The following is a 56,892-nucleotide window of genomic DNA, read 5'->3' on the forward strand; positions in this document are numbered from 1 at the left end:
ATTTGCCTGGCGGCTTTAGCGCGGTGGTCCCACCTGACCCCATGCCGAACTCAGAAGTGAAACGCCGTAGCGCCGATGGTAGTGTGGGGTCTCCCCATGTGAGAGTAGGGAACTGCCAGGCATCAAACAGAAAGAACCCCGTACCGGAAGGTGCGGGGTTTTTTGCTTTGTGCGCGGAAAAACATGCCGGATGGCGGCTTCGCCTTATCTGGCCTGCGGGTTTTGTAGGCCCGGTAAGCGCAGCGCCACCGGGCAATGCTGGCCGCACGACCTCATCGGGAAGAGATACAGGAATAAAATTTAGGTAAGGTTTTGATAAGCGCAGAAAAGCAAAAACCCAGCCATAGGCTGGGTTCTTTAAATAGTGGTGCCCGGACTCGGAATCGAACCAAGGACACGGGGATTTTCAATCCCCTGCTCTACCGACTGAGCTATCCGGGCAACGGAGCGCATTAAACCGCAATCGCGCGCGATCGTCAACATTATTTCGGGAAAAGCTGTTCAACTGCTTAAGTTTGCGGCAATCTGTCCGTTTGTGCGCTGAAAATGCACAAATCTTCCAGACAGTTCAGGCAAGATGTGACAATGCTGCCGGTAAGAGGAGGGCAGTATGGCAAAAGACTGGCTTGAGCTGCGTCAGCATGCAGAAACAGGTATTGAGACAATTAAGGCGCATTTCGAAGGACACGCCTTTGATCCCCACTGGCATGATAGCTATCTGGTCGGAATAACCCTTTCCGGTACGCAGCAGTTCCACTGTCGCCGTGAACGCCACCGTAGCCAGCCGGGCGATGCTTTTTTACTTGAGCCTGGTGAAATACATGACGGTGATGCACCGGTAGAGGGTGGCTTTACTTATCTGACCTTTTATCTGGATGAACACTGGCTCACCCGTACGCTTCAAGGGCTGTATGACTCTACTCCCGGGAGTTACACCCTCCACTTTGCCCAAACGCTGACGCGAGAGCCTCAGCTGGTGCGCGCTATCGGTGATACATTTGCCTCGCTGCATAACGATGAGATGAAGATCGTACAACAGAGCACAATGGATAACCTGCTCACTAAGATTACAGCCCACTGCCACTGGCGGAAGAAACTCCCGTCGCAGTTACAAAGCTCCGCTGTGGCGCATCGTGCCCGCGACTATCTCTATGCGCATATCGGCGAGAACGTGGGGCTGTCAGACCTTGCGCGGGAGACGGGGACGGATCGCTTTACGCTCACCCGCTGCTTTAAGCGCGAATTTCACCTTGCGCCGCACGCCTGGCTTATCCAGCTGCGCCTGGCAAAGGCCCGACAGATGCTGGCGTATGGGGAACTGCCTGTTGATGTGGCGACGGCAGTAGGTTTTGCCGATCGAAGCCATCTTGGTCGCTGGTTCCAGCGGGCGTACCGTATTTCTCCGGCACACTACCGTCGGTTGTGCACAAACCTTCCAGACGTTTCCAGAAAATAACGGCACATTCATGGCTCTACTAAAAGGAGCCACCTGTGAATTTAATACCCTTCCTGCTGTTTGCATTTGTCGCCTCGATTACGCCGGGGCCAACCAATATTTTGGTACTGGCTAACAGTCAGCACTTTGGCGTAAAAAATACGATTCCTGCGATCCTGGGTGGGTGTATTGCCGCCAGCGCTATTGTTCTGGTTTCAGGCGCTGGGGCAGGAGAAGTGTTACGCCAGTATCCGCTGATACGTCAGGTGATGAGCTGGGCGGGTGTGCTGTGGCTTTCCTGGATGAGCTGGCAGCTGTTTAGCGCCCCGGCCGCGAATCTCTCCTCCAGGCGTCATGTCCGATTTACCGCGCGGGCAGCGGCGTTATTACAGGTTGTAAACCCAAAAACCTGGATGATGGCGCTGGCCGTCGTCAGCCTGTTTGCTCCGGCAAGCGACCATGCATTACGGGATATTTCGCTGATGGCGCTATGGTTTCTGGCGATCTCAGTGGTCTGTTTGTTGTGCTGGGCGTGGCTGGGGAAGGCGGTGAACCGGATTTTCCGCACCACCGTGGCGATGGTGCGATTTCAACGTGCAATGGCGCTGTGTTTGTTTATTTCCGCCTGGACGGGAATGCTGGCTTAGGTCAGTGCACCACCCATACGGCACTGCGCAAACCGCAAAATATCTTCCGCCAGACGGTGCGCCGTATCCACATCCGCCTGGCTACGGTTCACCAGCATGCGGCTCAGGCAACCTTCCAGCACCAGCTCCATCTGCTTCGCGACCATTGCCGGATCATCCACTTCAAGTGTGGTCAGCAGCTCGTGTGTGAACTCGTGCGCGGCTCGTTTTTGCTGATCTGCCAGTTGATGGATGGGATGTCCGGGATCGGGGAAGTAGGTGCAGGCGGCGATAAACAGACAGCCTGGGTAACGGTTGTTGGTGACACACTCCGTCAGTGCGGTATAGCGTGCCAGCAGCTTTTGCTCGGTGGTCAGCTCTTCATTCAGCATCAGTTGCCTGCGCCAGATATCCACCTGCTGGCTGAGATAGCGCAGGGCATCATACAGCAGCGCCTCTTTATCCGGCCAGAAGCGCTTAAGTTCATCCAGAGGGTAATCGATACGGTCGGCTACCATCTCAAGCGTGGTGCTGGCGATCCCTTGAATCTCAAGTAATTGCAGGGCTTGTCCCAGTACGTCTTCGCGTTGCACGGTTATCTCCTCCGCTATTCCCAACGGTTTGTCCCGTCTAAAGTGTTGTTTACGGTTGGCGATTGCGCAAATGCGCGTTGAATGCCGTCGCGTCCATAAACCCGGTTACACGCTGCGTCAGCTGTTCTTCCCCCTGTTCATTGAAGAACAGGATGGTAGGCAGCCCGAGCACGTTAAGTTGCTTCAGCAGAGCCTTATCCTGCGCGCTGTTGGCGGTAACGTTCGCCTGGAGCAGAACGGTATCGCTCAGCGCATGTTGTACCTGCGGATCGCTGAAGGTGTATTTTTCAAACTCTTTGCAGGCCACGCACCAGTCGGCATAGAGATCGAGCATGACCGGTTTTCCTTTCGCCTGCGCCAGGGCGCGGTTGAGATCGTCCACGTTCTTAATCTGTATAAAATTCAGATGAGCCTGCGTTTGACCTGTCGGGGTGCCAAACGCCCAGTCCTGTAGCGGACGGACGCTCACCAGCGCGGCCGCCAGCAGAAGGATCTGTAGCAGGCGCATCCACGGTTTCTTCGCACCCAGACTCACGATAAATGCCCAGCTGAAGAAGGCCACGCCGAGCATAGCCCACAGACGCGTACCCCACACATCACCGATGATGCGTTCCAGCAGGAAGACCGGTAGCGCCAGAATGACAAAACCAAACGCGGTTTTCACTGTCTCCATCCACGGGCCGCTCTTCGGCAGCAGACGATTGCCAAATACCGTCACAAGGATCAGCGGCAGACCCATGCCGAGCGCGTAAAGGTACAGTGTGCCGCCGCCGAGCCAAAGGTTGCCGCTCTGGGCAATGTATAACAGGATGGCGCTCAGCGGCGCGGTGGTGCAGGGGGAGCAAATCAGCCCGGCGATGGCACCCATGGCGAACACGCCGCCCGCAGAGCCCCCCTGCTGACGGTTGCTCATTAGCGTCAGACGGGTTTGCAGGGAAGAGGGCAGTTGCAGAGTGAACAGGCCAAACATCGACAGCGCCAGCAGAATAAACACTGCTGACAGTCCGATAAGCACATAGGGGTGCTGAAGGGCGGCCTGGAACTGCAACCCGGCAGCGGCGACCACGAGGCCGAGCGCCGTATAGGTTAACGCCATGCCCTGCACATAGATAAAGGCCAGCAACAGCGCGCGGGCGGTGGAAAGGCGTTGCTTACCGCCCAGCACGATGCCAGAGATAAGCGGGTACATAGGCAGTACGCAGGGCGTAAAGGCGATGCCGATACCAATCAATAACGCCCAAAGCGCTGAGAACGGAAGGTCTGAAGCGGCTTCGCCTTCACCCCTCACACTGGCCATTTCCCCTGAGGGGAGAGGGGAGGCCGCCGCTTTCACTTCGCTAAGCGGAACGACCTTTGTTTCAGGGGGATAGCAGAAGCCCGCATCGGCGCAGCCCTGATACGTCACCGTCAGGGTAGCGCCTTTATCCGCCTGATTCACCGTGACGGGCACGCTTAAGCGCTGGCGATAAACTTCACTTTTACCGTAGAACTCGTCCTCGTGCCATTCGCCAGCGGGCATCTGCAATGCGCCGACGTCAGCCTTTGCCGGCGTGATGCTGACCTGCTTGCGATAGAGGTAGTAACCCTCTTTCACCTGCCAGGTGAGGCTGAGATCGTGCTGGTTTTGCTGAAAGTCGAAAACGAATGCCTGGTCGGCAGGAATAAAGTTCGAACGGCCGGGCGCGTCAAACAACCCGGCAAAAACTGACGTGCTGCACAGCAGCAGGATCAGCGTAAAGAAGCGTTGAGCCATGAGAGATAATCGTTATCGCCGTGGACCACTGGCAGCACCAGCAGCTCCGGGGTTTGGTAAGGATGATGAGACTTGAGGCAGTCGAGGAGCGCCTGCTGGTTGGTCAAATTGGTTTTGAGCAACATCTGGACTTCGTACTCTTGCTCCAGCTTGCCTTCCCAGTAATAAAGGGAGGTGGCGCCGGGAAGTAGCGTGACGCAGGCAGCCAGTTTTTCGGCCAGCACTTTGGCGGCGAGATCCTGGGCAGAAGCTTCATCAGGGGCGGTACACAGTACAACAACAGCATCAGGCGTGTTCACGATTCGACCTCCTCATCACGAAAGTCTTCACTATATCACGCCATGTGATTGGTCATTAATGAAACGGGCCGCAGCGCGGCCCGTTTTTAACTATTTTTACAACGGCTAACCGTTTACAGCACAATGCCGCCGATGATAAAGCCGAGGACCACGCAGAGCGTAATCGCCACCACGCCCGGGATGAGGAACGCGTGGTTAAACACGTATTTACCGATACGGGTCGAGCCGGTGTCATCCATCTCAACCGCGGCCAGCAGGGTTGGGTAGGTTGGCAGCACGAACAGGGCGGAAACCGCCGCGAAAGAGGCAATCGCCGTCAGCGGCGTCACGCCCAGCATCAGTGCCGCAGGCATTAGCGCTTTGGTGGTCGCAGCCTGGGAGTACAGCAGCGTTGCGGCAAAGAACAGCACCACCGCCAGTAGCCACGGATAGTTGTGCAGCAGGTCGCCTGCAACTGTCTGGATATCGCTGATGTGCGCTTTCACGAAGGTGTCACCGAGCCACGCCACACCCAGCACGCACACGCAGGCGCTCATACCGGATTTGAAGGTGCTGGCGTTCAGCACTTCGCTGGTGTCGATTTTACAGGTGATACTGATCAGCGTCGCGATGGTCAGCATAAATACCACAATCGCTTCGTTACGCGGCAGAACCGGGTTCTGGATCAGACCTACCGTATCGCTGATGGCGGTCGCGTAGAACATCACGGCGACGATACCAATCAGGAACAGCAGCACGGAGCGTTTTGCATGCGGCTTCAGCTCAAAGACCTGGCTACCGCGCAGGCTCACTTCACCTTTTGCCAGGCGCTCCTGGTAAACCGGATCGTCTTTCAGCTCGGCGCCGAGGAAGTTACACAGCACGGCAGTGATCATTACCGCAATCAGCGTGACCGGAATACAGATCGCCAGCAGCGTCAGATAACTTACGCCCATCGGCTCGAGAATACCCGCGAAAAAGACCACCGCCGCGGAAATGGGCGAGGCGGTGATCGCAATCTGGGAGGCGACTACAGCAATAGAAAGAGGGCGAGACGGGCGAATACCCTGCTCTTTCGCCACTTCGGTGATGACCGGCAGCGTGGAGAAAGCGGTATGGCCAGTACCGGCGAGAATGGTCATAAACCAGGTCACCAGTGGGGCAAGGAAGGTGATGTATTTTGGATGACGACGCAGCATACGCTCCGCCAGGCTCACCAGGTAGTCCATACCGCCAGCGACCTGCATGGCCGCAATGGCAGCGATAACCGCCATGATGATTTCGATAACGTCAAAAGGGATTGCGCCGGGTTTAATCTGAAAGATCAGGGTAAGTACGAGCACGCCGAGACCGCCGGCAAAGCCGATGCCGATACCCCCGAGTCGTGCGCCCAAATAAATCGCCAACAGGACGATGACGAGTTCTGCTCCAAACATAAAGACCTGCCTTGCTTATTAACAAGTTGATATTGAATTGTTGTGTTTTGGTAACGGCCATAAAGAAAAAAGGCACGTCACAAGTGACGTGCCTTTCGGAAGCTTAGCCTGAACGGTTACTGTTCGCTTTCATCGGTATATCGTTTCGCTTTATATGCCGGGTGCATCAGGTTCTGGGCGGAGAAGATATCGTCCAGTTCGGCTTCGGTCAACAATCCTCGCTCGAGAACCACCTCACGCACGCTCTTACCGGTTTCGGCACAAATCTTCCCGACGATATCGCCGTTGTGGTGGCCGATGAACGGGTTGAGATAGGTGACGATGCCGATGGAGTTATAGACGTAGCCTTCACACACTTCTTTATTCGCGGTGATGCCGTTAATGCATTTTTCCAGCAGGTTGTAGCAGGCGTTGGTCAGAATGTGGATAGATTCAAACATCGCCTGGCCAATCACCGGCTCCATTACGTTCAGCTGGAGTTGACCGGCTTCGGAGGCCATGGTGACGGTCGTATCGTTACCAATAACCTTGAAGCAAACCTGGTTCACCACTTCTGGCACCACCGGGTTCACTTTAGCTGGCATGATGGATGAACCCGCCTGCAACTCTGGCAGGTTGATTTCATTCAGGCCAGCGCGCGGACCGGAGGAGAGCAGGCGCAGGTCGTTACAGATTTTGGACAGTTTCACCGCCAGACGTTTCAATGCGCTGTGCACCATCACGTAGGCGCCGCAGTCTGAGGTGGCTTCAATCAGGTCTTCTGCAGGCACAACCGGCAGGTTGGACACTTCAGCCAGCTTCTGTACCGCCAGCTGCTGATAGCCATCCGGGGTGTTCAGGCGTGTACCGATGGCGGTAGCGCCCAGGTTCACTTCCAGCAGCAGTTCGGACGTGCGCAGCAGGTTTTTGGTCTCTTCGTTCAACAGCACGTTAAACGCGTGGAACTCCTGGCCGAGGGTCATTGGCACCGCGTCCTGCAGCTGGGTACGACCCATTTTCAGGATGTCCTGGAACTCAACGGCTTTACGCTGGAAGCCATCACCCAGCTGATTAATCGCGTCGACCAGTTTGACGACAGAGGCATACACCGCGATGCGGAAGCCGGTTGGGTAGGCGTCGTTGGTGGACTGACATTTATTAACGTGGTCGTTCGGGTTCAGGTACTGGTATTCACCTTTCTGATGACCCATCAGCTCCAGGCCGATGTTTGCCAGCACTTCGTTGGTGTTCATGTTGACGGAGGTGCCTGCGCCGCCCTGATAGACGTCAACCGGGAACTGATCCATGCATTTGCCGTTGTTCAGCACTTCATCGCACGCGGCGATAATCGCATTTGCAGCGCTTTTAGGAATGGTTTGCAGCTCTTTGTTTGCCAGAGCCGCGGCTTTTTTTACCATCACCATGCCACGCACAAATTCAGGGATGTCGCTGATTTTGCTGTTGCTGATGTAGAAGTTTTCAATCGCTCTCAGAGTGTGAACACCATAGTAGGCATCCGCTGGAACTTCCCTGGTACCCAACAAATCTTCTTCGATACGAATGTTGTTTAACATGTGAACCTTCTTTTCAAGCTGCCGATGGATTGTACTAAACACACAGTAGATATGTGGTTTTGAATATTTTATGACCGACGATTATTCCCTCAATCGGCCAGATGTTCGAGATCATATGCTGATGATAGCGAATTGCCGTAAGCTGGATCACTTATTATCGACCCGATTTCATGATAATTATTAATCTGTGAAATATGTCACCGCTTTAATATTTCCAGAAAAAATATCCGTGCAAACCGATTGAATTTTGGCTAACCGTCACCATTTCTTATCTACGCGCTTCGCGAACACATTCAGTCAGGGGCCAGAAGGCACCTGCCACACAGGAGATGCCAGTGCGCTGGATACCATTTATTGCTTTCTTTCTTTATGTTTACATTGAGATTTCGATTTTCATCCAGGTTGCCCATGTGCTGGGCGTCCTGCTGACGCTGATTCTGGTGATCTTCACCTCCGTCATCGGCATGTCGCTGGTGCGCAATCAGGGTTTCAAAAATTTCCTGTTAATGCAGCAGAAGATGGCCGCAGGCGAAAGCCCGGCCGCCGAGATGATCAAAAGCGTGTCGCTGATTATTGCTGGCCTGCTGCTGATCCTGCCGGGCTTCTTTACAGACTTCCTCGGCCTGCTGTTGCTGTTGCCGCCGGTGCAGAAGCATCTGACCATGAAGCTGCTGCCGCATCTGCGTTTCAGCCGTATGCCAGGCGGTGGTTTCAGCACCGGCCCGGGGGATACCTTTGAAGGGGAATATCAGCGTAAGGATGAGCAGCGCGACCGGTTAGATCATAAAGACGATCGGTAAGTTTCTTGCCCGGTGGCGCTCGCTCACCGGGCCTGCGGATTTTGCCGCTTCGGTAAAAACACCCACAGCCCCGCCAGCATGACGATGGCGTATACACTCTTCCATCCCACCATCGCCAGCAGCAGCAGGCACAGGACACACCCGATAGCCGCCAGCGCCTTAAAGCGTCCTTTCAGTAGCCGACAGCCCGCCAGCATGCACAACAGATAGATCATGATGAAAATACCGTTGGCGTAGATAATCAGCGCGTCAAGGTTGATGTCGAGGAGATAAATGGCCAGGGAACTCACCACGCAGCAGCCCAGTACGGTATTCAGCGCATTCACCGGAAGCTGACGCTTTGACAGGCGTGAGAGGGGGCTATCCGGTTTATAAAGTGCCTGAGACCACACCAGCCGGGCGAAGCTCTGAATATAGATGTTGAGGCTGGCAAAGCAGGCGAGATAGCCAATCACGCAGGCTACCCACAGGGCTTTAACGCCAAACAGCTGCACCACGATGCCCGGCAGCGACGCGGCGGCGGCTTTCTCTTCACCGAACGCGTTGAAGTGCAGCACCAGTACGGTACAGGCCCAGTACACGGTGCCCGCCAGCAGCAGGCCAATCATCAGGGCGCGGGGAAAATCACGCTCGGGCTGTTTAAACTCGGATGCCAGATGAGCGAACGCCTCCAGACCGACGAAACACCAGAACATGACGGATAGTGCAGCGAAAAGCTGTGTGTGGTCGATGTCATTAATCGCGGGGAAAGGAATATCCGCCACCGTAATGTCACCCGCAAACCAGATGGCGATGATCAGCGCGACGATTAACACGGCGACCAGCGTTTGCAGGTTGGCGCTGGAACTGGCCCCGCGTGAGCCAACCCACCAGATAATCGCTAGCGTACCGAGTTCAGCCAGCAGCAGCTGTTCATCGTGCCAGCCAAACAGCGCCTGTCCGAAGCCGGTTGCGATATGCAGGGCTGCCGGAAGGCCAACGGGTATCACCGACAAAAATAGCCAGCCGGTGACGCGTTCCATTCGCGGCCCAAACGCCATGCCGACAAAATGCGCTACGCCGCCTGCGCTCGGGAAGTGCCGCCCGAGTATGGCAAAGACAATCGCCACAGGAAACACCAGCACGATCAGCACCGGCCATGCCCAAAGACTGTTATTGCCGGCAACCAACGCCGCCAGCGCGGGAACCGCAAAAACGCCCGTGCCTAACAAAGACGTTGAGAGTAAGCCAATGCCCTGCGCCAGCCCCAACTCCTGCCTGAGTCCACTCATTTACCTCGTCCCGCCACCATCAAAAGAGAGTGGATGGTAACACTTTCGCAAATTTTTTTTCGATTACCCCTTGAAGGGGTAAAAAGCTATCCCCATCTCTCAGGGCACTAGCCGGAAAACCGCATGCGGACCGGCGTCATCCATAACTGATAATGACTTTCTCAAAGGAGAGCTATCAATGAGTATTCGTCCGTTACATGATCGTGTGATCGTCAAACGTAAAGAAGTTGAAACCAAGTCTGCTGGCGGCATCGTTCTGACCGGTTCAGCAGCAGCAAAATCAACGCGTGGCGAAATCATCGCTGTCGGTAAGGGCCGCATCCTGGAAAACGGAACTGTGCAGCCACTGGACGTTAAAGTTGGTGACATCGTCATTTTCAACGATGGCTACGGCGTGAAATCCGAGAAGATCGACAATGAAGAAGTGTTGATCATGTCCGAGAGCGACATTCTGGCAATTGTTGAAGCGTAATTAACGCACGAAACTGTACGAATTTGAGGAAATAAGAACATGGCAGCTAAAGACGTAAAATTCGGTAACGACGCTCGTGTAAAAATGCTCCGCGGCGTAAACGTACTGGCAGACGCAGTGAAAGTCACTCTGGGCCCGAAAGGCCGTAACGTCGTGCTGGACAAATCCTTCGGCGCGCCAACCATCACCAAAGATGGTGTTTCTGTTGCACGTGAAATCGAGCTGGAAGACAAGTTCGAAAACATGGGCGCACAGATGGTGAAAGAAGTTGCCTCTAAAGCGAACGACGCTGCTGGTGACGGTACCACCACCGCGACCGTACTGGCGCAGGCGATCATCACCGAAGGCCTGAAAGCCGTTGCTGCGGGCATGAACCCAATGGATCTGAAACGTGGTATCGACAAAGCTGTCGCCTCTGCTGTTGAAGAGCTAAAAGCGCTGTCCGTACCGTGCTCTGACTCTAAAGCCATTGCTCAGGTTGGTACTATCTCCGCTAACTCCGACGAAACCGTAGGTAAACTGATCGCTGAAGCGATGGATAAAGTCGGTAAAGAAGGCGTGATCACCGTTGAAGACGGTACTGGTCTGGAAGACGAACTGGATGTGGTTGAAGGTATGCAGTTCGACCGCGGTTACCTGTCCCCATACTTCATCAACAAGCCAGAAACTGGCGCTGTTGAGCTGGAAAGCCCGTTCATCCTGCTGGCTGACAAGAAAATCTCCAACATCCGCGAAATGCTGCCAGTGCTGGAAGCCGTTGCGAAAGCAGGCAAGCCGCTGGTAATCATTGCTGAAGACGTTGAAGGCGAAGCGCTGGCGACTCTGGTGGTTAACACCATGCGTGGCATCGTGAAAGTGGCAGCGGTTAAAGCACCTGGCTTCGGCGATCGTCGTAAGGCGATGCTGCAGGATATCGCTACCCTGACCGGCGGTACCGTGATCTCCGAAGAGATTGGTATGGAGCTGGAAAAAGCGACCCTGGAAGACCTGGGCCAGGCGAAACGCGTTGTGATCAACAAAGACACTACCACCATCATCGACGGTGTGGGTGAAGAAGCCGCTATTCAGGGCCGTGTTGGTCAGATCCGTAAGCAGATCGAAGAAGCAACTTCCGATTACGACCGTGAAAAACTGCAGGAGCGCGTAGCGAAACTGGCAGGCGGCGTTGCGGTAATCAAAGTTGGTGCTGCGACCGAAGTTGAAATGAAAGAGAAGAAAGCACGCGTTGACGATGCCCTGCATGCGACCCGTGCTGCGGTAGAAGAAGGCGTAGTTGCTGGTGGTGGTGTCGCGCTGGTGCGTGTAGCCGCTAAACTGGCTGGCCTGACCGCTCAGAACGAAGACCAGAACGTAGGTATCAAAGTTGCGCTTCGCGCAATGGAAGCCCCTCTGCGTCAGATCGTGTCCAACGCCGGTGAAGAGCCATCAGTAGTTGCGAACAACGTGAAAGCGGGCGAAGGTAACTACGGTTACAACGCAGCAACTGAAGAATACGGCAACATGATCGACTTCGGTATCCTGGACCCAACTAAAGTTACCCGTTCTGCTCTGCAGTACGCGGCATCTGTAGCTGGCCTGATGATCACGACCGAATGCATGGTAACCGACATGCCTAAAGGCGACGCGCCTGACTTAGGTGCTGCTGGTGGTATGGGCGGCATGGGTGGCATGGGCGGCATGATGTAATCATGTTGTTCTGAACCTCTCAGAACGAACCCCGGGCAGCGATGCCCGGGGTTTTTTATTGCCCGTCGAGCCGTTACTCAAACAAGATGTGCATGGCGGAAAAGATGCGGTTCCAGCACTGAAAAATCCATTTTTATCTCCTCAGAAGAGTAGCTGCATCACCCACATCGAGAGCAGGGCGTTGATGACGCAGACAGCGATGATGTGCGGGTAATATTTCGGGTTCACGCCCGCGGTGCCGAGGCAGCGGCCCGTGTTTTGCACCGGATTGCCCATCAGGTAGATGGCGGGCAGCAGGATGGTGGCATCATGGCCGCTGAGCGTGCCGGCGACGACCAGGCTGGCGCAAACCCCCACGCCGCCGCCCATGCTCATCACCGAGGCCAGAAGTACCGTTGCCGCCGCACCCGGAAGCCCCCACAGGGCCATGATGGGCTCGCATACCCTGCCGACAATATCCAGCAGGCCGGTCACCTTAAGCGCCTGAATGATGACAAACGCCATGACCACGTTCGGCAGCAGGCTGGTGGTGGCGATGGTAAAGCCGCGGCGGGCGCCATCGATAAACAAGTCCATGATATTTTTACGCGTCTGGGCGATCATTTTTCCTCCTGAACGCGACGAACTTCCATGTGGGCGATCCACAGCCGCAGGAAGTTGGCGCCAACAAATTTAAATACCAGAATGACCGCCAGCGGCGCGATCACCGGGACGGTAATAAAGGTAAAAAGTGCGGCACCGGAAGAAAAATAGTTGGTAATAATGGCGCTACCGCTGGTCTGGAAGGTGGCGAAAATGGCGCGTTCATGGTCAGTAATCGCCCCTTCGTCGGTCAACTTTTTGGTCATCCCTGCGGCTGCATCGGTATTTTGCAGGTTGGCGATAAGCGCCAGAGAGCAGATGCCCGGCACGCCGAGCAGCGGGCGCAGAATGGGCGTCATGAGCTGTTGTGCGGCGCGCAGCCCGCCCAGCCCCTCGGTAACGGCAATGATCCCGAGCGATAAAATGACCGAGGGCGCCAGTTCAAGGGCAAACAAAAAACCGTCTTTCGCTCCTGTGCCACCCTCGCCGCGAAACGTTAGGGCGCCGTTCACCGGTCCAAAGCTGCCGTTCAGAACGGTAAAATCCAGCACGCGCCACCATTCAGTACTTTTGGCGAAAAAACCTGAGAAAAATACGATGGTGAGCACGAACGCCAGATAGCCCACCCAGGTTACTTTTTCCTCTCCTGAGGATGATGCACTCATGAAACCCCCTTTTTTTTAGTCCCGTACAAAAGTTGTACGTCGCATCACTAAAAACGATCGGGGGCTAAAACACGATATCCCAAAGGTTATTATCAGAATTCATTTAAGATGTCGGAGGAGTGCCAGCGGAATCTGGCTCGCAGAAATGCTCAGCATTTTTCTTTTGGTCATCTTTTTAGTATAAGGTTTACACGCGGACAACTACTGTCCAGCTTATTGAAAACGAGGAATAACATGCGCATAAAAGTCTGTGCAGGGATTGTAGGTGCAGCATTGCTGCTGGCGGGTTGTAGCACCAGCAATGAGCTGACGGCAGCGGGCCAGAGCGTTCGCTTTGTGGAAGATAAGCCGGGCAGCGAATGCCAGCTGTTAGGCACCGCCTCTGGCGAGCAAAGCAACTGGATGTCAGGGCAGCACGGCGAGGAGGGCGGCTCTATGCGCGGTGCGGCCAATGCCCTGCGTAATCAGGCTGCGGCAATGGGCGGCAACGTGATTTACGGGGTGAGCAGCCCGACGCAGGGTATGCTGTCCAGCTTTGTGCCAACCGCCAGCCAGATGAACGGCCAGGTCTATAAGTGCCCGAACTGATATAACATTTTGATGGCGCTGCCGCTTTACCTGTAGGCAGGTAAGCGTAGCGCCACCTGCTTTTTTTACTGCTGCCGCAACTGCAAATCCAGCGGCGTCTTACTCGGCTCTCCGCCAATCTCACGTGCCAGCTTCGGCACCATATAACCTGAAACCAGCGTTAACAGCTCGCGCATAATCTTCCGGGCCTCTTCATCCGTCACCATGAAGTGCGCCGCGCCCTGGACGCGATCCAGAACATGCAGGTAATAGGGCATTACGCCCGCATCAAATAAGGCATTGCTGAGATCGGCCAACACGTGGGCGCTGTCGTTCACGCCGCGCAGTAATACGCTCTGGTTGAGCAGCGTCACGCCTGCCATTCGCATACGCGTCATCGCCGCACGAAAGTCCGCGTCAATTTCATTTGCATGGTTGATATGGTTTACCAGCAGCACCTGTAAACGGGACTGCTCCAGGCGCGTGACCAGGGCGTCGGTGATACGCGCCGGGATGACGATCGGTAAACGGCTGTGAATGCGCAGACGCTTAATGTGCGGGATGGTCTCAAGTTGAGTCAGCAGCCAGTCCAGCTCATGATCTTTTGCCATCAGCGGGTCGCCGCCGGAAAAGATGATTTCATCCAGTTCCGGATGCGCTGCGATGTAGTCCAGCGCCACCTGCCAGTTGCGCTTATTGCCCTGGTTTTCGGCGTACGGGAAGTGGCGACGGAAGCAATAGCGGCAATTTACCGCGCACCCGCCCTTAACCAGCAGCAGGGCACGATTGCGGTATTTATGCAGTAAACCCGGTACAACACTGTTCTGCTCTTCCAGCGGATCGGTGCTGTATCCGGGGGCGGTAATAAACTCATCCTGAGAGGTCAGCGTTTGTTTTAATAATGGATCATCAGGGTTACCCTTTTCCATTCGGGCAACAAACGCGCGGGGAACGCGCAGGGCGAAAAGGCGCTTCGCCTCACGGCCTGCACGCAACGCTTCGTGCTGTTCGAGGTCTAAAAGACGCAGCAATTCATCAGGACTGGTGATTACATCGGCAAGTTGCGATAACCAATCTTCTCTGGACGGGGTGTTTAGGGTTACAATATGCGCCATTTTGTGGCTTAGCTACCAGTTAACAAATTTAGAGGGCCTTATGGCAACGTACTATAGCAACGATTTTCGTGCTGGTCTTAAAATCATGATGGACGGCGAACCGTACGCGGTTGAAGCCAGCGAATTCGTTAAACCAGGTAAAGGCCAGGCATTTGCGCGCGTTAAGCTGCGCCGCCTGCTGACCGGTACCCGTGTTGAGAAAACCTTCAAATCTACTGACTCCGCTGAAGGCGCTGATGTTGTCGATATGAACCTGACTTACCTGTACAACGACGGTGAGTTCTGGCACTTCATGAACAACGAAACCTTCGAGCAGCTGTCTGCGGACGCGAAAGCGATTGGCGACAACGCCAAGTGGCTGCTGGATCAGGCTGAGTGCATCGTGACCCTGTGGAACGGTCAGCCTATCGCGGTTACGCCGCCGAACTTCGTTGAGCTGGAAATCGTTGAAACCGATCCAGGTCTGAAAGGTGATACCGCAGGTACTGGCGGCAAGCCTGCCACCCTGTCTACCGGCGCTGTGGTGAAAGTGCCACTGTTCGTACAGATCGGTGAAGTGATCAAAGTGGATACCCGCTCCGGCGAATACGTATCCCGCGTGAAGTAATTTACGTCATGATTAAAGGCGCAGCGCCCGCTGCGCCTGATTTTGCAGGCAGGGAAGATGAAACGTACCGTTAAAATTCTGCTTCTGTTAGCGCTCTCCAGCGCAATTCTCTCCGGCTGCAACACCGCGCGTGGCGTGGGTGAAGATATCCAGGATCTCGGCCATATCATTTCCCATGCGGCCAGCTAATTCCGTCTAATTTTCCTAAAAATTCTTCCTTTTCCGTCAAACGGCAAGATTTTGTCTATTCTTAAGTTGCTATACACAAAATAACTTTGGCTATAAAAGGAAGATATTATGGTTAAGAAAACAATTGCAGCGATCTTTTCTGTTCTGGTGCTTTCTTCGGTACTGACTGCATGTAACACCACCCGTGGCGTAGGGGAAGATATCTCCGACGGTGGTAGCGCGATTTCTGGCGCAGCAACTAAAGCTCAGAACTAATGTAAGCGACGGTACGGCAAGTTCTTACACCGTACCGTCAATTCTCCACTTCCTGTAGCGATAAAAACGGCGAGTAGCGCGTATCCATATGCAGCTTCATGCGGATATTGCGTTTGTACGTGTATACCGTTTTTCCGTTAATGCGAAGATTGCTGGCAATTTTCTGGTTGCTCGCACCATCCATCCACAAGGTCAGAACTCTTTCTTCCTGACGCGTCAGCAACGGTGCCGCCATTTTCGGTAGCTCCGCGCTCGCGCATGACGTTAGCGCGTCGTTTATCACCGCCGCCAGTGCTTCCAGATCGGTATTTTTGGAGAGCGAAGACCATATCGGGAACTGCGCCAGATAATCAGTCATCTCCTGCTCCTGCGCTGATTGCAGCATAATAAAAGGCAGTGTTTCGCTGGCAATTAGCAGGGAGGAAAGCTGCTGAAAATGGTGTAAATCCTGCCGGAAGCCAGATAAATCAGCGATGACCAGCGCAGGTTTCCATTGCAGGATATGCTCTCTGGCGAGGAAAAGATTATTTACCCCGGTTACGACGAAATGACCCGAAAACAGGTCTGAATGATTGACCCAGGCTTCAAATCCCGCGCGGGTGAAGTGACAACGGTCAATCAAAAGAATTTTGAACATAAAATTTTCGCAGTCGGCTAGTGGTTTGGCTTCCTGCCATCAGAAAGCCTATCATCATAGAGAAGTCGGATGAGTCATAAATGCCTGAACTACGTGCCTTACTGAGGCTATTTCTTGCTTTAAGGTGTTCAGCAGAAAAAGTTTGAAAAAAAATTCCACGCTAACCAAAATATAAGGCGCAACTTCTGCCTTGCGGGACGACCCGTAAGCGCTTCACTCATCGGGGACGGCCCCAACTTGTCTTTAAGTTAAGGAGCCTGAAATGTCCTGGATCGTTCTTGTTATTGCTGGTTTGCTCGAAGTGGTATGGGCAATTGGTCTGAAATACACCCACGGTTTTACCCGCCTGACGCCCAGCGTCATCACTATCGCCGCAATGATTGTCAGTATCGTCATGCTGTCATGGGCGATGCGAACCTTACCCGTCGGCACAGCTTACGCTGTCTGGACGGGAATTGGCGCAGTAGGGGCTGCCATTACCGGCATTCTGCTGCTGGGGGAGTCTGCGAGTCTGGCGCGCATCGCCAGCCTCGCGTTGATTGTCGCGGGTATCATCGGGTTAAAACTCAGTACGCACTAATGCGGCTGTTTTACCCAGATTAACTTCGTCACATCAAACCCTTGCCGGGTCGCTATGTCCAGCATCTGCTGTTTCATTTCCGCCGAGATCGTTGGCGTGCGTGAGAGGAGCCACAGATAGTTGCGATCCGGCCCACAGACCAGCGCGTGGCGGTACTCTCTGTCCAGCGCAATGACGTTATACCCGCCATAGTATGGGCCGATGAAAGAGGCTTTCATGGCCGCGCGGTTAGATGCGCCGGTGAAATAGGCCTGACCAACTGACTGCTGCCACATCTGGCGATCCGGGTTATAGCCGCGGTTAATGACCCGGATCCCGCCGTTATCCATCGCGCTGTAGCTGACCGTGACTTTTTCTAAGCCCCGCTCGAACTGATGGTCCAGCCGGGCGATTTCATACCAGGTGCCGAGGAAGCGCTGTGCGTCGAAATTACTGACTACCGTGACGCCAGGCGGAGGAGTAGGGGAACTGCAAGCAACCACTAAAAACGCGGCTGTTACTGCGGCAATAACAGGCAGAATGCGCATAGGAGTTTCCTTACTGTTTTTTGTTAAGTGTAGATGACAGCAGGGAAAATGCGGGAGATTGTGCAGGGTGTTTTGCCGGGTGGCGGCTTCGCCTTACCCGGCCTACAAAGTTCATGCGTTGTGTAGGCCGGGTAAGCGCAGCGCCACCCGCAATGTTTTACTGTAGCGCGTCGAGGATATGGTATGCCGCCTCAACGCGTGCCGGGTTCGGATAGCTTTTATTCGCGAGCATCACAATACCGATCTGCTTTTCAGGAATAAAGGCCACGTAGCTGCCAAACCCGCCAGTAGAGCCCGTTTTATGGACCCAGGACGCTTTGACCGGGGGAGCCGGTGGATTCACTTCTGCCACGGGCAGCGGTGCCAGCGCCACCTTACTGTCGCTGCCGTCGATCACCGTGTTGGCCTCCACGGGCCAGTTGAGCATCTCCCAGCCCAGACCCTGATACATTGACCCGATACGCCAGTAGCGCGACTGCGCCAGCGAGATGCCCTGCTTAAGTGAGGCATCAGCAACGTTCTCCGGCGCCATGTTTGCCATGACCCAGTTCGCCATATCCTGCACGTTGGTTTTCACGCCATAGGCTTGTGCATCCAGCATTCCCGGCGAAACGCGCACCGCTTTACCGTCACGATAGCCCCAGGCGTAATGCGCCTCTTCCGCTTTCGGAACGTTAATCCAGGTATGGTCCAGCTTGAGCGGCTTAAGGACCCGCGTCGTCATGGCCTGCTCATAGCCCATGCCGGAAGGTTTGACCGCCAGCGCGCCAAAAAGACCGATACTGGCGTTGGCGTAAAGACGCGTTGTGCCAGGCTTCCACTGCGGCTGCCAGTTTTGATAAAAGCGCAGCAGGGCGGCATTATCCGTGACCTCATCCGGTACCTGTAGCGGCAGGCCGCCAGCGGTGTAGGTTGCGAGATCCAGCATACGAATCCCCTGCCACTGCTTGCCCGTTAGCTGTGGCCAGTATCTGGTCACCGGATCGTCCAGCGAAATTTCACCGCGAGCAATGGCATCCCCTCCTAAAACCCCGGTGAAGGTTTTACTTATAGAACCCAGCTCGAACAGAGTCTGAGGCGTAACGGGTTTGCTGGCCGCGATATCGGCTTTGCCAAACGTGTAATAGTGCGGTTTACCCTGATAAATAACGGCCACCGCCATGCCTGGAATCGACTGGGCTTTCATCAGCGGGGTAACCGTATTCGCGACCACCTCCGCCAGCTGTTTTTCTGACACTGGCGCGGCGAGAGCAGAGCAAGAGATGCCGAGCAGCAGGGCGCAGCTAAGAGATTTTTTCATCATCAGTAATCTTCCGTAATAGCGAGTCAAGGGGATGTCCGGGCCCGTCAGACAGGCGTAGTCTGTTGGATTTGACTGTGCCTGACAAACGGTTAAATTTAGCATTAGCTGTTAATTTTTCTAACGGAAGAGACCATGACGCGAAGCTATCTCCCCCTCAATTTGCTTCGAGCCTTTGAAGCCGCCGCGAGACATCTCAGCTTTACGCATGCGGCCATTGAGCTGAACGTGACCCATTCAGCCATTAGCCAGCATGTGAAAACGCTGGAGCAGCACCTGAACTGTCAGCTGTTCGTTCGCGTGTCGCGCGGGCTGATGTTGACTACCGAGGGAGAAAACTTACTGCCGGTACTGAATGATTCGTTCGATCGTATAGCCGGAATGCTGGATCGCTTCGCTAACCATCGTGCGCAGGAGAAGCTGAAAATCGGCGTGGTGGGTACGTTTGCCATCGGGGTTTTATTCTCACAGCTGGACGATTTTCGCCGTGGCTATCCGCACATCGATCTTCAGCTTTCCACCCATAACAACCGCGTTGATCCGGCTGCCGAAGGGCTTGACTATACGATCCGCTACGGTGGCGGGGCGTGGCATGGCACCGAGGCTGAATTTCTTTGTCATGCGCCGCTCGCGCCGCTGTGTACGCCCGATATCGCCGCCTGTCTGCACAGTCCGGCCGACATCCTCAGGTTTACGCTGCTGCGCTCCTACCGACGCGACGAGTGGACCGCGTGGATGCAGGCGGCCGGCGAGCACCCCCCTTCGCCAACGCACCGTGTGATGGTATTTGATTCGTCCGTGACCATGCTGGAGGCCGCTCAGGCAGGGGTAGGTATTGCCATTGCGCCTGTCGATATGTTTACCCATCTGTTAGCCAGCGAGCGCATTGTGCAGCCCTTTGCAACGCAGATTGAACTCGGCAGTTACTGGCTGACCCGATTGCAATCCCGGGCAGAAACGCCTGCCATGCGCGAATTTTCCCGGTGGCTGGTGGAGAAGATGAAAAAGTAAAAAGCCCGCCGGATGGCGGGCCTGTTCAGTCAGATGGTGACCACGGCAATCAACGTGACGACCGTCAGAATGGTCGCCAGACCGTAGAAGACCCATTTACCGCTTGGCACATGGATTTTCAGATCGTGCATCGCATGGTGGATACGGTGCAGACCACACCACAGCGGCAGGACGATCATCAGGAAGATGAACACCCGGCCAATAAAGCTGCTCGCAAAGGCCAGTACGCGCTCATAGCTCAGCGCATCGCCCGGAAACAGCCCCAGCGGCAGCATAATACCGACCAGCAGGATAATGACCGGGGCAATAATGGCGCTCCACATGCCGCCTGCGCCAAACAGCCCCCAGAAGACCGGCTCATCTGAACGTTTTGGATTTGGATTGATCACAGTAGTCTCCTTACCAGAACAGTGCGACAAACAGAATGACCACAGAGACAACGGCCGTCACTGCCCAGAGCCCTTTAATAACCGGCTCTGGCCCCATTTTTTCGCCTTTTACAATGATGTTCGCTGCTTTTGGCGCCAGTTCAAACCAGGTTTTGGTATGCAGTAGCGCGGCTGCGAGCACAATCAGATTCAGAACTACGATGATTGGGTTTTGCAGGAAACCCACAAAACTGGCCCAGGCTTCCGGGCCGTGCTTGAGGGCATACACCCCGTACATCAGTTCGAGGCTGAACCAGACCGCGGGAACAGCCGTGCCTTCACGCAGCATATAGAAGCGATAAAACGGCAGTTTTTTCCACCAGGTGGACGGCATTGGTCGCACGTAGGCTTTGCGTTTAGTCGTCATCATGCACTCCTTAGCGTGGTTTCAGGGTAGCGATAAGAAAGTCTTTCGAGCTTTCCACTTTTCCCTGCTGAATGGCGGCGGCCGGGTCGACATGCTTCGGACAGACTTCGGAGCAGTAACCGACAAACGTGCAGATCCAGACCCCGTTCTGGCCGTTAAGCTGTGCCATACGTTCTTTTTTGCCGTGGTCGCGGCTGTCCTCGTTATAGCGGTGCGCCAGGGTAATGGCGGCCGGGCCGATAAACTCAGGGTTCAGGCCAAACTGTGGACAGGCGGCGTAGCACAGGCCGCAGTTGATGCAGCCGGAAAACTGATGGTATTTCGCCATCTGCGCGGGCGTCTGGGTGTTTGGCCCCTGATCCGGCGTGCGCGGGTTGCCGATGATGTACGGCTTAATCGCTTCGAGGCTTTCGATAAAGTGGGTCATGTCGACCACCAGATCGCGCTCAATCGGGAAGTTGCCCAGCGCTTCAACCTTGATGCCCTTGGTGTAATCACGCAGGAAAGTTTTACACGCCAGCTTTGGCACTTTGTTGACCATCATGCCGCAGGAGCCGCAGATTGCCATGCGGCAGGACCAGCGGTAGCTCAGGTCCGGGGCCAGGTTATCTTTGATATAGCCGAGCGCATCCAGCAGGGAGGTTTGCTCGTCGTAAGGGACTTCATAGAAAGCGCTGTGCGGCGCGGCGTCCACTTCCGGGTTGTAGCGCACCACTTCAACTTTCAGTTTTTGCATCTCAGCCATTCGCCTTCTCCTTCTTATCGGCGGCTTCTGCTTCTGCACCGTACACGCGTTTCGCCGGTGGCAGCGTAGTGATTTTCACGTCGCTGTAGTCCAGCCGGGTGGTACCATCCGCATCGCGCCAGGCGAGAGTATGTTTAAGGAAATTGACGTCGTCACGTTCGGTGCAGCCCTCATCCAGGCGCTGGTGTGCGCCGCGGGACTCTTTACGCGCCAGGGCGGAATGGGCCATACACTCTGCGACGTTCAGGCCGTGGCCCAGTTCAATGGTATAGAGCAGGTCGGTATTGAAGACGCTGGAGGTGTCGGTGATGCGCACGCGCTTGAAGCGTTCCTGGAGTTCTGCCAGCTTGTCGACGGTTTTCTGCATCAGCTCTGGCGTACGGTAGATCCCGCAGCCTTCTTCCATCGACAGCCCCATTTCGTCGCGGATCTTCGACCAGTTTTCGTTACCTTCCTGGTTCACCAGGCCTTTCAGGCGTTTTTCGATGTCTGCAACCTGCGCATCCAGCGCCGCGCTGTTAGCTTCACCTGCCGTTGCGGCACGCTCCATCGCGCGTTCGCCCGCCATGCGACCAAAGACCACCAGCTCAGCCAGCGAGTTCGAGCCCAGACGGTTTGCGCCGTGCAGACCGACGGAGGAACACTCACCCACCGCAAACAGCCCTTTGATGCGGGTTTCGCACTGCTGGTCGGTTTCAATACCGCCCATGGTGTAGTGCGCGGTTGGACGCACCGGGATCGGCTCTTTCACCGGGTCGACGCCCACATAGGCTTTTGCCAGCTCGCAGATAAACGGCAGACGCTCCAGCAGTTTCTTCTCGCCGAGATGACGCAGGTCGAGATGTACCACGTCGCCGCGCGGCGTTGAGATGGTATTGCCTTTGCGCCACTCGTGCCAGAAAGCCTGAGAGACTTTGTCGCGTGGGCCGAGTTCCATGTATTTGTTTTTCGGCTCGCCAAGCGGGGTTTCCGGACCCATGCCGTAATCCTGCAAATAGCGATAGCCGTTTTTGTTGACCAGAATACCGCCTTCGCCGCGGCAGCCTTCCGTCATCAGAATACCGGAGCCCGGCAGGCCGGTTGGGTGATACTGGACGAACTCCATATCACGCAGCGGGACGCCGTGGCTGAGCGCCATGCCCATACCGTCACCGGTGACGATGCCGCCGTTGGTGTTGTAGCGGTATACGCGGCCCGCACCGCCCGTTGCCATCACCACCGCCTTAGCGCGGATCTGGACGAGCGTGCCTTCCATCATGTTCATTGCTACCAGTCCGTGCGCATGACCGTCGTCGACCAGAATGTCGAGAACGAAATGTTCGTCAAAGCGCTGGATTTGTGGGAACTGGAGGGAGGTCTGGAACAGGGTGTGCAGCATGTGGAAGCCGGTCTTATCGGCAGCAAACCAGGTGCGTTCGATCTTCATGCCACCGAAGCGGCGGACGTTGACGCTCCCGTCCGGACGGCGGCTCCATGGACATCCCCACTGTTCCAGCTGGGTCATTTCCGTTGGGCAATGGTGCACGAAGTAATCAACGACATCCTGTTCGCAAAGCCAGTCGCCCCCTGCAACCGTGTCGTGGAAATGGTATTCGAAGCTGTCATGATCCTGCGCGACGGCGGCGGATCCTCCCTCTGCGGCTACCGTGTGGCTGCGCATCGGATAGACTTTTGAAATCAATGCGATTTTGGCGTTTGGATTGGCTTGTGCCGCAGCAATTGCAGCGCGTAATCCAGCCCCGCCAGCGCCTATTACGGCAAGATCGGCTTGAAAAGTTTGCACGACATTCCTCCAGATTTTGGTTTTCCCGCAACGTGATGAGCTAAAGGACGTACACCTGCCCGAACGGACGATTGCGGAAGCGATTCCACTGCTCCTTTATGGGTAAAACAGTATAACCGCGTAGAAGTGAGGGAAATTTGACGTGTTCGATTTTTTTGCTGTTCTGTGCGGTGATTTATCATCGTGATTAATGAATGGCGTCACAGTATTTCTCTGTGCAATGAAAAGGGGCTTTTACTGTGCAAAATTTGTCTCTGCCCCGGCTTGCGAGTAGACTTCGTGCCCTTGTCTGAAAACGGAGAAATAACTCATGAGCGAAACGGCCACCTGGCAGCCGAGCGCATCCATTCCAAACCTGCTAAAGCGCGCAGCAATTATGGCGGAGATCCGCCGCTTCTTTGCGGATCGCGGCGTCCTGGAGGTGGAAACGCCGTGCATGAGTCAGGCGACGGTCACGGATATTCATCTGGTCCCGTTTGAAACCCGTTTTGTTGGCCCAGGCCACTCTCAGGGCATGAATCTGTATCTGATGACCAGCCCGGAATACCATATGAAGCGTCTGCTGGCGGCCGGGTGTGGTCCGGTCTATCAGCTGTGCCGTAGCTTCCGTAATGAAGAGATGGGCCGACACCATAATCCGGAATTCACTATGCTGGAGTGGTACCGCCCGCACTACGACATGTATCGTCTGATGAACGAAGTCGACGATCTGCTCCAACAGGTGCTGGATTGTGCGGAAGCTGAAACGCTCTCCTATCAGCAGGCCTTCCAGCGTCATCTGGAAATTGATCCGCTGTCGGCTGATAAAACACAGCTGCGTGAAGTGGCGGCAAAACTGGATCTGAGCAACGTGGCGGATAACGAAGAGGATCGCGACACGCTGCTGCAACTGCTGTTCACCTTTGGTGTTGAACCGCAGATTGGCAAAGATCGTCCGACGTTTGTCTATCACTTCCCGGCCAGCCAGGCTTCACTGGCGCAGATCAGCACCGAAGATCACCGCGTGGCGGAGCGCTTTGAGGTGTACTTTAAAGGCATCGAGCTGGCGAACGGTTTCCATGAGCTGACCGACGCGCGCGAACAGCAACAGCGTTTCGAGCAGGATAACCGCAAGCGCAACGCGCGCGGTCTGCCGCAGCAGCCGATTGACACCAACCTGCTGGAAGCGCTTAAAGCCGGTTTGCCGGACTGCTCCGGCGTGGCGCTGGGTGTGGATCGCCTGGTCATGCTGGCGCTGGGCGCAGAACAACTGGGCGATGTGATTGCCTTTACGGTCGATCGCGCATAAAGAATTGCCGGGTGGGGCTGTCGCTTACCCGGTCTACTCGGTCATTTAACTCTGCCACATTAAAAACTACTATCTTCTCTATGCACGGGTCTTTTTCTTAATTTGACTCGGATAGCCACAATATTTGTCTGGTCATCTGCTACCATCCGCGCAGTTTAATTCCGTTTCGGATGGTTATATGTCTCACTCACTCAAAAAAATGACCCTTACCGGGCTCATCCTGATGATTTTTACGTCAGTTTTTGGCTTTGCCAATAGCCCGTCCGCGTTTTATCTGATGGGCTACAGCGCGACGCCGTTTTATATCGTTTCCGCGCTGTTCTTCTTTATTCCGTTTGCGCTAATGATGGCGGAGATGGGGTCGGCGTACAGGAAAGAAGAAGGCGGCATCTATTCGTGGATGAACAACAGCGTCGGTCCGCGTTATGCGTTTATCGGTACGTTCATGTGGTTTTCATCCTATGTCGTCTGGATGGTCAGCACGGCGGCCAAGGTCTGGGTGCCGTTCTCAACGTTTCTCTTCGGTGCGGATAAAACGCAGGTCTGGTCTCTGGCGGGGCTGAGTTCCACACAGGTGGTCGGTATTCTGGCGGTGTGCTGGATGGTGGTTGTCACGCGGGTGGCCTCGAAAGGCATCAACAAAATTGCCCGTATCACTGCCGTTGGCGGAATTTCCGTGATGTGCCTGAACCTGGTGCTGCTGCTGGTCAGCATCGCTATTCTGTGCCTGAACGGCGGGCATTTCGCACAGGAAGTCAACTTCGTTTCATCGCCTAATCCGGGTTACCAGTCCGGGCTGGCCATGCTCTCCTTCGTGGTGTTTGCCATCTTTGCTTACGGTGGAATTGAAGCCGTGGGCGGGCTGGTCGATAAAACCGAAAACCCGGAAAAGAACTTCGCCAAAGGCATTATCTTTGCCGCCATCGTCATTTCCATTGGCTACTCGCTGGCGATTTTCCTCTGGGGCGTCAGCACCAACTGGCAGCAGGTACTGAGCAATAACACCACCAACCTCGGCAACATTACCTACGTGTTGATGAAAAGCCTGGGGGTGACGCTGGGCAACGCCATGGATCTCGCGCCGGAAACGTCGGCCACCCTGGGGATCTGGTTTGCGCGGATTACCGGTTTGTCGATGTTCCTCGCCTATACTGGCGCGTTCTTCACGCTGATCTACTCGCCGCTGAAAGCGATTATTCAGGGGACGCCAAAGGCGCTGTGGCCCGCACGTATGACGCAGCTGAATGCTGCCGGTATGCCTGCCAACGCGATGTGGATGCAGTGCCTGCTGGTGTGCGTGTTCATTCTGCTGGTGTCCTTTGGCGGCGATACCGCGTCGGCGTTCTATAACAAGCTGACCCTGATGGCAAACGTATCGATGACGCTTCCGTACCTATTCCTGGCGCTGGCGTTCCCGTTCTTTAAGGCGAAGCGGGATCTGGAGCGACCGTTTGTGATCTTCAAAACCCGCGTGGCGACGCTGCTGGCGACCACTGTTGTGGTGCTGGTCGTCGCGTTCGCCAACATCTTTACCGTCATTCAGCCCGTGGTTGAGGCAAATGACTGGAGCAGCACGCTGTGGATGGTTGGCGGACCGATCTTCTTCTCGCTGCTGGCAATGGGGATTTATGAGAACTACCGCCGCCGCATGATGACCTGCGTGGCAGGAGTGGCATAGCGGATGAAAAAACCCCTCCCGGAAGGGAGGGGGAAATGGATTATAAACTTCCCGCCGGGCGCGAACGCGCCGCAGACGTCAACGTTCTTCCTGTCTTACGTCCGTCCAGCGTTTCCAGACGCATCTGGAAAGGTGGGAACGGCATATCAATTCCGTGCTCGCGGAAGCCAGCCAGGATCAGCTGGTGGATCTCATGGCGCAGCGGCATACGGTGTCCCATCTCGGCGGCGTAGATACGCAGCTCGAAAATCTGGATCCCCTGCTGCAAATCAACCAGGAAGACTTCCGGCGGCGGGTTGTCGATTACCAGCGAACAGCGTTCAGCAGCCGTATACAGGATCTGCGTCACCTCTTCGCTGTTGGCATCCGACGGAGCGGGTACGGTCAGCACCACACGCGTGACGGAGTCAGACAGCGACCAGTTAATAAACTGCTCGGTGATAAACGCTTTGTTCGGAACGATGATCTCTTTACGGTCCCAGTCGCTGATGGTGGTGGCGCGGGTGTTGATCCTGGTGACGCTGCCGGTCAGATCGCGGATGGTCACCGTATCGCCAATTCGAATCGGCTTTTCAAACAGAATGATCAGACCCGAGACGAAGTTGGCAAAGATCTCCTGTAAACCAAAGCCCAGGCCTACGGTCAGGGCGGCAACCAGCCATTGCAGTTTTGACCATTCGATACCAATCATCGAGAAGCCAACCAGCCCACCAAACAGCATGATTAAATACTTGGTAATGGTGGTGATCGCATAGCCTGTGCCGGGGGTTAAATCCAGATGCTGCAACAGCGCCAGCTCCAGCAGGGCAGGGAAGTTACGGATCAGCTGCGTGGTGATAATGAGTACCAGAATCGCAATCAGCACGGCCCCTAAGGTGATGGGCTCCAGGCTTTCGACCCCCTGCACCGTCGACGTCACATCCCACAAAGAGATGTTCTCCAGGAAGCCAAACGCGGAGTGGATTTCCGACCACAGGAAGATCACCGACAGCAGGGCAACCAGCATCAGAATTGAGCGTACCAGCCGCAGGGACTGGGTACTGATCGCATCGAGATCCAGTTCGACGTCATCGGCGTCTGAAGTCCCTTCGGTGCTGTTGACGTGGTTCGGCTCTTCCTCACCCCGCGCGCGCTGGGCCAGTATTTCTGCGCGACGATGTTTGGCACGGTCAAACGCCAGACGACGACGCTGGATCAGCATGCCGCGGCGAATAACATGGTAGACCACCAGCAGCAGGAACCAGATAGCTACTGACGTTTCCAGCCGTGCGAGCAGCGCCTGCGATGTGGCGAGATAACCGACAGCCGCCGCCAGCATCGCCGCCAGCGGCGCGCTAAGCAGCAGGTTCCACAGCAGACGGTTAAACATGTTATCGCCACTGCCGGACTTGTCGAGATAGAGCGGGATCCCGGCGCGCTTCAGGCTGAGCGTCACTACCGCTAATGCCCCGCAGATCAGCATAAAGCACAGACGTCCCAGCGAGCCGGAGAACTCCCGGTCATTGAGATTATCGAACATGATCAGCGCCATAATCAGCGGCACAATCAGCCCGATGCTCATCAGGTAATAGCGCATCGCCCGCGCCACGCGATTACGCGGCCAGCCAAAGTGAGCGATGAACAGACCATTTGGCCGCGCAAACGTGGCGCAAATCATCACCACCCACAGCAGCGGAACGGTGGCGGTCACGCCATCGCCAATTGCGACGGCAAGCGGATAGGGCCAGGCTTCACGCAGGCCGTATCCGAGCGTCATCCACAGCACCGGCAGCGGGGACGCGACCAGAATTGACCAGAACACTGTACGCAGCGTCAGCCAGAAGTGATCCTGTGTCACTTTCCCCACCCGGGCGCTGGAGCGCTCAAGGAAACGGGTGAAGTGGCGACGGGAATAAATACTGAAACCCACCAGAATCAGTGCCCCCAGCAGCGGGAAGATGGTCTCCTTACTGGTGAGCATCATCACGCTGGCGAGACCCAGCTGGCTGAAGGTGTCCAGCGAAATGAGGCGGCGCAGATCCTGCACGATCTCGATCGGCCAGGCGAAGGTCATCGGCCGCACGTCGGAGGTCCAGAACAGGTAACGGTGCGTGGCTTCGTTGACCTCTTTCAGCGCGTCCTCCAGCTGGCTGTTTGAGACTTTCAGCTTGGTGAGTTCGAGGATCAGCGTATCGCCCCCCTGCAACAGGGAATTGAGCAGTTCGCGTTGGGTGCGCAGCTGCGCTTCCAGAATACGGCTTTGCTCGCCGGTGAGCGGCTGTCCGTCAGCCTGACGGATCTGGCGGATTTGCGGCTGCTTATTAAGAAGGTCTTCATAATGAAGACGCTGAACGCGCAGCTGCGCCATCTCCGTATCAAGCTGCTGCGGTTTTGGCATCTCTGGCAGACGAGCCACCTGCGCGCGTAACGCTTCGCCCAACAGGTTAGACGAGCCAAGCCACTGGGACTGTTCACGCAGCGTGTTGAGAGCCTGACGAACCTGGAGGGTTTGATTAGTGGCCTGACGCTGCTGCGAGGCCACCAAATCCATGCGCTGCGCCTGCTGATTCAGCGCGGCAGAAAGCTCGCGGTTAACCTTAAACTGGGCGACGATGCTGTCGGGCAGGTTAGCGCTGTTTTCGGCCAACAACTCGGTGCTTTCCAGCGCACGTTCAGCTTCACGCTGACGCTGGCTGTTGAGTTGATTTCTCAGCGCCTGGAGATACGCATCCAGCTGTTCGCTCTGCTTCTGCGCCAGTTCCGAACGCATCCGCGACAGCTCCTGGCGGTTGTTAGCAGAAAGCTGTGCCAGCTCCAGTTCATCAACCAGCGCTTTTAGTCTGGCGGATTCCGCCTGTAGCCCAAGATTTTGGGCCTGATTCTGCGGGGTGTTGCCGGTCTGCGTCCCAATGCGGCGTTCCACCTCATTTAACTGACGGCGGGCATCGGTTTGCTGCTGTGGAAGCTGACTGAGAGAGTCGGCAATTTCACGCGCCCGTTCCTGCTCCTGCTGTGCCAGACGGCTTTTTTCCAGCAGCTGGCTGCTGACTTGCAGGATCTCCTGATTCAGCGCCTCGGACGTCATCCCTGCGGGTACCTGGCGTGGTTCATCACGCAGGCTGTTTAACTGCGAGCGCAGGGTCTGAGAGAGTTTGGGGAAGTTGTCGATAACCTGCTGATATTGCTGGGCGCGCTCAAGAGAACCCTTTCGTTCCTCAAGTGCGTTCAGTGCAGACTGGAGCGACTCAACGGCCTCCGGCTGAGCGGGTTTCGCCGCTTTTGCCTGCTCCAGCTCCTGGGTTATCTGTTTGGCGTCGGGGGCCGTCGCTGCGTACGCCCCCATGCTGAGGCACCAGGCCATCAGTAATACGATAATCGGGCGCACGTCAGCGATCCTTCTGTTGTTAACCTTCGTCTTTTTTGTCGTCAACCAGCGGGCTGGCATCGTGCTCGGCTTTGATCTCTTCTTCCGGCAACGGGGCTGGCGCAACGTCTGGCGTTGCAAAGACCTCCGTCGATACTGCCAGAGGCTGGCCGAGTTTGGTCACGGACAGGCTTTCCAGCTCGTCGACAAGGTTAACTTTGCCCGGTGCGAACAGGTTGATTACCGTTGAGCCCAGCTTGAAGCGGCCCATCTCCTGACCTTTCAGCAGGGCCACAGAACCTTCTTCTTCTCCGGCAGGCCAGGTCCAGCGCTTGATCACGCCTTCGCGTGGCGGCGTAATGGTGCCTGCCCAGACGGTTTCGATGCTGCCCACAATGGTAGCACCTACCAGAATCTGCGCCATTGGGCCAAATTCAGTATCAAACAGGCAGATGACGCGCTCGTTACGGGCAAACAGGTTAGGGACGTTTTGCGCCGTCAGGTGGTTTACAGAGAACAGATCCCCCGGCACGTAGATCATCTCGCGCAGGATGCCGTTACACGGCATATGAACGCGGTGGTAGTCGCGCGGGGAGAGATAGGTGGTCACGAAAGTCCCGTTGCGGAACAGATCCGCCATTATGTAGTTACCGGCCAGCAGCGCTTCCAGGCTGTAGTTATGGCCTTTCGCCTGCAAAATTTTGTCGTCTTCAATTTTACCCAGCTGGCTGATCACGCCGTCAGCAGGCATCACCAGCACGTTCGGGTCGGTATTCAGCGGGCGCACTTCGTCGCGCAGCGGACGCACAAAAAATTCGTTGAAGGTGCGGTAGCTTGCCGTATCCGGTTTCTGCGCTTCTTTCATGTCGACCTTGTAGTATTTCACGAACAGGTCGATGACCAGTTTGGTCAGCCAGCCCGCTCGTTTGCTCGCGCCCCAGCCCGCCAGGCGAGTGAGCCACAGTTTAGGCAGAATGTATTGAAGCGAAAGTTTAAATGAGTTTAACAAGGTAGCCTCCAGGCCATTGTTTTGTCGTTCCTGATCCGGCAGTACGCTGCCGGAACCTGAAAAAAGGGGACGATTTTAGCGACGCTTAGCTTAGTTGTCAGTTATCAGAATCAGAAAAGTTTTTACGCGTTTTTACCTGGTCCATGCTTTCGAGAATACGATGGTAATTTTCGAAACGGGTTTCCGCTATTTCACCGTTCTCCACCGCTTCGCGGATGGCGCAGCCCGGATCGTTGTCATGTTTACAGTCGCGGTATTTGCAAGCGCCTATATAGTCATGGAATTCGACAAATCCGTTAAAGATTTGTTCCGGCTCGAGATGCCAGAGACCAAATTCACGCACACCCGGGGAGTCAATCACATCGCCGCCGTGCGGGAAGTGATAGAGACGTGAGGCGGTGGTGGTGTGCTGGCCCAGCCCGGAGACGTCCGACACATCGTTGGTCAGGATTTCTTGCTGAAGGCCGAGCAGGTTGTTAAGCAGGCTCGATTTACCCACGCCAGACTGCCCTGCAAAGATACTGATGCGGTCGGTCAGCGCATCTTCTAACGGCTTCAGGCCATCTTTGGTGCGGCTGGAAACCATCAAAACGCGATAACCAATATTGCGATAGATATCCATCTGCTCATTCACAAAGGCCATGGCCTCGTCATCCAGCAGATCGATTTTATTCAGCACGATGAGCGGCTCAACCTGTAGCGTTTCGCAGGCCACCAGGTAACGGTCAATAATGTTGAGCGAAAGTTCGGGTAAAATCGCCGAAACGATCACGATCTGGTTGATATTGGCGGCAATGGGCTTTACGCCGTCGTAGAAATCAGGACGGGTCAGAACCGACGTGCGTTCATGCACGGCTTCAACGATACCTTTAACCGTTACCCCTTCCGCAGCCGCTTTGCCTGGACGCCAGACCACGCGGTCACCGGTCACCAGGGAACGGATGGTGCGACGGATATTGCAACGGTGGATGTCCCCGTCGGCAGACTCGACATCGGCATGCATACCGAAGCGGCTAATCACCACGCCTTCCGTCGCTTCGCCAAACAGGTTGTCGTCGTAATCGGGCTTCTCCGTAGTGGTTTTAAGACGGCGCTGGTGATTTGCATTCACGCGGCGCTGCTGCCCTTTGGAGAGTTTATTTTTACTCAATCGCGCTGGCTCCTGGTCGCCCATAGCGGGCAAAACCTCTATGATACACTCTAATTAATACTAGTTAACCTGCTACTGCCGGTTAAGCGAGAAGGGTGGAAAATAACATGAGCGCGGACGAAAACAACCTGATTTGGATCGATCTGGAGATGACCGGCCTGGATCCCGAGCGCGATCGCATTATTGAGATCGCCACACTGGTCACCGATGCCAACCTCAATATTCTGGCGGAAGGCCCAACGATTGCCGTACACCAGTCCGATGACCAGCTTGCGCTGATGGATGAGTGGAACGTGCGTACCCATACTGGCAGCGGGCTGGTGGAACGCGTGAAGGCCAGCACTCTGGGCGACCGCGAAGCGGAGCTGGCGACGCTTGAGTTTCTGAAGCAGTGGGTGCCGGCAGGAAAATCGCCTATTTGTGGCAACAGCATTGGGCAGGATCGTCGTTTCCTGTTTAAGTACATGCCGGAGCTGGAGTCCTACTTCCACTACCGCTATCTGGATGTGAGCACCTTAAAAGAGCTGGCTCGCCGCTGGAAACCGGAAATTCTCAACGGCTTCACAAAGCAGGGGACGCACCAGGCAATGGACGACATCCGTGAGTCTGTTGCGGAGCTGGCGTACTATCGCGAAAACTTTATTAAGCTTTAATTTTGCGATCCGGCGCCTTGCGTGGCCGGGGTTTTGTCGCTAAATTGTTCAGCTTGCCGATTAAATAAGCAATTGAACTGAATTTCAAAAAAATCGCTTTGAGGGGGGTTGCAGCTAAACGGATTTCTCGTATAATGCGCCTCCCGTAACGACAGAGAATTACACGTTACGACAGCAACAAAAGCAGTACAGATTTGCGGGAATAGCTCAGTTGGTAGAGCACGACCTTGCCAAGGTCGGGGTCGCGAGTTCGAGTCTCGTTTCCCGCTCCAAAATTTGAAAAGTATCGCAAGATACGCCAGCACCAGAACACCCAAGCGGGAATAGCTCAGTTGGTAGAGCACGACCTTGCCAAGGTCGGGGTCGCGAGTTCGAGTCTCGTTTCCCGCTCCAAAATTTGAAAGTATCGCAAGATACGCACAGCACCAGAATACCCAAGCGGGAATAGCTCAGTTGGTAGAGCACGACCTTGCCAAGGTCGGGGTCGCGAGTTCGAGTCTCGTTTCCCGCTCCAAATTCTTCTTCTTTCCTAAATTATCCACAGCGAAATGCTTCGTTGGGGACGTTTTCTATTGTATCTGAAACACTCTTGTAAACAGAGTTATCCACAGAAACTGTGATAAATCCCAGTTGTACAAAATGTTAGCAGGGTGAATAATATCTTCGTAATTAACTGTAATCTATGAAGAAAATTTGATTTCAAAATGTTATTGAGATCACTTGACCTGTTTGCTAGACCTTATGGCGCCTGAATTCTTATTTTTATTCACAGCCTGTGAATATATCACACATCCCGTGGCAGCCCTTTTTCAATCACCCTGACCAGGCGCTGTTTCTTCGGTAACTGCACTTCAACCACGCCGGCATTTCGCTTCTCAATTTGCTGCGCAATCGCCCATTCTATGTGCTCATCAAGAAGTGGGTGCTCACCTCTGCGGCTTTCGAGCGCCTGAAGATTGGCTTCATCCCATGGGGCATTACCCAGCGCAACGGCCACATTACGCAGCCAGCGCAGGTGGCCGATACGACGTATGGCGGAACCTTCCGTCACCTTCAGGAACCAGGCTTCGCTCCAGGCGAACAGTTCGATCAGCTGCGGGGCATGTAACGCCTTGCGGGGACTGAAGTCTTCTTCGTCCGTCAACTGTGAATAACGGTTCCACGGACAAATCAGTTGGCAGTCATCACAGCCGTAGATGCGGTTGCCAATAAGCGGACGAAATTCCTCTGGAATAGCACCTTCCAGCTCGATGGTGAGATAAGAGATACAGCGGCGCGCATCAACGGTATAGGGTTCAACGATAGCGCCCGTTGGGCAGATGGTCATACAGGCCACGCAGCGGCCACACCCTTCTTCCACCGGACCGTCTACCGGCAGGGGTAAATCAATCAACAATTCACCCAGGAAAAAGAATGAGCCCGCGTCGCGGCTTAAGATAAGTGAGTGCTTACCTGTCCAGCCAAGCCCGGCTTTTTCGGCGATCGGGCGCTCAAGAATAGGCGCAGAATCGACAAAGGGTCTAAAATTCAGCGAAACACAGTGCTGCTGAATGGTTTCCCCGAGCTTTTTTAGACGGTTGCGCAGAAGTTTATGGTAATCACGTCCCAGCGCGTATCGGCTGACGTAACCCAGCGAAGGATTTTTTAGCGTGCGCGCAAAGGCCGCGTTAGCGGGCAGATAGTTCATGCGTACGCTAATGACGCGCAGCGTACCCGGCAACAGCTCGTGGGGGCGGGCACGCATCATACCGTGGCGCGCCATCCACTCCATCTCGCCGTGGTATTGTTTATCCAGCCATGCCTGTAGCTTAGGCTCGCTGGCAGAGAGGTCGGTATCGGTAATACCGACCTTCTGGAAGCCCAGTTCAGCACCCCACTGTTTTATTTTTTGCGCTAATTCATTGAGATCGAGGGGCTGTGACATGACGGACCATACTGTGAAGAAAAACCCCGCAAGTATACCACATTCCATCTGGCATGCGGATGACCTCCGTCGGGCCGAAAAAGAGGCCGCAGATAGCCTGGGCGTTACCCTTTATGAACTGATGCAGCGCGCGGGCGAGGCGGCGTTTAACGTGGTGCGCACGGCTTATCCGGATGCCTCGCACTACCTGATTCTGTGCGGGCACGGCAATAACGGTGGCGATGGCTATGTGGTGGCTCGTCTTGCGGTGGCGGCGGGGCTGCGCGTTACCCTGCTGGCGCTGGAGAGCGACAAGCCGCTACCGGAAGAGGCTGGCATGGCGAGAGAGGCCTGGCTGAATGCGGGGGGCATTATTCATGCGCCTGATATCGTCTGGCCCGAGGATGTCGACGTGATTGTTGATGGTCTGCTGGGGACGGGGCTGATGCGCGCGCCTCGCGATGACGTCGCCGCGCTGATTACCCACGCTAATGCGCACCCCGCCCCGGTGGTGGCGCTGGATATTCCCTCCGGCCTGATGGCGCAAACCGGCGCGACGCCGGGCGTGTCGATTGAGGCTGCGCACACCGTGACCTTTATCGCCCTGAAGCCGGGTTTGCTTACCGGAAAAGCGCGGGATGTCGTGGGGACGTTACATCACAACGCACTGGGGCTGGAAAACTGGCTGGCTGGACAGGATACCCACATCACCCGCTTTGATGCCTCCCTGCTTGCTCAGTGGCTGCCTCCGCGCCGCCCCACATCCCATAAGGGTGATCATGGCCGGCTGCTGATTATCGGTGGCGATCATGGCACGGCAGGTGCGATTCGCATGACAGGAGAGGCCGCGTTGCGCAGCGGTGCCGGATTAGTACGCGTGCTGACCCGCAGCGAAAACATTCCGCCGATTATTACCGCGCGGCCGGAGCTGATGGTCCACGAGCTTGCCCCACAGGCGATTGAAGAGGGTCTTGAGTGGGCGGACGTGGTAGTCATTGGTCCGGGCCTGGGTCAGCAGGAGTGGGGTAAACAGGCCCTGCAAAAGGCCGAGAATTTTCGTAAGCCGATGCTCTGGGATGCCGACGCGCTTAACCTTCTGGCAATAAACCCGGATAAGCGTCACAATCGCATTCTGACGCCACACCCCGGCGAAGCCGCACGGCTGCTTAACTGTAGCGTGGCAGAAATTGAAAGCGATCGCTTACTTTCAGCCCAACGTCTGGTAAAACGTTACGGAGGTGTTGTCGTTTTGAAAGGGGCGGGGACCGTTATTGCCAGCGATGATGCGATGGGCATCGTTGATGCCGGTAATGCAGGCATGGCGAGCGGCGGCATGGGTGATGTGCTCTCTGGCATCATTGGCGCATTGCTCGGACAGAAACTTCCCCTTTATGATGCAGCCTGTGCTGGCTGCGTGGCCCACGGTGCGGCGGCTGACAGGCTGGCTGCTCGTTACGGAACGCGCGGTATGCTGGCCACCGATCTTTTTTGCACGCTGCGGCGTGTTGTTAACCCGGATGTGATTGACGTAGAAAATGACTAATCGAGCGATTCCTTTACCTGATGAACAAGCCACTTTAGATCTCGGCAAGCGCGTGGCGCAGGCCTGTCAGGGGGCGACCGTCATTTATCTGTATGGTGATTTAGGCGCGGGTAAAACAACCTTCAGCCGTGGTTTTTTGCAGGCGTTAGGCCATAACGGGAACGTAAAAAGCCCGACTTATACGCTAGTAGAACCGTACACGCTTGAAAATATCATGGTGTACCACTTTGATTTATATCGTCTTGCGGATCCTGAGGAGCTGGAATTTATGGGGATCCGCGATTACTTTGCCAACGACGCCATTTGCCTGGTGGAGTGGCCGCAACAAGGTGCGGGTGTGCTGCCTGACCCGGATGTCGAAATTCACTTGGATTATCAGGCACAAGGGCGTGAGGCGCGCATCAGTGCGGTTTCCTCATCAGGCTGTTCCTTACTGGCGCGTTTAGCCGGTTGAGCGTAGGGATAACGGGATGATTAATCGCGTTAAAGGTTGGATTTTGGCAGCCACGGTTCTGCTGTGCGCGCAGGCCGGTGCGGCCAGCCTCTCGGATATTCAGGTGTCGAATGGCGATAGCCAGGCCCGCATTACCTTCAGCTTTATGGGCGATCCTGAATATGCTTTCTCACAAATCGACAGCCGCAGCGTGGCGCTCGATATTAAACAGTCCGGGGTGATCCAGGGGCTGCCGCTCCAGTTCAGCGGCAACAATCTGGTGAAAAGCATCCGTTCGGGGACGCCGAAGGATGCGCAGTCTCTGCGTCTGGTGGTCGATCTCACCGAAAAGGGCAAAACGAAGGCGGTTAAGCAGCAAAACGGCGCCAGTTATACGGTGGTTTTTACCATTAATGCTGATGTTCCGCCGCCGCCACCGCCTGCACCTGTGGTAGCAAAACGCGTAGAAGCGCCGGTTTATACCCCAAGGCCGTCTGAGCCAGCCCGTAATCCGTTTAAATCACAAAATGACCGACTTACCGCCGTGACCAGCAGCAACACGGTGACGCGTCCGGCGGTCAGCGCGCGGCGAACGCCGGTCAGTGGCGACAAAGTGATTATCGCCATCGACGCCGGACACGGCGGGCAAGATCCTGGCGCGATTGGCCCGGGCGGCACGAGGGAGAAAAACGTCACTATCGCCATTGCCCGTAAGCTGCGTGCGCTTCTGAATGACGATCCGATGTTCAAAGGGGTCATGACCCGCGACGGAGATTACTTTATTTCAGTGATGGGACGCTCGGATGTGGCGCGTAAGCAAAACGCCAACTTCCTGGTGTCGATTCACGCGGATGCTGCGCCGAACCGTAACGCCACCGGCGCGTCGGTATGGGTGCTGTCGAACCGTCGTGCCAACAGTGAAATGGCGAACTGGCTTGAAGAGCACGAGAAGCAGTCTGAACTGTTAGGCGGGGCAGGCGATGTGCTGGCAAACAGCCAGGCCGATCCGTATCTCAGCCAGGCGGTGCTGGATTTACAGTTCGGTCATTCTCAGCGCGTCGGGTATGATGTCGCCACTAACGTACTCAACCAGCTGCAAAGCGTCGGATCGCTGCATAAGCGTCGTCCGGAACATGCGAGCCTCGGTGTCCTGCGTTCGCCGGATATTCCGTCGATTCTGGTAGAGACGGGTTTTATCAGTAATCACGGTGAAGAGCGTTTACTGGGAAGCGACAGCTATCAGCAGCAAATTGCTGAAGCGATTTATAACGGTCTGCGTAAATACTTTGACGCGCATCCGCTTCAGTCTGCGCCGCAGGGCGGGGCAGCCCAGACGGCAAGCGCCGCGCTGCCGGGTGAGATGACCGCGACTAATTAAGGAGAGTTCATGCCGATTCAGGTTCTACCGCCGCAGCTCGCGAACCAAATCGCCGCCGGTGAGGTGGTGGAACGCCCTGCATCGGTGGTGAAAGAGCTGGTGGAAAACAGCCTCGATGCAGGGGCGACCCGCATTGATATCGATATTGAACGCGGGGGCGCAAAGCTTATCCGCATTCGTGATAACGGCTGTGGCATCAAAAAGGACGAGCTGGCGCTGGCGCTGGCGCGTCATGCCACCAGTAAAATTGCGTCACTTGACGATCTGGAAGCGATTATCAGCCTGGGTTTTCGCGGCGAAGCGCTGGCCAGTATCAGCTCCGTTTCCCGCTTAACGTTGACCTCCCGCACGGCCGACCAGCAGGAAGCCTGGCAGGCCTACGCCGAAGGGCGCGATATGGACGTCACGGTTAAACCAGCGGCGCACCCGGTAGGCACCACGCTTGAAGTGCTGGATCTTTTCTATAACACGCCCGCCCGGCGCAAGTTTATGCGAACCGAGAAGACCGAATTCGGACATATCGACGAGATCATCCGCCGCATCGCGCTGGCACGCTTTGATGTCACTCTTAACCTCAGTCATAACGGTAAGGTGATGCGTCAGTACCGGGCAGTGGCGGAAGGCGGGCAAAAGGAGCGTCGGCTGGGCGCCATCTGCGGCACGCCGTTCCTGGAAAAAGCGCTGGCCATTGAGTGGCAGCATGGCGATTTGGCCCTGCGCGGCTGGGTTGCCGATCCGAACGCCAGTAGCGCCGCGTTTGCTGAGATTCAGTACTGCTACGTCAACGGTCGAATGATGCGCGACCGTCTGATTAACCACGCCATTCGCCAGGCCTGTGAAGATAAGCTCGGCACCGATCAACAGCCCGCCTTTGTGCTTTATCTGGAGATCGACCCGCATCAGGTTGACGTTAACGTGCACCCCGCCAAGCACGAGGTGCGTTTCCACCAGTCGCGTCTGGTGCATGATTTTATCTATCAGGGCGTCGTTAGCGTTTTGCAGAAGCAGGCTGAGCCAACGCTGCCGCTGGAAAACGACGTTCCTGCACCGCGATCGCTGCCAGAAAATCGCGTGGCGGCCGGACGTAACCATTTCGCTGAACCCGCAGCCGCGCGCGAACCAGTGGCTCCGCGTTTTTCGTCAGCGGGAAGCGCACCGCGCCCGACGGGCGCCAACTACCCGAATGCCCAGCCGGGGTATCAAAAGCAGCAAGGTGCGTTATACCGTAAATTGCTGGACACCCCAGCCGTGGAACGGAAAGAACATATTGAGGTATCGCCGTCTTCCCTTGACGGACATAGCCAGAGTTTTGGCCGGGTATTGACGATTGTCGCCCCGGACATGGCACTGCTTGAACGCGAGGGGAAATTGATGCTGCTGGCGTTGCCGGTAGCGGAACGCTGGCTTAAACAGGCGCAACTGACGCCAGGGGAAAACGCCGCCTGCGCTCAGCCGTTACTGATCCCGGTCCGGTTAAAAATAAACCATGAAGAAACAGGGGTTTTGCAGCGTGCCCAGGCGCTTCTTGCCGAAATGGGGATTGAAATCGTACTGGACGCGCAGCATGTGACAATTCGCGCAGTGCCTTTACCCTTACGCCAACAAAATTTACAAAACTTGATTCCTGAACTGATAGGCTACCTGGCGCAGCAAACGACGTTTGATGCCGCCGATACCGCGCAGTGGATCGCCCGCCATCTGGCCAGCGAACATTCGCCGTGGAGTATGGCGCAGGCGATTACCGTTCTGGCAGAGGTGGAACGCCTCTGTCCACAGCTGGTGAAAGCGCCGCCAGGTGGTTTGTTACAACCTGTTGATTTAAAAACGGCGATGACCGCCCTGAAACATGACTGATGTAAGTAAGGCGAGCCTGCCAAAGGCGATTTTTTTAATGGGGCCAACGGCCTCCGGTAAAACGGCGTTAGCCATTGAGTTACGTAAAGTTTTGCCAGTAGAGTTGATTAGCGTTGATTCAGCCCTCATTTACCGAGGAATGGACATCGGCACGGCGAAGCCCAACGCAGACGAACTGCGTGCGGCACCGCACCGTTTACTGGATATTCTCGACCCGGCACAGGCTTACTCCGCAGCAGATTTTCGCCGCGACGCCTTAGCCGAGATGGCCGAGATTACCGCCGCGGGACGCATACCGCTGTTAGTTGGCGGCACGATGCTCTACTTTAAGGCGCTGCTGGAGGGGTTATCGCCTCTGCCATCGGCCGATCCGGAAGTGAGAGCGAAGATTGAGCGGCAGGCGGCAGAGCAGGGGTGGGACGTTTTGCACAGGCAACTGGAAGAGATTGACCCGGTTGCCGCAGCGCGGATCCACCCAAACGATCCGCAAAGGCTTTCCCGGGCACTGGAAGTTTTTTTCATTTCGGGTAAAACTTTAACGGAACTGACGCAAACGTCAGGAGACGCTCTGCCGTATCAGGTGCATCAGTTCGCCATCGCCCCGGCGAGCCGTGAACTGCTCCATCAACGAATTGAGCAGCGTTTTCATCAGATGTTGGCTTCAGATTTTGAAGCAGAAGTGCGGGCGCTTTTTGCCCGTGGAGATTTGCATACGGACATGCCTTCCATTCGTTGTGTGGGATACCGCCAGATGTGGTCGTATCTTGAAGGCGAGATTTCATACGATGAAATGGTTTATCGAGGTGTTTGCGCCACGAGACAGTTAGCGAAGCGCCAGATCACCTGGTTGCGCGGTTGGGAGGGTGTTCACTGGTTAGACAGTGAAAAACCACAACAGGCGTTAAACGAAGTGATTGAGGTTATTGGTGATATCGCTGACTGAATGTGTACAATTAAGCCGTATCGTGCGCAATTTTTCAGAATCGCAAGGTTCTAAGTACAAAACAAGCATATAAGGAAAAGATAGAATGGCTAAGGGGCAATCTTTACAAGATCCGTTCCTGAACGCATTGCGTCGGGAGCGTGTTCCAGTTTCTATTTATTTGGTGAATGGTATTAAGCTGCAAGGTCAGATTGAGTCTTTCGATCAGTTCGTGATCCTGTTGAAAAACACGGTCAGCCAGATGGTCTATAAGCACGCGATTTCTACTGTTGTTCCGTCCCGTCCGGTATCTCATCACAGCAATAACGCTGGCGGCGGCACTGGCAGTAACTACCATCATGGCAGCAACGCGCAGGGTTCATCTGCTCCTGCGCAGGACAGCGAAGAAACCGAATAAGGTTTTGGGCTGTTTTCCACACGGGGAGCCAGGGATCCTGCGTTCCCCGCTGATCTTTTTAGAGAGGTTTACGCTTGTTTGACCGTTATGACGCCGGTGAGCAGGCGGTGCTGGTACACATCTATTTTTCGCAAGACAAAGATATGGAAGACCTCCAGGAGTTTGAATCTCTGGTCTCTTCCGCCGGTGTCGAAGCAATGCAGGTGATTACCGGTAGCCGTAAAGCGCCGCACCCGAAGTACTTTGTTGGTGAAGGTAAAGCAGTTGAAATTGCGGATGCCGTAAAAGCAACCGGCGCATCAGTCGTGCTGTTTGATCATGCGCTGTCTCCGGCTCAGGAACGTAACCTGGAAGCTCTCTGCGAATGTCGTGTTATCGATCGCACGGGGTTGATCTTAGATATTTTTGCTCAGCGTGCGCGTACCCACGAGGGTAAGTTGCAGGTTGAGCTGGCGCAGTTGCGCCATCTGGCGACGCGTCTGGTGCGTGGCTGGACACACCTTGAAAGACAAAAAGGCGGGATTGGTTTACGTGGCCCGGGTGAAACCCAGCTCGAAACCGACCGTCGTTTGCTGCGTGGCCGTATAACCCAGATCCTTTCTCGTCTGGAGCGTGTTGAGAAACAGCGCGAACAGGGGCGTCGGGCGCGAACCAAAGCCGACATCCCAACGGTGTCGCTGGTGGGCTATACCAACGCCGGTAAATCCACCCTGTTTAACCATATAACCGAGGCCCAGGTGTATGCCGCAGACCAGCTGTTTGCGACCCTGGACCCTACGCTGCGCCGTATTGACGTCGCAGACGTCGGTGAAACGGTACTGGCGGATACCGTAGGGTTTATCCGCCATCTGCCGCACGATCTGGTGGCGGCGTTTAAAGCGACGTTGCAGGAGACGCGTCAGGCGACCCTGCTGCTGCACGTGATTGATGCGGCTGACGTACGCGTGCAGGAGAACATCGACGCGGTGAATGTGGTGCTCGAAGAGATTGACGCCCACGAAATTCCCACTTTGTTGGTGATGAACAAGATCGATATGCTGGACGATTTCGAACCGCGTATTGACCGAGATGAAGAGAACAAACCAATTCGGGTCTGGCTATCTGCTCAGGCCGGGATTGGTGTGCCACTGCTTTTCCAGGCTTTGACAGAACGTCTTTCCGGTGAGGTAGCTCAGCACACGCTGCGACTGCCGCCACAGGAAGGCAGGCTGCGTAGCCGGTTTTATCAGCTTCAGGCGATAGAAAAAGAGTGGATGGAGGATGACGGCAGCGTGGGGATGCAGGTGCGTATGCCGATCGTTGACTGGCGTCGCCTCTGTAAACAAGAACCTGCGCTGGCGGACTATATCGTCTGATCAGAAAGGGGAAGCCTGAAAAATTCGCCCTTGCATAACAAATATGGAGCATATACATGGCGTGGAATCAGCCCGGTAATAACGGACAAGACCGCGACCCGTGGGGAAGCAGCAATAATCAAGGCGGCAACTCTGGGGGAAATGGCAACAAAGGTGGTCGCGAGCAGGGGCCGCCGGATCTGGATGATATCTTCCGCAAACTGAGCAAAAAGCTTGGTGGCCTTGGCGGAGGAAAAGGTTCTGGCTCGGGTGGCAACTCCACTCAGAGTCCGCGCCCGCCTATGGGTGGCCGCGTAGTAAGTATTGTGGCCGCGGCGGTAGTCATCATCTGGGCAGCCAGCGGGTTCTACACCATTAAAGAAGCAGAGCGCGGCGTGGTAACCCGTTTCGGTAAGTTCAGCCATCTGGTTGAGCCGGGCCTGAACTGGAAACCGACCTTCATTGATAACGTGACCGCAGTGAACGTGGAGTCCGTCCGTGAACTGGCGGCGTCTGGCGTGATGTTGACCTCTGACGAAAACGTGGTGCGCGTTGAGATGAACGTCCAGTACCGCGTGACCGATCCTGAGCGTTATCTGTTTAGCGTGACCAGCGCGGATGACAGCCTGCGTCAGGCGACCGACAGCGCCCTGCGTGGCGTGATCGGTAAATACACCATGGACCGTATCCTGACCGAAGGTCGTACCGTTATTCGTAGCGATACCCAGCGCGAGCTGGAAGAGACCATCCGTCCGTACAACATGGGTATCACCCTGCTGGACGTCAACTTCCAGGCTGCACGTCCGCCGGAAGAGGTGAAAGCGGCGTTTGACGATGCGATTGCCGCGCGTGAAAACGAACAGCAGTACATCCGTGAAGCGGAAGCGTATACCAACGAAGTTCAGCCGCGTGCAAACGGTCAGGCGCAGCGTATTCTGGAAGAAGCGCGCGCGTATAAGACCCAGACCATCCTGGAAGCACAGGGTGAAGTGGCTCGCTTCGCGAAGATCCTGCCGGAATATAAAGCCGCGCCGGAAATTACCCGTGAGCGTCTCTATATCGAGACCATGGAAAAAGTGCTGAGCCATACGCGTAAAGTGCTGGTTAACGACAACAAAGGCGGAAACCTGATGGTCCTGCCGCTGGATCAGATGCTTAAAGGCGGTTCTGCACCGGCAGCAAAAGACAACAGCGGAGCCAACAACCTGCTGCGTCTGCCGCCAGCCTCGTCTGGCAGCTCCAGCGCGAACACAACGCCTTCTTCGAACGATGGTGACATTATGGACCAACGCCGTGCTAACGCGCAGCGTAACGACTACCAGCGTCAGGGGGAATAAGGATGCGTAAGTCAGTTATTGCGATCATCATCATCGCACTGGTCGTGCTCTACACCTCCATCTTTGTGGTGAAAGAGGGCGAACGTGGGATCAAGTTCCAGTTTAGCAGCGTCGTGCGTGACGGCGACAAGCGTCCGGTGATCTACGAGCCGGGTCTGCACTTCAAGGTGCCTTTCATTCAGTCAGTCAAAACGCTCGACGCACGTATCCAGACCATGGATAACCAGGCCGACCGTTTCGTGACTAAAGAGAAGAAAGACCTGATCGTTGATTCCTACATCAAATGGCGTATCAGCGACTTCAGCCGCTACTTCCTGGCAACCGGCGGTGGTGATGTTTCTCAGGCAGAAGTGCTGCTGAAACGTAAGTTCTCTGACCGTCTGCGTTCTGAAATTGGTCGTCTGGATGTAAAAGACATCGTGACCGACTCCCGTGGTCGTCTGACCCTGGAAGTGCGTGATGCGTTGAACTCAGGTACAGCGGGTACCGAAGACGAAGTGGAAACACCGGCAGCGGATGACGCGATTGCCAAAGCGGCTGAACGCGTTCAGGCTGAAACCAACGGTAAAGTACCGGTGATCAACCCGAACAGTATGGCTGCACTGGGTATCGAAGTGGTTGACGTGCGTATCAAGCAGATCAACCTGCCAGCGGAGGTGTCCGAGGCGATCTACAACCGTATGCGCGCCGAGCGTGAAGCGGTAGCCCGTCGTCACCGTTCACAGGGTCAGGAAGAGGCCGAGAAACTGCGTGCCGCAGCGGACTACGAAGTGACCAAGACGCTGGCGGAATCTGAGCGTCAGGGCCGTATCCTGCGTGGTGAAGGCGATGCCGAAGCCGCGAAGCTGTTTGCCGATGCCTTCAGCCAGGATCCCGACTTCTACGCCTTTATCCGTAGCCTGCGTGCTTACGAGAATAGCTTCCAGAGCAACCAGGATGTGATGGTACTCAGCCCGGACAGCGATTTCTTCCGTTATATGAAGACGCCGACTAACGCAACGCGATAAACTCAGGCTCGTTTGAGTATTCAAACCACCGCTCTTCACGGAGCGGTGGTTTTCTTTTATAAGGATGAAAAATGAATTCAACGATCTGGCTCGCACTGGCTTTAGTTTTGGTGCTGGAAGGCCTCGGCCCGATGCTCTATCCACGCGCATGGCGACGGATGATCGCGACAATGAGCCAACTTCCGGACAATATTTTGCGTCGTTTTGGTGGTGGACTTGTGGTTGCCGGTATCGTTATCTACTACATGTTGAGGAAAACGATTGGCTGATCAAAAACTAACCGCAATCGGCATATTTTAGGGTCAAAAAGTGCTGTATATCTGAAAAAGCGATGGTAGAATCCATTTTTAAGCAAACGGTGATTTTGAAAAAAATGGGTAACAACGTCGTCGTACTGGGCACCCAATGGGGTGACGAAGGTAAAGGGAAGATTGTCGATCTTCTGACTGAACGGGCTAAATATGTTGTACGCTACCAGGGCGGTCACAACGCAGGCCATACTCTCGTAATCAACGGTGAAAAAACCGTCCTCCATCTTATTCCATCAGGCATTCTTCGCGAAAACGTCACCAGCATCATCGGTAACGGCGTTGTGCTGTCTCCAGCTGCGCTGATGAAAGAGATGAAAGGTCTGGAAGACCGTGGTATCCCTGTTCGTGAGCGTCTGCTGCTCTCCGAAGCCTGCCCGCTGATCCTGGACTATCATGTGGCGCTGGACGTGGCGCGTGAAAAAGCGCGTGGCGCGAAAGCGATCGGCACTACCGGTCGTGGCATCGGCCCGGCATACGAAGATAAAGTGGCTCGTCGCGGTCTGCGCGTGGGCGACCTCTTCGACAAAGCGACCTTCGCTGAAAAACTGAAAGAAGTGATGGAATATCACAACTTCCAGCTGGTGAATTTCTATAAAGCCGAAGCCGTTGACTACCAGAAAGTGCTGGATGACGTCATGGCGATTGCTGACATTCTGACCGGCATGGTTGTTGATGTGTCCGATCTGCTGGACCAGGCGCGCAAGCGTGGCGATTTCGTCATGTTTGAAGGTGCGCAGGGTACCCTGCTGGACATCGACCACGGTACCTATCCGTATGTAACGTCCTCTAACACCACCGCGGGTGGCGTGGCAACCGGCTCCGGCCTGGGCCCACGTTATGTGGATTACGTTCTGGGCATCATCAAAGCGTACTCCACTCGCGTGGGTGCAGGTCCATTCCCGACCGAGCTGTTTGATGAAACCGGCGAGTTCCTCTGCAAGCAGGGTAACGAGTTTGGCGCAACCACCGGTCGTCGTCGTCGTACCGGCTGGCTGGACGCCGTTGCCGTGCGTCGTGCTGTGCAGATCAACTCCCTGTCTGGCTTCTGCCTGACCAAGCTGGACGTACTGGACGGCCTGAAAGAAGTGAAAATCTGCGTGGGCTACCGTCTGCCAGATGGTCGCGAAGTGACTACCACTCCGCTGGCCGCTGACGACTGGGAAGGCATTGAGCCAATCTACGAAACCATGCCGGGCTGGTCTGAGACCACCTTCGGTGTGAAAGAACGTAGTGGCCTGCCAAAAGCTGCGCTGGACTACATTAAGCGTATTGAAGAACTGACCGAAGTGCCGATCGATATTATTTCTACCGGCCCGGATCGTACTGAAACGATGATCCTGCGCGACCCGTTCGACGCATAATCTTCGTGACTGCTGGCCTGCGGGGAAACCCGTAGGCCGGATAAGCGCAGCGCCATCCGGCGACCGCTCCTGGATCTCCGCTTTTTCGCCCCGTCTGTCAAATAAATTAGCCGCTAACTATCTGGCTGGTTTATCATCATTAATGAATATCTCTGCGGTTTGACCGCGTTTTCCCTTTTTCCTGAGGTTGATGTGCAGTTAACAAGTTTCACCGATTACGGCTTACGCGCGCTGATTTACATGGCGTCGTTACCCGATGGGAAGATGACCAGCATCTCTGAAGTCACAGAGGTGTACGGTGTGTCCCGTAATCATATGGTCAAAATAATCAATCAACTTAGTCGTGCCGGATACGTTGCTGCCGTCCGCGGGAAGAATGGAGGGATCCGTCTCGGTAAACCGGCACAGAGTATCCGTATCGGCGATGTGGTACGTGAACTGGAGCCGCTATCTCTGGTGAACTGTAGCAGTGCGTTTTGCCACATTACGCCCGCTTGCCGCCTGAAACAGGCGCTTTCAAAGGCCGTGCAAAGTTTTCTCAAGGAACTGGATAACTACACGCTGGCCGATTTGGTTGAAGAGAATCAACCGCTTTATAAATTATTGCTGGTGGAATGAAGAAAATTTCCACCGGAGCTGACAACGGAGGAACCGACATGTCACAAGATCCTTTCCAGGAACGCGAAGCCGAAAAATACGCGAATCCTATCCCCAGCCGCGAGTTCATCATTGAACACTTAACAAAACGCGAAAAACCCGCCAATCGTGAAGAACTTGCCGTTGAATTAAACATTGAGGGTGAAGAGCAAATTGAAGCCCTTCGCCGCCGCCTGCGCGCCATGGAGCGCGACGGCCAGCTGGTCTTTACTCGTCGCCAGTGCTACGCGCTGCCAGAACGCCTCGATCTGCTGAAAGGCACCGTTATTGGTCATCGCGATGGCTTCGGCTTCCTGCGCGTGGAAGGCCGTAAAGACGACCTGTACCTCTCATCCGAACAGATGAAGATGTGTATTCACGGCGACCAGATCCTGGCGCAGCCGCTGGGTGCAGATCGTAAAGGCCGCCGCGAAGCGCGCGTGGTCCGCGTGCTGGTGCCGAAAACCAGCCAGATTGTAGGCCGTTACTTTACCGATGCGGGCGTAGGCTTTGTGGTGCCGGACGACAGCCGTCTGAGCTTCGACATTCTCATCCCGCCTGAAGAGGTGATGGGCGCACGCATGGGCTTTGTGGTAGTGGTTGAACTTACCCAGCGCCCGACCCGCCGTACCAAAGCGGTAGGTAAAATCGTCGAAGTGCTGGGCGATAACATGGGCACCGGCATGGCCGTTGATATGGCGCTGCGCACCCATGAAATTCCTTACGTCTGGCCGAAAGCGGTTGAAGACCAGATCGAAAACCTGCGTGAAGAAGTGCCGGAAGAGTCCAAAGCAGGCCGCGTGGATCTGCGCGATCTGCCGCTGGTCACCATTGATGGTGAAGACGCCCGTGACTTCGATGATGCCGTGTACTGTGAGAAAAAACGCGGTGGTGGCTGGCGTCTGTGGGTGGCTATCGCGGATGTGAGTTATTACGTACGTCCACACACGCCGCTGGATAACGAAGCGCGCAGCCGCGGTACGTCGGTCTACTTCCCGTCGCAGGTTGTACCGATGCTGCCAGAAGTGCTCTCGAACGGCCTGTGTTCCCTCAACCCGCAGGTGGACCGCCTGTGTATGGTCTGCGAAATGACCATCTCCAGCAAGGGACGTCTGACGGGCTATAAGTTCTACGAAGCGGTGATGAGTTCTCATGCGCGCCTGACCTATACCAAGGTCTGGCATATGTTGCAGGGCGATCAGGATCTTCGCGAACAGTACGCGCCGCTGGTCAAACACATCGAAGAGCTGCACAACCTCTACAAAACGCTGGATCAGGCGCGCGAAGAGCGCGGTGGGATCTCGTTTGAGAGTGAAGAGGCGAAATTCATCTTTAACGCTGAGCGTCGTATCGAGCGAATCGAGCAGACTCAGCGTAACGATGCGCACAAGCTGATTGAAGAGTGTATGATCCTGGCGAACATCTCGGCGGCACGTTTCGTTGAGAAAGCCAAAGAGCCTGCTCTGTTCCGTATTCACGATAAGCCAACCACGGAAGCCGTAACCTCGTTCCGTTCCGTGCTGGCCGAACTCGGCCTGGAACTGCCTGGCGGCAATAAGCCTGAGCCACGCGATTATGCCGAGCTGCTGGAATCCATCAGCGATCGTCCTGACGCGGAAATGCTGCAAACCATGCTGCTGCGTTCCATGAAGCAGGCGATTTACGATCCGGAAAACCGAGGCCACTTTGGTCTGGCGTTACAGTCGTATGCGCACTTTACCTCGCCGATTCGCCGTTATCCGGATCTGTCCCTGCACCGTGCGATCAAGTATCTGCTGGCGCACGAGCAAGGTCACAAAGGCAATACGACCGAAACCGGAGGGTATCACTACTCCATGGAAGAGATGCTGCAACTGGGCCAGCACTGTTCCATGACCGAGCGTCGTGCGGATGAAGCAACGCGCGACGTGGCGGACTGGCTGAAGTGTGACTTTATGCTGGATCAGGTGGGTAACGTCTTTAAAGGTGTGATTGCCAGCGTCACCGGCTTTGGCTTCTTCGTACGTCTGGATGAGCTGTTTATCGACGGTCTGGTGCACGTTTCCAGCCTTGATAACGATTACTACCGCTTCGACCAGGTCGGACAACGTCTGATCGGTGAATCCGGCGGTCAGACCTACCGTCTGGGCGATCGGGTGGAAGTGAAGGTAGAAGCCGTGAATATGGACGACCGTAAAATCGACTTCAGCCTCATCTCCAGCGAACGGGCTCCGCGTAACGTCGGGAAAACCGAGCGTGAGAAAGCGAAAAAAGGTGGCAACGGTAAAGCGGGCGGCAAGCGACGTCAGGCAGGTAAAAGAGTAAACTTTGAGCCAGACAGCGCCTTCCGTGGCGAGAAGCAGCAGAAGCCCAAGGCGGCGAAAAAAGACGCTCGTAAAGCGAAAAAACCGTCGACCAAGACCCAAAAAATAGCGGCCGCAACCAAAGCGAAGCGCGCGGCGAAGAAACAGCAGGCGGAGTAATTTCCCCTCACCCTGACCCTCTCCCCAACGGGGAGAGGGACAATATTTATTACGAGAACCATCAATGAGTGAAATGATTTACGGCATCCACGCGGTGCAGGCCCTGCTGGAGCGCGCGCCGGAGCGTTTTCAGGAAGTTTTTATTCTGAAAGGGCGTGAAGACAAACGTCTGATGCCGCTGATCCACGCGCTGGAAGCGCAGGGCGTCGTGATCCAGCTGGCGAACCGTCAGTATCTGGATGAGAAAAGCGAAGGTGCTGTACACCAGGGCATTATCGCGCGCGTGAAGCCGGGCCGTCAGTATCAGGAGAACGATCTGCCGGATCTGATCGCTGAGCTGGATAACCCGTTCTTCCTGATCCTCGATGGCGTAACCGACCCGCACAACCTGGGCGCGTGCCTGCGTAGCGCCGATGCAGCAGGCGTGCATGCGGTGATTGTGCCAAGAGATCGTTCCGCGCAGCTTAACGCTACCGCTAAAAAAGTGGCCTGCGGCGCGGCGGAAAACGTTCCGCTGATCCGCGTGACTAACCTGGCGCGCACCATGCGTCTGTTGCAGGAAGAAAATATCTGGATCGTCGGCACGGCCGGTGAAGCGGATCACACCCTGTATCAGAGCAAAATGACCGGCCGTATGGCGCTGGTGATGGGGGCAGAAGGTGAAGGCATGCGTCGCCTGACCCGCGAGCACTGCGATGAGCTGATCAGCATCCCGATGGCGGGCAGCGTATCGTCCCTGAACGTTTCTGTTGCGACGGGTATCTGCCTGTTTGAAGCGGTGCGTCAGCGCGGGTAGCCTGTTGTGCCGGGTGGCGGCTTCGCCTTACCCGGCCTACAAAAGCATGGTACCGTAGGCCCGGTAAGCGCAGCGCCACCGGGCAACAATCTCACTCCTCTAACGACCGCAAATGGTCATCCTTTCTCAGCGTCATCAGCGCGAAAATACTCACCACCGCCGTTGCCATCACGTAGTACGCCGGAATATCCAGATTGCCCGTCTCTTTAATCAGCCCGGTAATGATCAGCCCCGCACAGCCCGAGAAGATCGCATTCGACAGAGAATAGGCCAGCCCCAGCCCGGTATAACGCACGCGCGTCGGGAACATCTCAGACAGCATTGCCGGCCCCGGCCCTGCCAGCATCCCAACCAGACCTCCCGCAATCAGCACTACAATCGCTTTGACAGCCAGCGTGCTGGACTCCGCCTGCAAAATTTTCAGCAGCGGCAGGGCGAGGATCAGCAGGAGCACGGTGGCGATAATCATCACCGTCCGCCGCCCGATCCTGTCGCTCAGCATGCCCGACGGAATGATCGTGAACGCAAACCCAATGTTAGAAATCACCGCAATCAGCAGCGCCTGGTTAAAACCGGTGTGCAGCGCAGATTGCAGATAGGTCGGCATAATCACCAGATAGGTATAACCCGCCGCAGACCAGACCATCACGCGACCAATGCCCATCAGAATGGTTTTGAACGTGGCGGCGGTGCTGGCCTGAGTAACAACCGGTTTTTCCCGTTGCTGCACAAAGCTCGGTGTTTCTTCCATGCTTACCCGCAACCATAGCGCGACCGCACCCATCGGCAACGCCAGGAAGAACGGAATGCGCCAGCCCCAGTCGTGCAAGGCTTCAGGGGAGAGAAGGGTAGAGAGCAACGCGACAATGCCTGCGCCTGCTAACAGCCCGAGCGCCACGGTGAAGGACTGCCATGCCCCGTAAAGACCGCGCTTGCCGCGCGGGGCGAACTCCGTCATCAACGAGACCGCGCCGCCATACTCACCGCCCGCGAACAGTCCTTGCAGAATACGCAGGAGTGTAACGATCAGCGGCGCGGCAATCCCGATACTGGCGTAGACCGGCACAATACCGATGGCAGCGGTGGCGAGCGTCATCAATACCAGCACAATAATCAGCGTCGGTTTACGGCCAATCCTGTCGCCAATGCGGCCAAAGACCACCGCACCCAGCGGGCGGAAGAAGAAAGCGATGGCGAATGAGGCCCAGGTGAGGATCAGGCTGGTGAGCTCCGCTTCCCCCTCAAGCTGGAAGAAGTTTCTGGCAATCACCGTTGCCAGAAAACCATAGACCGCAAATTCATACCACTCGATGAAATTACCGATGGAGCCTGCAATTAATGCACGCTTGTGCGCATCCTGTTGCATAACGATCCTCACAAAAACGGGGTAAGAATAAATTATTCAGCATTAGTGAAGTAATGAAATAGTTTATTCTTATGTTCTGTGAGCTATTTCACGAATGATATCAACATGATCGTCATCGTGTGACCCCCCTCCCATGCAGCGTGCATGCCCTCTGTCCATACTTATCTTTATTGCCAATGAAAGGAGGGAGACAGCATGCACTGGCAGACACATACCGTTTTTAATCAACCTGCACCGCTATCGAACAGCAACCTTTTTCTCTCTGATTGCGCCCTGCGCGATGCGGTAGCGCGCGAAGGGGCTGAGTGGGATGTGGATCTTCTTGCCAGCATCGGCCAGCAGTTGGGTACGGCAGAGTCGCTGGAGCTGGGCAGACTGGCGAACGTTAATCCGCCGGAGCTGCTGCGTTATGACGCCACGGGAGCGAGGCTGGATGACGTCCGCTTTCATCCGGCATGGCATCTTCTGATGCAGGGGCTTTGCGCCAACCGGGTGCACAACCTGGCGTGGGAGGAGGAGGCGCGGAAAGGATCGTTCGTCGCCAGGGCCGCGCGTTTCGTACTTCATGCTCAGGTGGAGGCGGGAACGCTTTGCCCGGTGACCATGACCTTTGCGGCCACGCCGCTGTTGCAACAGTCGCTGCCCAAACCGTTTCATGAGTGGTTAACGCCGCTGATGAGCGATCGCTACGACCCCCATCTTGCGCCGGGGGCGCAAAAGCGCGGCCTGCTGATCGGCATGGGGATGACGGAAAAGCAGGGCGGTTCGGACGTACTCAGTAATACTACCAAAGCAGAGAAATGCAGCGATGGCAGTTACCGGCTGGTGGGGCACAAATGGTTTTTCTCCGTGCCGCAGAGCGATGCGCATCTGGTGCTGGCGCAGGCGAAGGGCGGGTTGTCCTGCTTTTTTGTCCCGCGTTTCTTACCCGACGGGCAACGTAATGCCGTGCGCCTTGAGCGTCTGAAGGACAAGCTCGGCAACCGCTCAAATGCCAGCAGTGAGGCTGAATTTCTTGATGCTTCCGGCTGGCTGCTGGGCGAAGAGGGGGAAGGCGTCCGGCAAATTCTGAAGATGGGCGGGCTGACGCGCTTTGACTGCGCGCTGGGCAGTCACGGACTGATGCGCCGTGCGCTCTCGGTGGCGCTTTATCATGCCCATCAGCGGCAGACCTTCGGCAAAAATCTGATCGACCAGCCGTTAATGCGCGACGTGCTAAGCCGTATGGCGCTGGTGCTGGAGGGACACACGGCACTGCTGTTCCGACTTGCCCGGGCGTGGGACAACCGCAACGACCCGCAGGAAGCCGCATGGGCGCGGCTTTTCACTCCGGCGGCAAAATACAGCGTCTGCAAAGCGGGTATACCGTTTGTGGCAGAGGCAATGGAGGTGCTGGGCGGTGCAGGCTATTGCGAAGAGAGTGAGCTTCCGCGGTTGTACCGTGAAATGCCCGTCAACAGCATCTGGGAAGGCTCTGGCAATATTATGTGCCTGGATGTACTGCGCGTGCTGGCGAAGCAGCCGGGCATTCTCGACCTGCTCGCCGATGATTTCGCGCAGGTCAAAGGTCAGGACAGGCACTTCGATCGCAGCTGGCGTCAGCTACAGCAGAAGCTGCGGAAACCGCAGGAAGCGCAGGGCAGGGAGATCGCGCAGCAGCTCTTTTTACTCGGGGCCGGAAGTCAAATACTGCGGCACGCATCGCCGCCCGTGGCGCAGGCGTGGTGCCGCATGATGCTGGATACCCGGGGCGGCACGCTGATGAGCGAGCAGGTGCAAAACGACCTGCTGCTGCGCGCCACGGGCCGGGTCGGTTAAGCCTTCAGCTGGAACAGGCTCACCAGCCGGGTGAGATGTGAACCCTTCTCGCGCAGCGTCTGTGCTGTCTGCTCGCTGCGTGAGATGCGATCGGCATTGATGTGCGATGCCTCACCGATGTGCGTCATCGCCAGATTCACCTGTCCAATTCCCGCCGACTGCTCGCGGGAGGCGTGGTTGATCTCGGTGACAAGCTGGCTGATGTTATCGATATGAACAATGATGGCATCCATCGCCAGACGCGTCTGCTCAGACAGCGCATGGCCTTCGCTCACCTTGTTCAGCGTATCCCCAATCAGCTGTTCAATCTCTTTTACCGCGTTGGCGCTGCGTGCGGCCAGGGCGCGTACCTCTTGTGCCACCACTGCGAAACCTTTCCCGTGCTCGCCCGCCCGCGCCGCTTCAACCGCCGCATTGAGCGCCAGGATATTGGTCTGGAAAGCGATGGACTCAATCACGCGGGTGATGTCTTCAATGCGTTTCGATGCATCGCGAATATCATCCATGGTGGAGACTGCGTGGGTCACCGTCTCTCCACCCTGATGCACCGCGCGCGAGGTTTCACCCACCAGCTGCTGCGTTTGCTCCATGTTGGCGGCATTTTGCTGCACGGTGGCGGCTAATTGCTCCATGCTGGCGGAGGTCTCCTCAACGCTGCTGGCCTGCTTGTTGATCTGTTCAGAGATCTCGCCGGTGTCTGAAGCCAGCGCGTTAGTCCCCAGATGGATCTCGCTTGCGGCCTCGCGGACCTGCAACACAATTTTTTGCAGGCCTTCCCCGATCCCGTTGATGGCGTCAATCAGCTGGCCGACTTCATCCTGGCGGGTAACCGGCAGGCTGGCGCGCAGATCGCCTGCGGCATACTGCCGGGCAAGCGCGATCACCTCGCGCAGTGGGCGGGTTAGCATCCGGCGAATGAGGATAACGAACAGGCCCGCGAAGAGAGCGGATAGCACCACGCCCGCCATCAGGAAGCGATCGCGCAGTGTGGTGACGCTTGAAAGCAGTACGGCTTTATCCACTTCACCCACGATGGTCCAGTTCCAGCCCGGCAGCGGCGTGTAGGCAACTTTGAGCGTACGGCCATCCGCGCTCACGTGTTCCAGCGTGCCGGCTTTATCACTCAGAAGCTGCTGCTGTGTTGCCGTGTCCCAGTTAGGCAGTTTGCCCTCTTCGCTGGCATGGAACAGATACTGTCCGCGCGTTTTGCCGCTGCTGCGATCCAGTACAAAGAAGTGGCCGCTCTCGCCCAGACGACGGTTAAGGATTTTCTCGCGCATGACGTTCCACGAATGGGTGATGTCCACGCCGACAAAGATAATCCCGATAACCTGGCCTTCCGCATTCTTAACAGGCTGGTACTGCGTGATATAGCGCTTGCCGAACAGCAGCGCGAGGCCACGATAGACCTCCCCTTTAGTGACGGCGGCAAATGCCGGGCTGGTGGTATCAAGAACGGTTCCGATCGCGCGGTCACCATTCTCTTTGCGCAGCGACGTCGCCACGCGGACAAAATCGTTACCGCTGCGGACAAACAGCGTCGAGATGGCTCCTGTTCGGCTCAGGAAGTCATCAGAAAGCGTATTGTTTTCATGCAGCTCCGTTTCGCCGCCTTTCAGCAAAGGAACGGTAAGCCCATTTATGGTCCGGCTCTGGCTGCTGTCGCTGTTTAATGGCTGTGGCAAAAAGGTGGTGAACAGACGGGTATAGCTTTCAACCTCTTCGCTCAGGCTGGTGTTGAACATCTCTACCATATCCACCATGCCAGTGGACTGGTTATGCAGGTCTTCAACCGCAAGATCTTCAAGCTGCTGGCTGGCGTTGTGGCTCAACAGGAAAGTGAACAGCAAAAAAAGCGTAGCGACACTTACACCTGTTAGCAGCGATAGCTTCGTGCCCAGTCCTGCCCGGCGGAAAAAGGTGATCATAAATTGCTCATTATTGAAAAGTGATGGCTGTTCAACGGCAGAGCGGAGAGAACGTTTATCTGTTTAATGTAACTGAATGTTACGCGTTTGTTTTTATTGAGATTCGGGAGAGATAAAAAATTTGCAAAAGTGAAAAGCCACTAAAATTAAGTGGCTTTTATCGGAGGGGATTATGCATAAAGAATGGCCTGCACGCGCCAGTGATTAACATGGTGATCTTCCTGCATCTGGACGATGCGATACCAGGATGCGCCCTGTTCATCGGCCTTCAGGGCGACGACACGTTCAACGTCTTGCGGACTCCCCGTGATATTATTGACGGAGATCTGACCAATCTCATTCAGGCCCGTGACGCAATCCGCGCTGGCAAATTCAGCCGACTGCGCCGTGGTGCTCAGCAGGCCCGCTGAAAGCAATAGCGTCGTTAAAGCAAGGGTTCGTTTCATCGTCAGCTCCTTTTCACGTGTCTCCGGTATCCGCCGGGCAATCCTTCGCGAATAAACTCATTTCCATTGTTGCTGGCATGGAGTTTATTGTGGACAGGAAAATGTCTACGGACGCAAAGCAGTGTAAAGGTCGTTCAAATGATGATGCTCACTTACGGTACAAAATGCCTTGTGCATACCACTGTCCCGTAATAATGGTTTCATCAATCATCGTGATGACGTAATAATCTGCTTTTGCGGCAACGGCCTGTGCTTCAATTGCGTCTTCTGCATCATCCGGTGAACCGCGAACCATCGCGGATACGGTTCCCAGGCGTTGTAATCCTTCCGTCTGATTACGACGAATTTCCTGAGGATGATCGGTAACCGGCGGTGCCGGTTCTGGCGTACCCTGCAATACGGAACATCCGCTGAGCAGTGAGACCAGCAATAAAGCGGTAAGCCTGCGCATAAACCTGTCTCTTTTCCTGATAGCCATAGTGTAGTGGTCTGCGAATTTAGTTTTGGGGGAATGTTCCCGAAGTGTTATCTGGGACGTAGATTTCGAATGAAAATATCGTGAAACCGTAATCCAGCTCTCAACATTATGAATCATTCATCAGCACAGGATCGACAATGATTGAAATTGAAACTCGCCTGCTTAGTGAGCATGAAATCATCCATGCTTTTCCGGCTGGTAAAGGTGAACAGCCGCTGCCGACGGTAGTTTTCTATCATGGTTTTCTCTCCTCAAAGCTGGTCTACAGCTATTTTTCCGTCGCGCTGGCGCAGGCCGGTTTCCGGGTGGTCATGCCTGATGCGCCGAATCATGGGGCACGCTTTACGGGCGATGAACAGGCGCGGCTGGGGCTGTTCTGGCAAACGCTGCACGGCAATCTGACCGAGTTCGCCGGGCTGCGTGACGCGCTTTTACAGGCCGGGCTGGTGGAGGGGAAACGGCTGGCGGTCGCAGGCGCATCAATGGGCGGAATGACGGCGCTGGGGCTCATGGCCAGGCATCCGGAGGTGACGTCCGTGGCTTGCCTGATGGGATCGGGCTACTTTATGTCACTGGCAAAGACGCTGTTCCCGCCGCAGGCACCTCAGGAGATTGAGGCCCTGTTGTCTGAATGGGACGTCAGCCATGCGCTTTCGCAGCTGGCCGATCGGCCCCTGCTGCTGTGGCATGGGGATGCCGACGATGTCGTACCGCCCGGTGAAACGTTCCGTCTGCAACAGGCGCTACAGCGTGAAGGGCTGGACAGCAATCTGACCTGC

The 56,892-nt window shown here is 55.6% G+C and carries 54 protein-coding genes, 4 tRNA genes and 1 rRNA gene (1 of these 59 only partly in view); 34 read left to right on the forward strand and 25 right to left on the reverse strand.

All coding sequences use genetic code 11. The features are described from left to right. The first annotated feature begins 5 nt into the window (after nt 1-5). Nucleotides 6-121 (forward strand): 5S ribosomal RNA (rrf, locus tag ACOTXC_RS13500). A gap of 244 nt (nt 122-365) precedes the next feature. On the opposite strand, the gene ACOTXC_RS13505 is transcribed toward rrf, so the two are convergent. After that, nucleotides 366-441, reverse strand: a tRNA-Phe gene (locus ACOTXC_RS13505). A 169-nt stretch (nt 442-610) separates the two neighbouring features. Here ACOTXC_RS13505 and ACOTXC_RS13510 point away from each other — a divergent pair. After that, nucleotides 611-1,456 carry an AraC family ligand binding domain-containing protein gene (locus tag ACOTXC_RS13510; protein WP_421767751.1) on the forward strand — a complete coding sequence of 282 codons (846 nt, stop codon included), beginning with the start codon at nt 611-613 and terminating at the stop codon, nt 1,454-1,456. A gap of 35 nt (nt 1,457-1,491) precedes the next feature. Continuing rightward, the gene (locus ACOTXC_RS13515; protein WP_023299118.1) at nt 1,492-2,082 is read left to right on the forward strand and encodes a LysE family translocator; all 591 of its coding nucleotides are present in this window, start codon (nt 1,492-1,494) and stop codon (nt 2,080-2,082) included. On the opposite strand, the gene ACOTXC_RS13520 is transcribed toward ACOTXC_RS13515, so the two are convergent. The 5 genes from ACOTXC_RS13520 to aspA all read right to left on the reverse strand — a co-directional run bounded on the left by ACOTXC_RS13520 (nt 2,079) and on the right by aspA (nt 7,674). Next, a complete protein-coding gene (locus ACOTXC_RS13520; RefSeq protein WP_022646797.1) occupies nt 2,079-2,654 on the reverse strand; it encodes a transcriptional regulator in 576 nt (191 codons plus the stop codon). The two genes, ACOTXC_RS13515 and ACOTXC_RS13520, sit on opposite strands and share 4 nt — an antisense overlap. A gap of 49 nt (nt 2,655-2,703) precedes the next feature. Beyond that, nucleotides 2,704-4,407 (reverse strand): protein-disulfide reductase DsbD, encoded by a 1,704-nt coding sequence (locus ACOTXC_RS13525; RefSeq protein WP_421767752.1) that lies wholly within the window; start codon nt 4,405-4,407, stop codon nt 2,704-2,706. Continuing rightward, the gene (cutA, locus tag ACOTXC_RS13530) at nt 4,383-4,706 is read right to left on the reverse strand and encodes a divalent cation tolerance protein CutA (protein ID WP_003855908.1); all 324 of its coding nucleotides are present in this window, start codon (nt 4,704-4,706) and stop codon (nt 4,383-4,385) included. Before cutA ends, ACOTXC_RS13525 begins: the two co-directional genes overlap by 25 nt. Nucleotides 4,707-4,819: 113 nt before the next feature. Further along, on the reverse strand, nt 4,820-6,121 hold the full coding sequence (locus ACOTXC_RS13535) for an anaerobic C4-dicarboxylate transporter (RefSeq protein WP_008502949.1): 1,302 nt from the start codon (nt 6,119-6,121) through the stop codon (nt 4,820-4,822). A gap of 116 nt (nt 6,122-6,237) precedes the next feature. Further along, nucleotides 6,238-7,674: an aspartate ammonia-lyase gene (gene aspA / locus ACOTXC_RS13540; RefSeq protein ID WP_003855923.1), complete on the reverse strand. Its 1,437-nt coding sequence runs from the start codon at nt 7,672-7,674 to the stop codon at nt 6,238-6,240. Between the two features lie 335 nt (nt 7,675-8,009). Between aspA and ACOTXC_RS13545 the strand changes: the two genes are divergently transcribed. Then, nucleotides 8,010-8,474: an FxsA family protein gene (locus ACOTXC_RS13545; RefSeq protein WP_003855925.1), complete on the forward strand. Its 465-nt coding sequence runs from the start codon at nt 8,010-8,012 to the stop codon at nt 8,472-8,474. Nucleotides 8,475-8,497: 23 nt separating this feature from the next. Here ACOTXC_RS13545 and yjeH read toward each other — a convergent pair whose 3' ends face one another. Continuing rightward, entirely contained in the window at nt 8,498-9,745 is a 1,248-nt protein-coding gene (yjeH, locus tag ACOTXC_RS13550) for an L-methionine/branched-chain amino acid transporter (RefSeq protein WP_022646799.1), read from the reverse strand. A 178-nt stretch (nt 9,746-9,923) separates the two neighbouring features. Here yjeH and ACOTXC_RS13555 point away from each other — a divergent pair, with 178 nt between their 5' ends. Further along, nucleotides 9,924-10,217, forward strand: coding sequence for a co-chaperone GroES (locus ACOTXC_RS13555; RefSeq protein ID WP_003855929.1), 294 nt, complete (start codon nt 9,924-9,926; stop codon nt 10,215-10,217). Nucleotides 10,218-10,256: 39 nt separating this feature from the next. Further along, nucleotides 10,257-11,903 (forward strand): chaperonin GroEL, encoded by a 1,647-nt coding sequence (gene groL, locus ACOTXC_RS13560; protein WP_006810416.1) that lies wholly within the window; start codon nt 10,257-10,259, stop codon nt 11,901-11,903. Between the two features lie 141 nt (nt 11,904-12,044). Here groL and ACOTXC_RS13565 read toward each other — a convergent pair whose 3' ends face one another. Together ACOTXC_RS13565 and ACOTXC_RS13570 are read right to left on the reverse strand one after the other, a co-directional pair. Next, nucleotides 12,045-12,506: a YjiG family protein gene (locus ACOTXC_RS13565; RefSeq protein ID WP_022646800.1), complete on the reverse strand. Its 462-nt coding sequence runs from the start codon at nt 12,504-12,506 to the stop codon at nt 12,045-12,047. After that, nucleotides 12,503-13,150, reverse strand: coding sequence for a nucleoside recognition domain-containing protein (locus ACOTXC_RS13570; protein WP_063151043.1), 648 nt, complete (start codon nt 13,148-13,150; stop codon nt 12,503-12,505). Before ACOTXC_RS13570 ends, ACOTXC_RS13565 begins: the two co-directional genes overlap by 4 nt. A gap of 234 nt (nt 13,151-13,384) precedes the next feature. On the opposite strand from ACOTXC_RS13570, the gene ACOTXC_RS13575 reads away from it, so the two are divergent. Continuing rightward, on the forward strand, nt 13,385-13,738 hold the full coding sequence (locus ACOTXC_RS13575) for a DUF4156 domain-containing protein (RefSeq protein ID WP_022646802.1): 354 nt from the start codon (nt 13,385-13,387) through the stop codon (nt 13,736-13,738). Nucleotides 13,739-13,803: 65 nt separating this feature from the next. Here the strand turns inward: ACOTXC_RS13575 and epmB are convergent, their stop codons facing one another. Further along, the gene (gene epmB / locus ACOTXC_RS13580; RefSeq protein WP_022646803.1) at nt 13,804-14,832 is read right to left on the reverse strand and encodes an EF-P beta-lysylation protein EpmB; all 1,029 of its coding nucleotides are present in this window, start codon (nt 14,830-14,832) and stop codon (nt 13,804-13,806) included. A 40-nt stretch (nt 14,833-14,872) separates the two neighbouring features. Between epmB and efp the strand changes: the two genes are divergently transcribed. The 3 genes from efp to ecnB all read left to right on the forward strand — a co-directional run bounded on the left by efp (nt 14,873) and on the right by ecnB (nt 15,883). Further along, nucleotides 14,873-15,439 carry an elongation factor P gene (efp, locus tag ACOTXC_RS13585; RefSeq protein ID WP_003855940.1) on the forward strand — a complete coding sequence of 189 codons (567 nt, stop codon included), beginning with the start codon at nt 14,873-14,875 and terminating at the stop codon, nt 15,437-15,439. Between the two features lie 57 nt (nt 15,440-15,496). Then, a complete protein-coding gene (locus tag ACOTXC_RS13590; RefSeq protein WP_006810410.1) occupies nt 15,497-15,628 on the forward strand; it encodes an entericidin A/B family lipoprotein in 132 nt (43 codons plus the stop codon). 108 nt (nt 15,629-15,736) lie between these two features. Then, nucleotides 15,737-15,883 carry a lipoprotein toxin entericidin B gene (gene ecnB, locus ACOTXC_RS13595; RefSeq protein ID WP_006178941.1) on the forward strand — a complete coding sequence of 49 codons (147 nt, stop codon included), beginning with the start codon at nt 15,737-15,739 and terminating at the stop codon, nt 15,881-15,883. A gap of 37 nt (nt 15,884-15,920) precedes the next feature. On the opposite strand, the gene ACOTXC_RS13600 is transcribed toward ecnB, so the two are convergent. Then, on the reverse strand, nt 15,921-16,520 hold the full coding sequence (locus tag ACOTXC_RS13600; protein ID WP_022646804.1) for a helix-turn-helix transcriptional regulator: 600 nt from the start codon (nt 16,518-16,520) through the stop codon (nt 15,921-15,923). A 262-nt stretch (nt 16,521-16,782) separates the two neighbouring features. Between ACOTXC_RS13600 and sugE the strand changes: the two genes are divergently transcribed. Continuing rightward, entirely contained in the window at nt 16,783-17,100 is a 318-nt protein-coding gene (gene sugE / locus ACOTXC_RS13605; RefSeq protein WP_015572453.1) for a quaternary ammonium compound efflux SMR transporter SugE, read from the forward strand. Here sugE and ACOTXC_RS13610 read toward each other — a convergent pair. Then, nucleotides 17,097-17,627, reverse strand: coding sequence for a lipocalin family protein (locus ACOTXC_RS13610; protein WP_022646806.1), 531 nt, complete (start codon nt 17,625-17,627; stop codon nt 17,097-17,099). The genes sugE and ACOTXC_RS13610 overlap by 4 nt on opposite strands. Before the next feature lie 157 nt (nt 17,628-17,784). Continuing rightward, a complete protein-coding gene (gene blaACT / locus ACOTXC_RS13615; RefSeq protein WP_421767753.1) occupies nt 17,785-18,930 on the reverse strand; it encodes an ACT family cephalosporin-hydrolyzing class C beta-lactamase in 1,146 nt (381 codons plus the stop codon). 132 nt (nt 18,931-19,062) lie between these two features. On the opposite strand from blaACT, the gene ampR reads away from it, so the two are divergent. Continuing rightward, complete coding sequence (gene ampR / locus ACOTXC_RS13620; RefSeq protein ID WP_421767754.1) at nt 19,063-19,938, forward strand: LysR family transcriptional regulator AmpR; 876 nt, start codon at nt 19,063-19,065, stop codon at nt 19,936-19,938. Between the two features lie 29 nt (nt 19,939-19,967). Here the strand turns inward: ampR and frdD are convergent, their stop codons facing one another. From frdD to frdA, 4 genes are read right to left on the reverse strand one after another with little or no spacing between them, the layout of a single operon-like run. Beyond that, nucleotides 19,968-20,327, reverse strand: coding sequence for a fumarate reductase subunit FrdD (gene frdD / locus ACOTXC_RS13625; RefSeq protein WP_000609653.1), 360 nt, complete (start codon nt 20,325-20,327; stop codon nt 19,968-19,970). Nucleotides 20,328-20,337: 10 nt separating this feature from the next. Beyond that, nucleotides 20,338-20,733, reverse strand: a complete 396-nt coding sequence (frdC, locus tag ACOTXC_RS13630; RefSeq protein ID WP_003855953.1) for a fumarate reductase subunit FrdC — start codon at nt 20,731-20,733, stop codon at nt 20,338-20,340. 10 nt (nt 20,734-20,743) lie between these two features. Continuing rightward, nucleotides 20,744-21,478, reverse strand: a complete 735-nt coding sequence (locus tag ACOTXC_RS13635; RefSeq protein WP_421767755.1) for a succinate dehydrogenase/fumarate reductase iron-sulfur subunit — start codon at nt 21,476-21,478, stop codon at nt 20,744-20,746. After that, nucleotides 21,471-23,261, reverse strand: coding sequence for a fumarate reductase (quinol) flavoprotein subunit (frdA, locus tag ACOTXC_RS13640; RefSeq protein WP_023305293.1), 1,791 nt, complete (start codon nt 23,259-23,261; stop codon nt 21,471-21,473). Before frdA ends, ACOTXC_RS13635 begins: the two co-directional genes overlap by 8 nt. A 310-nt stretch (nt 23,262-23,571) precedes the next feature. On the opposite strand from frdA, the gene epmA reads away from it, so the two are divergent. Continuing rightward, the gene (gene epmA / locus ACOTXC_RS13645) at nt 23,572-24,549 is read left to right on the forward strand and encodes an elongation factor P--(R)-beta-lysine ligase (RefSeq protein ID WP_003855960.1); all 978 of its coding nucleotides are present in this window, start codon (nt 23,572-23,574) and stop codon (nt 24,547-24,549) included. A gap of 178 nt (nt 24,550-24,727) precedes the next feature. Then, nucleotides 24,728-26,227: a glutamate/gamma-aminobutyrate family transporter YjeM gene (yjeM, locus tag ACOTXC_RS13650; RefSeq protein WP_063853112.1), complete on the forward strand. Its 1,500-nt coding sequence runs from the start codon at nt 24,728-24,730 to the stop codon at nt 26,225-26,227. A gap of 40 nt (nt 26,228-26,267) precedes the next feature. Here the strand turns inward: yjeM and mscM are convergent, their stop codons facing one another. The 3 genes from mscM to rsgA all read right to left on the reverse strand — a co-directional run bounded on the left by mscM (nt 26,268) and on the right by rsgA (nt 31,729). After that, nucleotides 26,268-29,591, reverse strand: coding sequence for a miniconductance mechanosensitive channel MscM (gene mscM, locus ACOTXC_RS13655; protein ID WP_022646812.1), 3,324 nt, complete (start codon nt 29,589-29,591; stop codon nt 26,268-26,270). 19 nt (nt 29,592-29,610) lie between these two features. After that, the gene (gene asd / locus ACOTXC_RS13660) at nt 29,611-30,579 is read right to left on the reverse strand and encodes an archaetidylserine decarboxylase (RefSeq protein ID WP_421767756.1); all 969 of its coding nucleotides are present in this window, start codon (nt 30,577-30,579) and stop codon (nt 29,611-29,613) included. A gap of 97 nt (nt 30,580-30,676) precedes the next feature. After that, on the reverse strand, nt 30,677-31,729 hold the full coding sequence (gene rsgA, locus ACOTXC_RS13665; RefSeq protein WP_072202591.1) for a small ribosomal subunit biogenesis GTPase RsgA: 1,053 nt from the start codon (nt 31,727-31,729) through the stop codon (nt 30,677-30,679). Between the two features lie 107 nt (nt 31,730-31,836). Here rsgA and orn point away from each other — a divergent pair, with 107 nt between their 5' ends. The 4 genes from orn to ACOTXC_RS13685 all read left to right on the forward strand — a co-directional run bounded on the left by orn (nt 31,837) and on the right by ACOTXC_RS13685 (nt 32,896). After that, nucleotides 31,837-32,382 carry an oligoribonuclease gene (gene orn, locus ACOTXC_RS13670; protein ID WP_421767757.1) on the forward strand — a complete coding sequence of 182 codons (546 nt, stop codon included), beginning with the start codon at nt 31,837-31,839 and terminating at the stop codon, nt 32,380-32,382. A gap of 196 nt (nt 32,383-32,578) precedes the next feature. Then, nucleotides 32,579-32,654: transfer RNA gene (locus ACOTXC_RS13675), tRNA-Gly, on the forward strand. A 45-nt stretch (nt 32,655-32,699) separates the two neighbouring features. Next, nucleotides 32,700-32,775, forward strand: a tRNA-Gly gene (locus tag ACOTXC_RS13680). A 45-nt stretch (nt 32,776-32,820) separates the two neighbouring features. Further along, nucleotides 32,821-32,896: transfer RNA gene (locus ACOTXC_RS13685), tRNA-Gly, on the forward strand. A gap of 270 nt (nt 32,897-33,166) precedes the next feature. Here ACOTXC_RS13685 and queG read toward each other — a convergent pair. Further along, nucleotides 33,167-34,306, reverse strand: coding sequence for a tRNA epoxyqueuosine(34) reductase QueG (gene queG, locus ACOTXC_RS13690; protein ID WP_015572463.1), 1,140 nt, complete (start codon nt 34,304-34,306; stop codon nt 33,167-33,169). Between queG and nnr the strand changes: the two genes are divergently transcribed. The 14 genes from nnr (at nt 34,305) to rlmB (ending at nt 50,077) form a co-directional block, all read left to right on the forward strand. Then, nucleotides 34,305-35,828: a bifunctional ADP-dependent NAD(P)H-hydrate dehydratase/NAD(P)H-hydrate epimerase gene (nnr, locus tag ACOTXC_RS13695; RefSeq protein WP_421767758.1), complete on the forward strand. Its 1,524-nt coding sequence runs from the start codon at nt 34,305-34,307 to the stop codon at nt 35,826-35,828. The two genes, queG and nnr, sit on opposite strands and share 2 nt — an antisense overlap. Continuing rightward, on the forward strand, nt 35,821-36,282 hold the full coding sequence (tsaE, locus tag ACOTXC_RS13700; protein WP_003855970.1) for a tRNA (adenosine(37)-N6)-threonylcarbamoyltransferase complex ATPase subunit type 1 TsaE: 462 nt from the start codon (nt 35,821-35,823) through the stop codon (nt 36,280-36,282). The genes nnr and tsaE overlap by 8 nt, the downstream gene beginning before the upstream one ends. A 16-nt stretch (nt 36,283-36,298) precedes the next feature. Further along, complete coding sequence (amiB, locus tag ACOTXC_RS13705) at nt 36,299-37,639, forward strand: N-acetylmuramoyl-L-alanine amidase AmiB (RefSeq protein ID WP_022646817.1); 1,341 nt, start codon at nt 36,299-36,301, stop codon at nt 37,637-37,639. A gap of 9 nt (nt 37,640-37,648) precedes the next feature. Further along, nucleotides 37,649-39,493: a DNA mismatch repair endonuclease MutL gene (mutL, locus tag ACOTXC_RS13710; protein WP_063150714.1), complete on the forward strand. Its 1,845-nt coding sequence runs from the start codon at nt 37,649-37,651 to the stop codon at nt 39,491-39,493. Further along, the gene (gene miaA / locus ACOTXC_RS13715; RefSeq protein ID WP_023299133.1) at nt 39,486-40,436 is read left to right on the forward strand and encodes a tRNA (adenosine(37)-N6)-dimethylallyltransferase MiaA; all 951 of its coding nucleotides are present in this window, start codon (nt 39,486-39,488) and stop codon (nt 40,434-40,436) included. The genes mutL and miaA overlap by 8 nt, the downstream gene beginning before the upstream one ends. A gap of 85 nt (nt 40,437-40,521) precedes the next feature. Next, on the forward strand, nt 40,522-40,833 hold the full coding sequence (gene hfq, locus ACOTXC_RS13720; RefSeq protein ID WP_006810391.1) for an RNA chaperone Hfq: 312 nt from the start codon (nt 40,522-40,524) through the stop codon (nt 40,831-40,833). Between the two features lie 74 nt (nt 40,834-40,907). After that, nucleotides 40,908-42,188, forward strand: coding sequence for a ribosome rescue GTPase HflX (hflX, locus tag ACOTXC_RS13725; protein ID WP_421767759.1), 1,281 nt, complete (start codon nt 40,908-40,910; stop codon nt 42,186-42,188). Nucleotides 42,189-42,244: 56 nt separating this feature from the next. Beyond that, the gene (gene hflK / locus ACOTXC_RS13730) at nt 42,245-43,504 is read left to right on the forward strand and encodes an FtsH protease activity modulator HflK (protein ID WP_022646820.1); all 1,260 of its coding nucleotides are present in this window, start codon (nt 42,245-42,247) and stop codon (nt 43,502-43,504) included. 2 nt (nt 43,505-43,506) lie between these two features. After that, the gene (gene hflC, locus ACOTXC_RS13735; protein WP_022646821.1) at nt 43,507-44,511 is read left to right on the forward strand and encodes a protease modulator HflC; all 1,005 of its coding nucleotides are present in this window, start codon (nt 43,507-43,509) and stop codon (nt 44,509-44,511) included. A 71-nt stretch (nt 44,512-44,582) separates the two neighbouring features. After that, nucleotides 44,583-44,780 carry a DUF2065 domain-containing protein gene (locus tag ACOTXC_RS13740; RefSeq protein ID WP_003855996.1) on the forward strand — a complete coding sequence of 66 codons (198 nt, stop codon included), beginning with the start codon at nt 44,583-44,585 and terminating at the stop codon, nt 44,778-44,780. 104 nt (nt 44,781-44,884) lie between these two features. After that, nucleotides 44,885-46,183, forward strand: coding sequence for an adenylosuccinate synthase (locus ACOTXC_RS13745; RefSeq protein ID WP_032621775.1), 1,299 nt, complete (start codon nt 44,885-44,887; stop codon nt 46,181-46,183). A gap of 192 nt (nt 46,184-46,375) precedes the next feature. Continuing rightward, complete coding sequence (nsrR, locus tag ACOTXC_RS13750; protein WP_003855998.1) at nt 46,376-46,801, forward strand: nitric oxide-sensing transcriptional repressor NsrR; 426 nt, start codon at nt 46,376-46,378, stop codon at nt 46,799-46,801. Nucleotides 46,802-46,839: 38 nt separating this feature from the next. Further along, complete coding sequence (rnr, locus tag ACOTXC_RS13755) at nt 46,840-49,281, forward strand: ribonuclease R (protein WP_023299135.1); 2,442 nt, start codon at nt 46,840-46,842, stop codon at nt 49,279-49,281. Nucleotides 49,282-49,345: 64 nt separating this feature from the next. Next, entirely contained in the window at nt 49,346-50,077 is a 732-nt protein-coding gene (gene rlmB, locus ACOTXC_RS13760) for a 23S rRNA (guanosine(2251)-2'-O)-methyltransferase RlmB (RefSeq protein ID WP_003856001.1), read from the forward strand. 91 nt (nt 50,078-50,168) lie between these two features. Here the strand turns inward: rlmB and ACOTXC_RS13765 are convergent, their stop codons facing one another. Next, a complete protein-coding gene (locus ACOTXC_RS13765; protein ID WP_193129894.1) occupies nt 50,169-51,443 on the reverse strand; it encodes an MFS transporter in 1,275 nt (424 codons plus the stop codon). A gap of 195 nt (nt 51,444-51,638) precedes the next feature. Between ACOTXC_RS13765 and ACOTXC_RS13770 the strand changes: the two genes are divergently transcribed. Next, nucleotides 51,639-53,261, forward strand: coding sequence for an isovaleryl-CoA dehydrogenase (locus tag ACOTXC_RS13770; RefSeq protein ID WP_063853095.1), 1,623 nt, complete (start codon nt 51,639-51,641; stop codon nt 53,259-53,261). Here the strand turns inward: ACOTXC_RS13770 and ACOTXC_RS13775 are convergent. The 3 genes from ACOTXC_RS13775 to bsmA all read right to left on the reverse strand — a co-directional run bounded on the left by ACOTXC_RS13775 (nt 53,258) and on the right by bsmA (nt 56,113). Continuing rightward, nucleotides 53,258-55,189 carry a methyl-accepting chemotaxis protein gene (locus ACOTXC_RS13775; RefSeq protein ID WP_421767760.1) on the reverse strand — a complete coding sequence of 644 codons (1,932 nt, stop codon included), beginning with the start codon at nt 55,187-55,189 and terminating at the stop codon, nt 53,258-53,260. The two genes, ACOTXC_RS13770 and ACOTXC_RS13775, sit on opposite strands and share 4 nt — an antisense overlap. A 170-nt stretch (nt 55,190-55,359) precedes the next feature. Next, nucleotides 55,360-55,635: a DUF1471 family protease activator YjfN gene (gene yjfN / locus ACOTXC_RS13780; RefSeq protein ID WP_003856009.1), complete on the reverse strand. Its 276-nt coding sequence runs from the start codon at nt 55,633-55,635 to the stop codon at nt 55,360-55,362. A gap of 148 nt (nt 55,636-55,783) precedes the next feature. Then, nucleotides 55,784-56,113, reverse strand: a complete 330-nt coding sequence (gene bsmA / locus ACOTXC_RS13785) for a biofilm peroxide resistance protein BsmA (RefSeq protein ID WP_003856011.1) — start codon at nt 56,111-56,113, stop codon at nt 55,784-55,786. Between the two features lie 137 nt (nt 56,114-56,250). On the opposite strand from bsmA, the gene yjfP reads away from it, so the two are divergent. Then, nucleotides 56,251-56,892, forward strand: partial view of an esterase gene (gene yjfP, locus ACOTXC_RS13790; protein WP_063146650.1) — the 5' portion only. Its footprint extends 81 nt past the window's final position; 642 of the gene's 723 nt are visible here — the first part of the coding sequence; it begins with the start codon at nt 56,251-56,253; its stop codon lies off the right edge, out of view.

The sequence above is a fragment of the Enterobacter cloacae complex sp. IR5428 genome (assembly GCF_049238585.1).
Lineage (GTDB): Bacteria > Pseudomonadota > Gammaproteobacteria > Enterobacterales > Enterobacteriaceae > Enterobacter > Enterobacter intestinihominis.

Coding starts and splice junctions, on each gene's coding strand:
- ACOTXC_RS13510 (WP_421767751.1), top strand. CDS start 611: ATGGCAAAAGACTGGCTTGAGCTGCGTCAGCATGCAGAAACAGGTATT.
- ACOTXC_RS13525 (WP_421767752.1), bottom strand. CDS start 4,407: ATGGCTCAACGCTTCTTTACGCTGATCCTGCTGCTGTGCAGCACGTCA.
- ACOTXC_RS13535 (WP_008502949.1), bottom strand. CDS start 6,121: ATGTTTGGAGCAGAACTCGTCATCGTCCTGTTGGCGATTTATTTGGGC.
- aspA (WP_003855923.1), bottom strand. CDS start 7,674: ATGTTAAACAACATTCGTATCGAAGAAGATTTGTTGGGTACCAGGGAA.
- yjeH (WP_022646799.1), bottom strand. CDS start 9,745: ATGAGTGGACTCAGGCAGGAGTTGGGGCTGGCGCAGGGCATTGGCTTA.
- ACOTXC_RS13555 (WP_003855929.1), top strand. CDS start 9,924: ATGAGTATTCGTCCGTTACATGATCGTGTGATCGTCAAACGTAAAGAA.
- groL (WP_006810416.1), top strand. CDS start 10,257: ATGGCAGCTAAAGACGTAAAATTCGGTAACGACGCTCGTGTAAAAATG.
- ACOTXC_RS13565 (WP_022646800.1), bottom strand. CDS start 12,506: ATGATCGCCCAGACGCGTAAAAATATCATGGACTTGTTTATCGATGGC.
- ACOTXC_RS13570 (WP_063151043.1), bottom strand. CDS start 13,150: ATGAGTGCATCATCCTCAGGAGAGGAAAAAGTAACCTGGGTGGGCTAT.
- ACOTXC_RS13575 (WP_022646802.1), top strand. CDS start 13,385: ATGCGCATAAAAGTCTGTGCAGGGATTGTAGGTGCAGCATTGCTGCTG.
- epmB (WP_022646803.1), bottom strand. CDS start 14,832: ATGGCGCATATTGTAACCCTAAACACCCCGTCCAGAGAAGATTGGTTA.
- efp (WP_003855940.1), top strand. CDS start 14,873: ATGGCAACGTACTATAGCAACGATTTTCGTGCTGGTCTTAAAATCATG.
- ACOTXC_RS13590 (WP_006810410.1), top strand. CDS start 15,497: ATGAAACGTACCGTTAAAATTCTGCTTCTGTTAGCGCTCTCCAGCGCA.
- ecnB (WP_006178941.1), top strand. CDS start 15,737: ATGGTTAAGAAAACAATTGCAGCGATCTTTTCTGTTCTGGTGCTTTCT.
- ACOTXC_RS13600 (WP_022646804.1), bottom strand. CDS start 16,520: ATGTTCAAAATTCTTTTGATTGACCGTTGTCACTTCACCCGCGCGGGA.
- sugE (WP_015572453.1), top strand. CDS start 16,783: ATGTCCTGGATCGTTCTTGTTATTGCTGGTTTGCTCGAAGTGGTATGG.
- ACOTXC_RS13610 (WP_022646806.1), bottom strand. CDS start 17,627: ATGCGCATTCTGCCTGTTATTGCCGCAGTAACAGCCGCGTTTTTAGTG.
- blaACT (WP_421767753.1), bottom strand. CDS start 18,930: ATGATGAAAAAATCTCTTAGCTGCGCCCTGCTGCTCGGCATCTCTTGC.
- ampR (WP_421767754.1), top strand. CDS start 19,063: ATGACGCGAAGCTATCTCCCCCTCAATTTGCTTCGAGCCTTTGAAGCC.
- frdC (WP_003855953.1), bottom strand. CDS start 20,733: ATGACGACTAAACGCAAAGCCTACGTGCGACCAATGCCGTCCACCTGG.
- ACOTXC_RS13635 (WP_421767755.1), bottom strand. CDS start 21,478: ATGGCTGAGATGCAAAAACTGAAAGTTGAAGTGGTGCGCTACAACCCG.
- epmA (WP_003855960.1), top strand. CDS start 23,572: ATGAGCGAAACGGCCACCTGGCAGCCGAGCGCATCCATTCCAAACCTG.
- yjeM (WP_063853112.1), top strand. CDS start 24,728: ATGTCTCACTCACTCAAAAAAATGACCCTTACCGGGCTCATCCTGATG.
- orn (WP_421767757.1), top strand. CDS start 31,837: ATGAGCGCGGACGAAAACAACCTGATTTGGATCGATCTGGAGATGACC.
- nnr (WP_421767758.1), top strand. CDS start 34,305: ATGACGGACCATACTGTGAAGAAAAACCCCGCAAGTATACCACATTCC.
- queG (WP_015572463.1), bottom strand. CDS start 34,306: ATGTCACAGCCCCTCGATCTCAATGAATTAGCGCAAAAAATAAAACAG.
- tsaE (WP_003855970.1), top strand. CDS start 35,821: ATGACTAATCGAGCGATTCCTTTACCTGATGAACAAGCCACTTTAGAT.
- amiB (WP_022646817.1), top strand. CDS start 36,299: ATGATTAATCGCGTTAAAGGTTGGATTTTGGCAGCCACGGTTCTGCTG.
- mutL (WP_063150714.1), top strand. CDS start 37,649: ATGCCGATTCAGGTTCTACCGCCGCAGCTCGCGAACCAAATCGCCGCC.
- miaA (WP_023299133.1), top strand. CDS start 39,486: ATGACTGATGTAAGTAAGGCGAGCCTGCCAAAGGCGATTTTTTTAATG.
- hfq (WP_006810391.1), top strand. CDS start 40,522: ATGGCTAAGGGGCAATCTTTACAAGATCCGTTCCTGAACGCATTGCGT.
- hflK (WP_022646820.1), top strand. CDS start 42,245: ATGGCGTGGAATCAGCCCGGTAATAACGGACAAGACCGCGACCCGTGG.
- hflC (WP_022646821.1), top strand. CDS start 43,507: ATGCGTAAGTCAGTTATTGCGATCATCATCATCGCACTGGTCGTGCTC.
- ACOTXC_RS13740 (WP_003855996.1), top strand. CDS start 44,583: ATGAATTCAACGATCTGGCTCGCACTGGCTTTAGTTTTGGTGCTGGAA.
- ACOTXC_RS13745 (WP_032621775.1), top strand. CDS start 44,885: ATGGGTAACAACGTCGTCGTACTGGGCACCCAATGGGGTGACGAAGGT.
- rnr (WP_023299135.1), top strand. CDS start 46,840: ATGTCACAAGATCCTTTCCAGGAACGCGAAGCCGAAAAATACGCGAAT.
- rlmB (WP_003856001.1), top strand. CDS start 49,346: ATGAGTGAAATGATTTACGGCATCCACGCGGTGCAGGCCCTGCTGGAG.
- ACOTXC_RS13765 (WP_193129894.1), bottom strand. CDS start 51,443: ATGCAACAGGATGCGCACAAGCGTGCATTAATTGCAGGCTCCATCGGT.
- ACOTXC_RS13770 (WP_063853095.1), top strand. CDS start 51,639: ATGCACTGGCAGACACATACCGTTTTTAATCAACCTGCACCGCTATCG.
- ACOTXC_RS13775 (WP_421767760.1), bottom strand. CDS start 55,189: ATGATCACCTTTTTCCGCCGGGCAGGACTGGGCACGAAGCTATCGCTG.
- yjfN (WP_003856009.1), bottom strand. CDS start 55,635: ATGAAACGAACCCTTGCTTTAACGACGCTATTGCTTTCAGCGGGCCTG.
- bsmA (WP_003856011.1), bottom strand. CDS start 56,113: ATGGCTATCAGGAAAAGAGACAGGTTTATGCGCAGGCTTACCGCTTTA.